The sequence below is a fragment of the Paraglaciecola hydrolytica genome, assembly GCF_001565895.1.
Classification (GTDB): Bacteria; Pseudomonadota; Gammaproteobacteria; order Enterobacterales; family Alteromonadaceae; genus Paraglaciecola; species Paraglaciecola hydrolytica.
Genome location: NZ_LSNE01000020.1, coordinates 11116 through 68786 on the forward strand (window position 1 = coordinate 11116; position 57671 = coordinate 68786).

The following is a 57671-nucleotide window of genomic DNA, read 5'->3' on the forward strand; positions in this document are numbered from 1 at the left end:
GGTCGTAGTGAAGTTAATTTTCTATTCTATGAAAACAAATATCCAAAGGTTTTTTCAGTCACAATTCTATCATTGATGATTGACAGTTACTTTGGTCACAGAACGAAGTTGTTAGTTAGTACTATGGATTTATGTCTTAAAAATTGTGCACCCGGCGCGATTCGAACGCGCGACTTTTGCCTCCTGAGGGTACTCCTGCGAAAATTTAAGTTTTATCTTGAAAAGATAAAGAGGCGACCTTAGCAGAGGGCTGAATTGGTTTTTACAAGTTGCTGAATAATATCTAAAAAACGATTTTGCATTTGGGTTGGATGCCATGTGCGGCGCATGGTTAGCCCTATTTCTCTATCTGTGTCAGGTAGGGTCATGGGGCATACCGCAAGTAAACCCGCACGTACTTCTACTTCCACTTGGCGGGCGGGCAATAAGGCGGCTCGTTCGCTGTTGAGCAATATGCCACGCACTGCCACTAACGAGCTACATTCAATCACATGAGAGGGTGGTGCTAAGCCGCGACTCACAAAAATCTGACTAAATACATGGCGTGCTGGGGTACTTTTAGCTGGTGCTACCCAATCCAGTTGTTGTAATTCGGCGGCTGAGATTATTTGGCGGGTTGCCAGTGGGTGCTTGGCTTTCACTACAATACTCAGTTGATCTTGAAACATAGGGCGTTGCACTGTGTCGGGATTGGGCGAGCGCAGGGCACCCACTATGAGGTCAAGCTGGCCATGTAAGAGGCTATTAAACTGCTCCCCATAGGGCCCATCTACTATAGATATAGTGGCATCGGGAAATTCATCATTAAGCTGTAATACGGCTAAAGGTACTATTTCTGAGCGGGCCAGCGGCAAACTGCCGATGCGCAGTGAGCCATTAACCTGGCCATTAAATTCCTGCATTTCGTCAATGCCTTGTTGTAACTCGGTAAAAAACAAACTGGCGTAACGGCGCAATTGTTTGGCGCGCCACGTGGGCTCTACCCCAGTAGGCGAGCGTGGCAACAAGGGCTGTTCGCAGAACTGTTCAAGATCTTTGATGGTGCGGTGCAAAGTCGGTTGGGATAAACCTAAGTGTTGCGCAGCAGTGGTATAACTTTGTAATTCCACGATATGCATCAGCGCGGTCAATTGCCTACTGGTTACCGAGCGAATAAAAGCTTGGCGTTTGGCTTTGTCGTTGGCAAATACGATGGCGACAAATTCCTGTAAGTGTTCGAAGGCACGGCCTATACGCTGCAAAAAAAGCTCACCCACTTCAGTGACTTGCATGCCAGCATGGGAGCGACTAAAAAGTGTATAACCAAGATCAGACTCTAACTTATTAATACCTTGGGTTAGGGCTGATTGGGTCAAATGGATTTGATTGGCCGCCTGGCTTAAGGTACCACATTCCTTTATTTTTAAGGCGCAGAGTAGGTGTCGAGTATTGATGTGCATAGGCCGATATCTGACAACGAATAGCAGGTTGATTAAGCCATTATAGAAAAAATTAATGGTCTACGACAGCTTTCTAAAGTTATTTATAAACAAGCTTGCGCCATACTGAATGCATAAAATGACATCTAGAGGTGAATTATGGCTGTTTGCATTACTGATATTGCTCGTCCAAGTGCAGAGACTGTGGCTAAGTTCCAAGGCGCTGAAGTTGCCACCGTACACGAATCACAAGGCCGCAAAGGTTTATTGGCCGAGTACATGCGTCCAATTTATAAACCTGCAAAAATTGCCGGCCCAGCGGTAACTTGCGAAGTGGCACCGGGCGATAACTGGATGATCCATGTGGCGGTTGAGCAATGCCAACCCGGTGACGTATTAGTGGTTAAGCCCACGAGTCCTAGTGTTGATGGCTTTTTTGGGGATCTATTAGCTACATCCCTTAAAGCGCGAGGTGTATTGGGTTTGATCATCGAAGGTGGTGTCCGTGATACGGCAACCTTAACGTCGATGAATTTCCCAGTTTGGTCAAAAGCCATTTTTGCTCAAGGCTGCGTAAAAGAAACCATTGCTAATGTTAACGTCCCTGTGACTTGTGCAGGTGCTTATATCCGTCCGGGTGACATGATTATTGCCGATGAAGACGGTGTTGTCGTTGTGCAGCGCGAAGATGCTGAAAGTGTAATCACGAAAGTTGAGCAACGCATTGCCAATGAAGAATCCAAACGTGTGCGTTTTGAAAATGGTGAGTTAGGGCTCGATATCTACAATATGCGTGAACGCCTCGCACAAAAAGGCTTAGTTTATGTTAAGCAGGGCGAGGAAGGCTAAATGCAGCTCTCCATTCCTTGTTCCATCATGCGTGGCGGTACCTCTAAGGGTCTGTATTTTCTGGCCGAAGACTTGCCTGCAGAGCCCGCTTTGCGTGACCCACTCTTACTCAGTTTAATGGGCTCACCAGACGAGCGCCAAATTGATGGTTTAGGTGGAGCCCATCCGCTGACCAGCAAGGTGGCCATCGTGAGTAAATCAACTCGTGTCGATGCCGATGTTGACTACTTATTTTTACAAGTGGTGGTGGATAAAGCCCAAGTCAGTGATGCGCAAAATTGCGGCAACATTCTGGCTGGCGTGGGGCCTTTTGCCATAGAGCAAGGTTTAGTGGCGGCCGGCGATAACTTTACCGATGTGCGTATTCATATGCTCAATACGGGCGCGAATGCCGTGGCGCGAGTGCAAACCCCACAAGCTAAAGTCAACTATAGCGGTGACGCTAAAATCGACGGTGTGCCCGGTAGCAGTGCGCCGGTATTAATCGATTTTTTAGATATCGCCGGTTCCAGTTGCGGTAGTTTGTTCCCTAGCGGAAATAGCCAAGATGTGATCAATAACATTGCTGTCACTTGTATTGATAATGGCATGCCAGTGGTGTTGCTCAATGCTGCCGATTTTGCTTTGCAGGGGGATGAATCGCCCGCGGAATTAGAAGCTAATCACAGCCTGAAAGAGCAAATCGAAGCTATTCGGCTTAAGGCGGGGGAGTTAATGAACTTGGGTGATGTTACTAAAAAGACCGTACCCAAGATGACCTTAATTTCCAAAGCCTTAAACGGTGGTTTGCTTAATACTCGTAGTTTTATTCCCCATAGGGTGCATGACGCCATTGGTGTATTAGGCTCGGTCAGCGTTGCCACAGCCTGCGTGCTTAAAGGCACAGTTGCCCATGATTTACTGCAACAAGATTTTGCCGATGGCAGCATCGAAATAGTGGTCGAGCATCCCACTGGCCAGTTTAATGTGGAAATGGAAGTCAGTGGCAGTGACAACATCGCTAGCTTTCAAATTCACCGCGCTGCCTTATTACGCACCGCCCGTTTGTTAATGCGTGGCGAAGCCATGGCAAATAGCTAGGCCATAGCGTCCAACAGTTGAACGCATTGCGCAAAATAATAAATAGCCGAATTAAGAGGAATACCCAATGATTATCGATTGCCACGGCCACTATACAACTGCGCCAGAGCCTTTACAGTTGTTTCGTGATGCCCAAATAAAAGCCTATAAAGAAGGCAAGGCCTTACCTGAAGTGCCGCATATTAGTGATGACCAAATTCGCGAAAGTATCGACCAGAACCAAATTAAACTGCTGGACGAACGTGGTTTAGATATGACCATTTTCTCGCCACGTGCCTCAGCCATGGCCCACCATGTGGGCAATGAGACAGTGTCTAAACAGTGGACTTCGGCCTGCAATGATTTAATTGCCCGCGTGGTGGATTTGTACCCTCAGCGTTTTATTGGGGTGTGTCAGTTACCTCAGTCGGTGGGTGTACCCATTAAAAACTCCATTGAAGAGTTAGAGCGTTGTGTTACCGAACAAGGTTTTGTGGGCTGTAACTTAAACCCAGATCCTTCCGGTGGCCACTGGAATTCAGCGCCTTTGACTGATCCTAGCTGGTATCCGTTTTACGAAAAAATGGTGGAGCTTGATGTACCCGCCATGATCCACGTATCTGGCTCGTGTAATCCTAATTTTCATGCCACAGGCGCCCACTACATGAATGCCGATACCACGGCCTTTATGCAGTTTTTAGAAGGAAATCTGTTTAAAGATTTTCCTGAATTACGTTTTATTATTCCCCACGGTGGTGGTGCAGTGCCTTATCATTGGGGCCGTTACCGTGGTTTAGCCGACATGCTTAAACAACCGCCTTTACGCGAACATGTGATGAAAAACGTGTATTTTGATACCTGTGTGTATCATCAACCTGGCATCGATTTATTGTTTAAAGTCATTGATATTGAAAACATTTTGTTTGGCTCGGAAATGATCGGGGCTGTGCGTGGCATTGATCCTGAAACCGGCAATTATTTTGACGATACCAAACGTTATGTAGATAGTTTAATTTTATCTGAGGCCGACCGTACTAAAGTCTATTCAGGTAATGCACGCCGTGTTTATCCAGGTTTAGATAAAAAGTTAAAGGGAATGGGATTATGAGCAACTTTACTAAAGATGCTGACTGGTTAGATTGGCATCCGTCACCCTCAAAACCTGTGTATAAATTACCTGCAGGGGCGGTAGATGCCCATTGCCACGTGTTTGGACCTGGTGAGCAGTTCCCGTTTGCACCTGAACGTAAATATACCCCTTGTGACGCCTCAAAAGATCAGTTGTGGGCCTTGCGTGACTTTTTGGGTTTTAGCCGTAACGTCATTGTACAAGCTACCTGTCATGGTGCGGATAACCGCGCTTTAGTAGATGCCCTGAATGCTTCTCAAGGTTTAGCCCGCGGGGTCGCCACAGTCAAAGAAAGTATTACCGATGCCGAGCTTGAAGCCTTACATCTAGCCGGTGTGCGTGGCGTGCGTTTCAACTTTGTAAAACGTTTAGTGGATGCCCTGCCTTTTGATTCACTCAAACGCATTGCCAGTCGTATTAAAGAGTTGGATTGGCATATAGTGATTTATTTTGAAGGTCAGGAATTACCTGAACTCTATGATTTTTTCACCAGTTTACCCACCACCGTAGTGGTGGATCACATGGGGCGCCCTGATGTAAGCAAGCCCCTCGATGGCCCAGAGTTTCAGTTGTTTATGCGCTTAATGCGCGACAATGAAAATTTTTGGTCAAAGGTGAGCTGCCCAGAACGTTTGTCCATTGATGGGCCAACTAAACATTATCTCGATGTGGTGCCTTTTGCTCATGCTGTGGTGGAGAATTTTTCTGATCGCGTATTGTGGGGAACCGACTGGCCCCACCCCAATATGAAAACCCATATGCCTGATGATGGCCAGTTGGTGGAAATGATCCCTTTGTTTGCGCCAAGCATAGAGCTGCAACGCAAGTTACTTATCGATAATCCCATGCGTTTGTATTGGTCAAAAAAAGGAGACACCCATGCCTAGTAATAAACCTTATAAAAATATTCCCGGCACCACAGTATTTGATGCTGATATGGCGAGCATAGGTTTTCATTTAAATCAGTTTTGTATGTCGTTGATGAAAGCGCCAAACCGCGAGCGTTTTAAACAAGATCAACAAGCCTATCTTGATGAATGGCCCATGACTGAAGAGCAGAAACAAGCCGTTATTGCTCGTGATTACAACCACATGATGAGTTTGGGCGGCAATATCTATTTTCTCGCCAAAATATTTTCTAGTGACGGTATTAGTTTTCAAGATGCAGCCTCGACCATGACAGGCATGACATTACCCGAATATGCACAAATGATGCTGGATGGTGGACGAACACCTCAAGGCAACATGTACGAAGGAGATAAATAATGGCAAAAATTACCGCAGGTGTGGCTACATCCCATGTGCCAGCCATTGGTGCTGCCATTGATAACGGCAAAACCCAAGAACCATATTGGCAGCCCTTGTTTAAAGGTTATGACTATGTGAAACAGTGGGTTAAACAACAAAAACCTGATGTGGTTATTTTAGTTTATAACGATCATGCTTCAGCTTTTGACCTTAACTTTGTACCGACCTTTGCCATTGGTTGTGGTGCAGAGTTTAAACCTGCCGATGAAGGTTGGGGGCCGCGTCCGGTGCCCAATGTGATGGGGCATCCACAACTAGCCTCCCATATTGCACAAAGTGTGATCCAAGATGATTTTGATTTAACCGTGGTTAATACCATCGACGTCGATCATGGTTTAACTGTGCCCTTGTCATTAGTCTTTGGCCAGCCCGAAGCTTGGCCTTGCAAGGTGATCCCTGTGGCGGTCAATGTGGTGCTCTATCCTGCGCCATCGGGTCGTCGTTGTTACAACTTAGGTAAGGCCATTCGTAAAGCGGTTGAGAGTTTTGATCAAGATCTCAATGTGCAAATTTGGGGCACAGGTGGCATGAGTCACCAGTTACAAGGTCCTCGTGCGGGATTGATTAACAAAGAATTTGATAATGCCTTTTTAGATCGCATCGTTGATGACGCCGAAGGGCTGTCGCAAATGGCTCATTTTGATTACTTAAACCAAGCCGGTTCTGAAGGTATCGAACTCGTTATGTGGTTAATTATGCGTGGCGCCCTGAATGACAAGGTCGAGCTGAAACAACGCTTTTATCACGTTCCAGCGTCGAATACTGCGGTTGGCCATTTGGTACTTGAAAACAAATAGATTTGGAGAAATAACATGAAAGTCATAGTCGTAGGCCCAGGTGCCTTTGGAATTAAACATTTAGACGGCATTAGAAATATCGATGGGGTTGACGTCGTGGCCCTTGTTGGTCGTTCTGCGGAAAAAACCCAAGCTGTTGCTGAGCAATATGGCATTCCGCAAATTTTCACTGACTTAACTGAAGCATTAAAAATTGAGGCTGATGCGGTCATTTTGTGTACTCCAACACAACAACATGCCGAGCAATCCATCCAATGTATGTTGGCCGGTAAACATGTACAGGTTGAGATCCCATTGGCTGATAGTTGGGCCGACTCACAAGCCGTTGTCGCCACTCAGCAAAAAACCGGTTTAACCTGCATGGTGGGGCATACTCGTCGTTTTAATCCTTCCCATCAGTGGGTTAATCACAAAATTAAGGCAGGTGAGCTGAACATCCAACAAATGGATGTGCAAACCTACTTCTTCCGGCGCAAAAACATCAATGCCAAAGGTGAAGCCCGTTCATGGACTGATCACTTGTTGTGGCACCATGCGGCGCACACCGTTGATTTGTTTGCCTATCAGGCAGGCAGCAAAATTGTTAAAGCCAATGCCGTGCAAGGGCCTATACATCCAGAGCTTGGTATTGCTCTGGATATGTCGATTCAGTTGCAAGCAGAAAATGGCGCCATTTGTACCTTGTCTTTGTCGTTTAACAACGATGGTCCGCTCGGAACCTTCTTCCGTTATATCTGTGACAACGGTACTTACATTGCTCGTTATGACGACTTGTTCGACGGTAAAGAAACCCCTATTGATGTATCAAAAGTTGATGTGTCGATGAACGGTATTGAGTTGCAAGACCGTGAATTTTTTGCCGCCATCAAAGAAGGTCGCGAGCCCAATTCAAGTGTTGGCCAAGTGTTAGCTTGTTATAAAGTGCTGCATGACTTGGAACAGCAACTTAATAGTTAAAAAGCAGGAGCTAAACCATGGCATTACGCACTATTGCTGGCCACTCGTTACAAGCCATAGGTTTGGGTTGCATGAATTTGAGTCATGCCTATGGCCATCCACCATCAGCTGAGCAAGCCTCACGTGTGCTCTTGTCGGCCATTGATATGGGAGTGGATCACTTTGATACCGCCGCCTTGTATGGCTTTGGCAATAATGAAAAGTTGGTGGGTCAGGTATTAAAACCTAAGCGCCAACAACTGTTTTTAGCCAGTAAATGTGGCATGACGGGCGTCGATGGCAAGCGTGTGATTGATGGTCGCCCCGCAACTTTGCGTAACACCATAGAACAGTCTTTAGCTCATCTGCAAACCGATGTGCTCGATCTTTATTACCTGCATCGTTGGGATAAAACTGTGCCCATTGAAGACAGCGTGGGTGAGCTATCGCGCATGGTGGTAGAAGGTAAAATCAAGGCTATTGGTTTGTCTGAAGTGTCTGCCGATACTTTACGTAAAGCACATCATGTGCATCCCATTGCCGCAGTGCAAACCGAATATTCGTTATGGACTCGTAACCCAGAAATTGCGGTATTAAAGACCTGCCACGATCTGGGCATTGCCTTTGTGGCGTTTTCACCCTTGGGTAGAGGTTTTTTAAGTGGCCAAGTCAAAGATGCCACTAACTTAGTTGATGGTGATATTCGTAAGGGCATGCCACGTTTTCAACCCGAGCAGGCCAAACTTAACCAACAACTGTTAAGCAGCTTGGCAGCTATGAGCCTAGAGCTAAATTGCACTATGGCGCAGTTGAGTTTGGCGTGGTTATTACATCAAGGTCAACATGTGATCCCCATACCAGGAACGACCCAATTATCTCACCTAAGTGAAAATATGGCGGCCAGTCAGATCCATTTGAATGCAGACCAATTAACCCTGTTAGCTAAAATCTTTGAGCCCAACAAAATTAGTGGCCCACGGTATCCCGCGGCAACCCAATTAGAAATTGATACTGAAGAGTTTTAGTCCAAAGCAGAATTGTCACTTAAAGATAATAAAAAAGTAAAACCTATAATAATAAAAAAAACCAAGAACCTCTGTACCCAACTACATAAGGACACTATCAACATGAGTGCTTTACAAAAATCATTAGGGAAAAGTGACGAAGCCGTTATTGATTTGTCTAGTTTAGGCATTAGCAATACCACTGAGATCCTTTATAACCCAAGCTTTGAACAATTATTTATTGAAGAAACCGCCCCTGAGTTAAGCGGTTTTGAAAAAGGCCATATTACTGAGCTTGGTGCCATTGCGGTGGATACAGGCATCTTTACTGGTCGTTCACCCAAAGATAAATATATCGTCAAAGACGACACCACCCGCGATACCATTTGGTGGTCTGATCAAGGTAAAAATGACAATAAAGCCATGTCACCTGCTACTTGGTCTTATCTAAAAGACTTAGTTACTAAGCAGTTGTCAGGTAAACGCCTGTTTGTGGTTGATGCTTATTGTGGCGCCAATGCAGATACACGTTTAAGTGTGCGTTTTGTGACTGAAGTGGCGTGGCAAGCCCACTTTGTGAAAAACATGTTTATCCGCCCCAGTGATGCTGAATTAGCCAGCTTTGAACCTGACTTTGTGGTGATGAATGGTGCCAAAGTTGTTAATGATAAATGGCAAGAACAAGGCTTAAATTCAGAGAATTTCATTGCCTTTAACCTCAGTGAAAAAGTGCAGATTATTGGTGGTACTTGGTACGGCGGAGAGATGAAAAAAGGCATGTTCTCCATGATGAACTACTTTTTACCCCTCAAAGGCATAGCCTCAATGCATTGCAGTGCCAACGTGGGTTCAAAAGGGGATGTGGCAATCTTTTTTGGTTTATCAGGTACAGGTAAAACCACCTTATCCACCGATCCTAAACGAGAGCTAATTGGTGATGATGAACATGGTTGGGATGACAACGGCATCTTTAACTTTGAAGGCGGTTGTTACGCAAAAACCATTAACCTTAGCCAAGCCAGTGAACCGGATATTTACCAAGCCATTCGCCGTGATGCCTTATTAGAAAACGTTGTGATTGATGCCAGCGGTAAAATTGATTTTGATGATAATTCAAAAACCGAAAATACCCGAGTGTCTTATCCCATTGAGCACATCCACAATATCGTTAAACCCATATCTCGCGCAGGTCATGCCAATAAAGTTATCTTTTTAACCGCTGATGCGTTTGGCGTATTACCGCCAGTGGCTAAGCTCACACCTGAACAAGCCGAGTATTATTTTTTATCGGGTTTTACCGCAAAATTGGCTGGAACAGAGCGTGGTATTACTGAGCCATCCCCCACATTTTCTAGTTGCTTTGGTGCCGCGTTTTTAAGTTTACACCCTACTAAATACGCTGAAGTACTGCGTAAACGTATGCAAGCCTCCAACGCCCAAGCCTACTTAGTGAATACCGGTTGGAATGGCACAGGAAAACGTATTTCCATTAAGGATACTCGCGCTATTATTGACGCCATACTGGATGATTCCATCGAACATCATCCAACCAGTAATTTGCCGATCTTTAATCTAGTGATACCAAACTCCATTGCCGGTGTGGATGCCAAGGTACTCGACCCACGCAATACCTATGGCAGTGTTGATGAGTGGCAAGGTAAAGCGCACGATCTTGCGGGTCAGTTTATCAATAACTTTGTTAAGTTTACCGATGTGCAAAACGGTGCTGCCCTAGTGGCTGTGGGGCCACAATTAGCAGCTTGTTAAGCTCAAACTAGGTCTTTTTGAGTCGTCTTAACTTCAGTTCATTTGAGGCTAAGACGCAATAAACACATAATTTGTGGCCTACAATGCCAAACCTCAATTTGGCGCATTAGACACTTGCTAGCTAAAAGATAATGCAAACCTTGATGGATATTTTAACTCACGACATGTTAGGCCCCATGATGGCAGTGGGCCTAATTGTGCTCGCAGGTTTTACCTCTTTTATTACCGCCGCCTTTGGGGCCGGAGGGGGCTTATTACTGCTGGTGGTGATGGCCTCAGTAATGCCCATGTCAGCTGTCATCCCAGTACACGGCTTAGTGCAATTAGGCTCTAACGCCAACCGCATGTTGTTTACCCTCAAACATATTGATGTCAGCATGCTGCTGTATTTCTCGGCAGGCGGAATAGTGGGGGCCTTATGTGCGTCACTTTTGGTCACCCAATTGCCCCTTGAATTGATGAAGCTGGTGGTAGGGATATTTGTACTTTATTTGCTCTGGGGTGCTACACCCTCCATTCGAGAAACCTCTAAATTAGGCCGCGCCATAGCCGGTGCAATTACCACCTTTTTATCCATGTTTGTGGGTGCCAGCGGCCCCATGGTCGGCAGTTTTATGTATCTCAATGGTTATGAAAAACTGCGTTTTACCGCCACGTTTTCCAGCTGTATGACCTTGCAACATTGTTTAAAAGCTTTTGTGTATGCTGCCATAGGTTTTGCATTTTGGCAGTGGTTGCCGCTTATTATTGCCATGGTCGCCAGTGGTGCACTCGGCACTTGGCTTGGGATCAAACTACTGAAAAAACTTCCTACTGAAAAATTCAAACTGATCTTTAGGGTGATTTTATCGCTGTTGTGTGTGAAACTGATTTGGCAGGCGACAATTCAGTGGCTCTACCCTTGAGCATAACTTAAAGAGCATTTAGTTTTTTATCCGCATTAAAGCGGTCTGCATCCATGCCGTTTTTCCAATATCCGGTAGCATGAATATTCAGTCGCTTAAATTCCAGCTCATCCAATAACATACTTTTGACTGATCTAAGCTGGCTGGCTTCCAGACCAATAAATACTTGGCTGTCGGTGGACATATCAGCAGCAAGCGTGCGCACTGCTTCAGCAATATCCGCTGGATTTTCATCTTCAATTCGCCAACGCACTTGTAGATGTTCTGCACCATCCATGGCAATGATATCAGCGCGAGTAGGCACCGTAACTAATGCTTTAAGGTCCGCACGGGCAGGGATGAATTTTGCGTATCCATTGACCGCATTAACCGCGGTTATGTCACCAATCAACAAATAACTGTCAGCTGTAAAATCCGTCAACTTGCGTACGCCAGGGCCGGCAATCCCTACGTAGTCACCTACTTTTGCCTGAGCGGCCCAATCGGTGGCAGGACCTTGATGACGATTGATCACAAAATCGATGACCAGTTGTTTATTCTCAGCGTCGAATTCTCGAATGGTATAAGAGCGCTTTATTGCGGGGTTTGCGCCATGAATATCTAAATTGGGCAGGCTATCGCCTGAGTGGGGTAACAACACTTTGACATGTACGCCATCTTGGCCAGATGGAAAATCGGCTAGATCAGGGCCACTTAATATAACCCTTTGTAAATGGGGGCTAAGTCGATAAGTATTGACGACTTGGGTTAATCTTACTTTTCTTGACATGTATTTGTGACCTTGTTTGCATTTTTTATAGAAATGCACTGCATTGTTTGAAGGATGTGTTTAATTAATATAGTTGATAAAGTCAATTATAGTCACAAGGTTGATATTGTCAACTATATTTGTATATAGCTTATAAAGGTACCTAGATGGCATTGCGAGAATATATTCTCAGGCTTTCACCTTATTGCAGGGAAAATGTTGGCTAACCTACGCTGAGCAAATGTAGCTAGTGGAACTTGGCTGCGCCATCTACAATCTTTTGTCGCAACCAGCGATGCATTGGATCGTTCTCTAAGGTTGGATGCCACATCATGCTTTCTTTTAGTTTTGGAGCATCGAAGGGTAATTTGACGATTTTGATCGCACCACGCTGTGCATGCACATCGGCGAAGTGCCTCGGTAAAATGGCGATACGGTTAGTATTCAATAGGGTATAGATCATAGTGGAAAAGTCATTGGTAATGATCTCCACTCTTCGATTGATTTCCATCGTTTCGATTAACCAGGGCTCAATACTTAAGTGACTTGCGCGAGCAAAACCCACAGATACATGACCGAACGAATTAAACTCCTCTAAAGAAAGTTTGTCACCAAGCAGCTCATTATTTATATCAGCGATACAGACTAATTCGTCATTCACGAGAGGGACATTTGGATAGGCATCCAACATCACCGCCTCTGGTGCCATCATCAAGTCGGCGCCGCCTTTAGCCAGAATATTAATTTCATGGGCAAAAGGCGATAGAAATTCAAAGGTCACTTTGGGTGCCGATTTAGCAACTTCAGCCACCACATGACTGAGTAAAACTTGGATGATGTAATCAGAAGCAATAATTTTGAAGTGACGTTCACTTTGTTCTGGGTTATTGGCTTTTTTACCAATAATAGAACCACGTACAGTGGCGAGTACCCCAGCAACCGGCCCTTGTAACTCTAAGGCAAAAGGTGTTGGCTGCATCTTTTTGCCAATTTGTACCAATAAATCGTCTTCAAAAAAGGCTCTTAATCTAGATAAAATTCCGCTGGTAGCAGACTGGGAAAGGTGCAAGCGCTCTGCGCTACGAGTGATATTTTGCTCTTCCAGCAATATATCTAAGGCCACGAGTAAGTTAAGGTCGAGTTGTTCAAATCTCATGTTGTTATCTCGCAAAATTCAATGATGAGGCAAATACTTAATCACAGAGGCTAATTTGCACTCTATGTATCTGTTTTTCTGATAGGTGCTATCTAAACATTCAATTTTTTGGATTGCAAATATTACATTAACATTGATTGTTAATTTAATTGATTATTTTTTAACAAATTAAGCTGGGTTCTGAATATGAAATTAGCATCGTTAAAATCTGAACATCCTGACGGCACGCTGGTAATCGTTTCTCATGACCAAGCCCGCTGCGTGGATGTAACAGATATTGCTCCAACAATGCAATTTGCTTTAGACAATTGGGCAAGCTGCAGCGAAGCCTTAAAGGCGAAGTATAAAAGCCTGAATGATGGTCTTGAACCTAACAGTTCGACTTTTACTAGTCAGTCGACCTATGCCCCTCTACCTCGCTCGTGGCAGTGGTTAGATGGTTCGCTTTTTCTTAATCACGGCCATTTGATGCAACAGGCTTTTCATCTTGATCCTATCGCTGATGCAGACAAATATCCGCTGGTTTATCAAGGTGCCGGTGACAGTTTTCTAGGCGCTAAAGATGACATAGTCGTGGCTGACCTAAAACACGGCATTGACTTTGAAGGTGAATTTGGCGTGATTGTGGATGCCATTCCTATGGGCAGCTCTGCCGAGTATGCGCTATCTAAAATTCGTTTGGTGGTGTTGCTCAATGACATCAGTTATCGCGCCTTGGGGCCACGCGAAATGAAAACGGGCTTTGGTTTTGTCCAAGCCAAAGGCCCTACGGCTTTTGCGCCAATCGCTTTAACTCCAGATGAACTGGGTGAACACTGGCAAAATGGCCGCGTATGCTTGCCTTTACAAGTGAAAAGAAATGGGCAAATTTTTGGTGAGCCTCTAGGGCAAGAAATGCATTTTGGTTTTCATGAACTAATCGCCCATGTCGCGCAAACTCGTCCAATTAAAGCGGGTACCGTATTTGGCTCGGGTACAGTATCAAACGCTGATCCTGCCAAAGGCCAAGCTTGTATTTCAGAATTACGTGCTAAAGAAATGATCCAACACGGCGCACCACAAACCCCGTTTATGCAACAGGACGAAGTGGTTAGTTTCAATGTCATCGACCCGAACGGTAACAGTCTATTTGGTGTGATTGAGCAGCGCGTTACCCTCAGTCTTGCTAGTGAGAACATCTAATGTTTAATCCCAGAAATTTTACCATTATCGACCTATCCGTCACCCTAGAAAATAACCCTTATACCGATCCACCGCCTTTGCTGCCTAAAATCGATTATATGGATCACCAACAGGGCTGGCCTGAAATGGGCGCCATGTTTCCGGGTTTAACCAAAGCGCAAATGCCAGGTGATGAAGCTTGGGCGGCGGAACGTTTAGATATCACAACCCATAGTGGTACCCACATGGATGCGCCTTGGCATTACGCGTCAACCACCGATGGTGGCAAACCGGCTTTTGGTATTGATGAATTGCCTCTTGAATGGTGTTTTCAGCCCGGTGTAAAACTGGATTTCAGGCATTTAGAGGATGGTTACATCGTTACCGCCCAAGACGTTGAAGATGAATTGACCCGCATAGGTCATGACTTACAACCACTGGATATTGTGGTAGTGAATACCCGTGCAGGTGAGTTGTTTGGTCAGCCAGGCTACCTTGATGCGGGTGTTGGTATGGGCCGCGAAGCCACTATGTATTTGCTTGAACGCGGCGTAAAAGTAGTGGGCACTGATGCATGGAGTTGGGATGCTCCGTTTAAATATACCCGTGAACGTTTTGCTAAGTCTGGTGATGCGTCGATCATTTGGGAAGGGCATAAAGCCGGCCGTGATATCGGCTATGGGCAAATGGAAAAACTCAGTAATTTAGAGAGTTTGCCAGCAACGGGATTCTTAGTTAACTGTTTCCCTTACAAAATTAAACACGCTTCAGCGGGCTTTTGCAGAGCTGTGGCACTAATTGAAAAATAACGTATTGATAAAAATTTGGCGTGCTTTTATGGCCAAAATGTTTAAAAGGAAAAATGATGTTTAAGTACTTTCCAACCAACTATGTGTGGAATCTATCGGTTAATTTAGCCATAGAAATGGGGTCTCGTATCGGTGAGATTGAAGAAATGTGTGGCCCCTTGCAAGATGCCGCTAAATCACCAGACAAAGAAGGCGTGCAAGCCTTTAGAGACACCTGGGCCAAGATGTCCGATAAACTTTGCGGTTTAGCAGAAGAAGATTTAGCAAAAGGGCGCACCTTATCAGCAGGCTATAAATATAATCGTGCTGCTACCTATCTTATTACCTGTGAGCGTCTTCAGGCTCATGGCGCACCCGGCAGAACAGAGCTGTATAAGCGGTCGTTAGAGTTATTTGAAAAATCCATCGAGCTTAGTAAAGAAAACTGTGTACGTGTTGAAATTCCCTATGAAGGCAAACACTTATCAGCTCTGTATGTCAGAGCCGAAGGAGTAGAAGGGCCAGCGCCCATCTTGATCCAAATTAACGGCCTTGATTCCTCCAAAGAAATGAAATACCGCGTGGGTTTACCAGGTTGGTTAGCTGAGCGTGGGGTTTCATCACTAGTTTTAGATCAGCCAGGTACCGGTGAAGCCTTAAAATTACAAGGTTTGCATGCACGTTATGACACAGAGCATTGGGCCAGTGTGGTGGTTGACTGGCTAGAAAAGCATGATGAAGTAGACAGTAAACGCATAGGTATGGAAGGTGTGTCTTTAGGTGGCTACTACTGTCCTCGTGCGGTAGCTAATGAGCCTAGATTGGCCCTAGGCTGTGTGTGGGGTGCAAACCATGATTGGCGTGATGTGCAAAAACGCCGTTTAGAAAAAGAAGGTGACTTCCCTGTTCCGCATTATTGGGCGCACGTGCAATGGGTATGGGGCGCTAAAGACATGGATGACTTTATGAAGATTGCTGAAAATGTGCACCTTGATGGCCAAATTGAAAAAATTAAAGTGCCGTTTTTGGTGACGCATGGCTTAAAAGATTCGCAAATCCCTCTTAAATGGGCCGAGCGCACTTATGAGCAATTAGTTAATAGCCCTAAACGTGAACTTAAAATATTTACCGAACGTGAAGGTGGCGTGCAGCATTCAAGCTTTGATAACAGTTCGAACGCTGGTACTTACATCGCTGATTGGGTTGCAGAAACCTTTAACGAATTAAAACAAAAGTAGGATCTCCAGCATGAATATTATCGGACCAGACAAACTTATTTTTGGCGTTGACGATGTCGCGGCGTGCAAGCAATTTGCCCTTGATTACGGCTTGGTTACCAAAGATGAGCAAAATTATGTCTCTTTAGATGGCACTGGCATTGAAATCTTGCATAAAGACGATGCGTCATTACCCGCCCCTTTACCCAGTGGCTCTATGTTGCGTAAAACGATTTACGGTGTGGCTGATCAAGCAGCCCTAGACGCCATTACTGCTGAATTATCCAAAGACAGAGAAGTAAAGACTTTAGCCGATGGCAGCATTGAAGCCCTTGATGACTTAGGTTTTGTATTAGGTTTTCAAGTCACTATCCGTCAAACTCTCGATTTACCAGCAGAGACGATCAATGCGCCAGGTGCGGCTCCGCAGCGAGGTGTCAATCTCACTGGTGTGAGTAAAGACTTCACGGCTAAACCACGCAGTTTGTCGCACGTTGTGTATTTTGTGCCTGATATTGAAAAAGCCGAAGCTTTTTACGCAGAGCGTTTAGGCTTTGTGACAACCGACCGCTTTACGGGTACAGGGCCCTTCATGCGTCCAGCAGGCACCCTTGATCACCATACTTTGTTCTTTTTAAAAACCCCGCCCTTTATGCAAGGTGTTGAGCATTTTACCTTCCATATGAGCGGTCCTACCGAAGTCTCACAAGCTGGGTATGCCTTGGTTGAAAAAGGCTATCAAAGTTTCTGGGGACCGGGTCGTCATATCTTTGGCTCTAATTGGTTTTGGTATTTCAAAAGCCCCTTTGGCTGCAATATTGAATATGACGCAGACATGGACTTACACGATGATAGCTGGGAAGCGCGTGAAGCCTTGCCAGGTGCGGATAATTCCCAAGTGTTTTTATTGCAATCTCGCGAAAAATGGGCGCCAGGCGGACCTCCTGGAAAGCCGTAAATATTCATGGGTAAGTTATGGTTAGGCAATGTCAGTGACATTGCCGACGGGCAAGCAAAAGGTTTCGACCCCAATCATTCGGGCAGTGATACCTTTTTTATCGTGCGCCAAGGCAACGAACTGTTTGCCTATGTGGATATTTGCCCGCACTACAACGACACCTCATTACCGTGGAAGCGGCATCACTATCTCGATAGTGCCAGTGCCCATATTGTGTGTGCAGCCCACGGTGCCTTGTTTGAAATAGACAATGGCGATTGTGTACAAGGCCCGTGTAAGGGGCAAAAGCTGAGTAAGATCCCATTAGAGGTTTCATCCCAACAAGAAATTTGGATAAGCCTAACAACAATTAAGGAGTTCAACTTATGAACCCATGTGTGAATAAAGTTTTGATAATCGGTGGTGGTTTTTCGGGGATGACGGCAGCCATTGAGTTAAGAAAACACAACATTGAAACGGATATCGTTGAGATTGATCCTAATTGGCGCACAGATGGTGCGGGTATCAGTATTGGCGGCGCGACGCTCAGAGCTTTTAATACTTTAGGTATACTTGATGAGTTTATAAAACAAGGTAGCGCTCATTCTGGTTTAGATATTCATGCCCCGCATGGTTTGCATTTAGCACATATTCCTACCCCCTTAATTGGTGATCCTAACATCCCAAAATCTGGGGCGATCATGCGACCTGCATTAGCTAAAATACTGGCTGATAAAACCCGAGAGTCGGGCGCTAATGTCAAGTTGGGCTGTACTTTTACCGACATCAAACAACATGAAAATGGTGTAGAGGTAACTTTTACAGATGGCTCGACAGCCAGCTACGATTTAGTTATCGGCGCCGATGGTTTATTCTCACAAGTGCGCAAAACCGTATTTCCTGAAGCGGCTACACCAAAATATGTTGGTCAAGGTGTATGGCGGGCGGTATTGCCGCGCTTACCAGAAGTCAAAAATACCATGATGTGGGTAGGGCCTAATTTAAAAGTCGGTATTAACCCCATGTCTAAAGATCAAATGTACCTATTTTTGACTGAAGATAAAAAAGACAAACAATATGTAGAGCGTGCTGAATATTTAACTCAGCTCAAAGCCCTGATGATGACCTTCCCAGCACCTATGATTCAGCAATTGGCAGGCATGTTAAATGAAGAGTCACTGATTGATTTTCGTGCCTTAGAGAATCTTTTAGTACCCGCTCCCTGGTATAAAAATCGTGTGGTAATGATTGGTGACACGGTACATGCTACAACGCCACATTTGGCTTCAGGCGCGTGTATCGGTATTGAAGATGCCATTGTATTGGCTGAAGAGTTAGGAAAATCAACAAGCCTAAACACAGCCTTAGAAGCCTTTCAAAACCGTCGCTGGGAACGCTGTCGCATGGTAGTTGAAAACTCTGGCCGTTTGGCGCAAATCGAAATAGAAGGCGGCGATAAGCAAGAGCATATGGGCATCATGCGTGACAGTATGATTGCTTTGGCTCAACCCATTTAACGTTTCTCTGCTTTATTAATGGTGTGTAGTTGCTGCACACCATTTTTTGCTGTTACGGCTGCAGTACTGCCGCCGACAATGATATCTGGCTGTTGTTGTGGTAGGTATTTATTATTAGAGTTACTTTAGGACCCTTCAAACGATGAAAGTTGGCCATAACAAAACTTAAAGCACTAAAAACCAATTATTGGCTCAAAAGCGTTAACCTGTTGTAAGTTTTTATTCAACTTGAGCAGCACCTCGATAAGTACTTCTAATTCTGCTTCAGAAATCCCCTCTAACAGTAATTTTTCTCTAGCCAAAGCTACAGTAAGTATTTTGTCATGCAGGATTTCTCCTTGGTGAGTGAGATGAATAGATGAGGAACGTCCATCCAGCTTATCTTTAATAAAGCTAACCAGCCCTGAAGCTTGTAGTTGCTTTAAAGCGCGGCTTACCGCGGCTTTATCCAGTCCAATGACCTGACAGATCCGATTGGCGGAGATATCAGACTCTACTTTTAGCATGGCTAATACACGCCATTCGATAACTCCAATATTAAAATATTTTCGATAACAGTTGGAAGCTCCCGCAGAAAGCTTATTAGATAAAGAGGTCACTAAAGCGGGTATGTATTTTTCTAGGTCTAATTGCCTTTTAGCTGAATCGTCTTTATAAGCTTGCATCTTTTATCCTGTCATTGATTGAGCTTAAAAGCTTACTTGCTGTTGTAGTACATGCAAACACTTTCACCTGATATCGCAAAAATCAGAGCGACTTAAAGGAGCGCAAACACTAGTTTGAGAAGTTTAAAATTAACAAATTATTAATAAACTAGTTGATATGTCAACTAGTTTGGCGCAATATACGCCTAAGGCCTTATGCTTAGTTGGAGTAAAAAGTGATGTTTGATGTGCAAATCCGCAGTAAAACCCTTGAAACCGCCAATATTGTTAGTTTTGAGTTAGCCCCTAAAAACGGTGATTGCTTGCCTGAGTTTGAAGCAGGTAGTCATATTGATATGAAATTTGGTGACAATTTCACTCGCCAATATTCGTTAATCAATCATCCTAAATCTCATGAGTTTTACAAAATTGCGGTTTTAAAGGATCCTAATTCAAGAGGTGGTTCAGTCGCATTGCACGATAACGTTGCCATAGGAGATACCGTAAGTATTTCTGAACCACGTAATTTATTTCCATTAGATTTAACCAGTAAACGGGTATTACTGTTTGCGGGTGGGATAGGGATCACGCCTATTATGTCAATGGCGATAGAATTAGATAGGCTCGGAATAGACTTCGAACTTCATTATCACAGCAAGTCACAGGCTAATACTGCGTTTTATCAGCAATTGCTAAGTTGCTCCTTTGCTGCAAAGGTTTTCTTCCATTTCTCCGACAAAAACAAAAAAGACGTGACACAAATTATCGGTGCTTTTACACCGGGTACAAATCTATATACCTGTGGCCCTTCGGGCTATATGGATTATATCTTTGATTGTGCAAGAGCCAATTCATGGCAAGAAGGCAATCTTCATAAAGAGAATTTTAAAGCTGAACCCTTAGCCACAGATGGCACAGATAAGCCATTTAAACTCATTTTAACTCGCTCAGGTTTAGAGATTCAGGTTGAATCTGATCAAACGGCGCTTGAAGCCATTGAAGATGCCGGAGTTGAAATCGATATGTCGTGTGAAATGGGAGTGTGTGGTACCTGTGTTACGGCTGTGACTTGCGGTATTCCCGATCACAGAGATACGTTCTTAAGCGCCCAAGAAAAGGCGCAAAACAACCAATTTACTCCTTGCTGCTCTAGAGCATTAAGTGACTCACTCACCCTAGACTTATAAATTAAGAAACGTTTTAGGAGAACCTTATGACGACTTGCACCGATACACTAGTAGCAACAAAGGCTAATTCGCCTTTTCCTTTAGATAGGTGGTATCTCGCGGCATTAAGTAAAGAGTTAACAGACAAACCAATTGCCCGGACTTTGTTAAACCATCCTATTGTTTTATATCGTGCTTTGGATGGTCAAGTAAACGCTCTTCAGGATCGTTGTTGTCATCGTCAATTGCCTTTGTCGATGGGGACAATTGAAGAGGGCGGACTTCGCTGCGGATATCATGGACTTTTGTTTGATGGTCAAGGGAAATGTCTTGAAGTGCCAGGTCAACAAAAGGTACCAAGAAAGGCTAAAGTAGAGCCTTATTTGGTAATAGAACAAGATGATCTTGTTTGGATGTGGTTTGGTTCAGAGCAGGGTTCTACCCCAGATAAGGCGCCACCTAGCTACGCTTATCATGCACATCCAGATTATGTGTATGACGGTGGAATGTTTCATTATGAAGCACCTTATCAATTGATCCACGATAACTTACTTGATTTAAGTCATTTAGGGTATGTCCACCTTAAAACCATAGGAGGAGATGCTAAAACACATATGAACGCTGAAATGTTGGTTGAAACCGAAGGTGAAACCGTCACCGTTAAACGTTATATGCCAAATTCAACACCACCTCCTACTTACATTGCTGCTTATCCGTTTAAGGGAAAAATTGACCGCTGGCAAGAAATCGAGTTTTGTCCGTCACATTTAAGAATATGGACCGGTGGTATAGATGCGAATAGCGAACAAGTAACTGCTCCAAACCGTGGAGGTTTTCATATGCGAGGTTTGCATTGTATTACCCCAGAAACAGAAGAAACAAGCCACTACTTTTGGACAATAGCAACTAATCCTAAAACTGATATTGAAAACATCAAGCAAAAAGTGGTGGAGCAAACGCGATTTACCTTTAATGAAGATAAAGTTGTCATCGAAGCTCAACATAAATCTATGCAACATTTTAAAGGCCAGCCTATGATTGATATCCATGTTGATACGGGCGCAAATCATGCTAGAAAAATTATAAAAAGCTTATGTGAAACTTCATCTTAAGCAATTGGATAGGTAAAAATAACCACGACCTACTTCGCACATTTTAGCTGATAGCCTAGATGTGCGAAGCCACTTCGAGGGATAAGCTAAGACTATCTAAGCTTTCTATATAAAAATGGCTGATAATAAGGTTTTGTAAGCATGTGCATAAGGGCAGGTTTGCAAACACAAGCATCTAGTCATTTTTTCAATCTTAGGTATTGAAAGTATAGGCTTTAAACTGCTCCCATAAGGTTAGTGCAACGGGGCCCAATAATTGTTTTTTATTTTTGATGATGTAGTAGTCAAATGTCACAGTGTTTTCGACGTCGCTTAATGATAGTTCTAGCAGTGTGCCATTTTCGAGGCTTTTTTGTATTTGGTGATAGGGTAACTTACCCCAGCCCATGCCGCTTTCAATCAGCATTTTTTTAGTAGCGAAGTCATTGACGTACCAACATCTTTGCCCATCTTGTACGCCCCAGTTTTTATTAAGTGAACCTTTGCCTGAATCTTGTACCACAATTTGATATTCATTGATTAATTCAGTGCTAGTGCTTAGCTCGGGATGACGGGCGACTAATTGCGGCGATGCCACATTGACTAACCGTCCTGTGTTTAAAGCATGCATCTCTACTTGACTATTTTGCAGAAACTCAGGATTAATCGGTGATAAACAAAAGGTGGCTTTTTGTTGATGTAAAGCCTCTAAGGCGCCCGTCAAATACTCTTGTTTTAGTACGATTTGGGTATCAGGAAATTGATTTTGTACCTTGGCGAGTAAGGGAATAATACCTTTTAAGTCGTAGGATGCCTCAGTTGCTAAAGTAATGCTGGTTTCGTTGCCTGAGTTAATATGCCGCGCCATATTACGTAAAGCATTAGCCTCATCTAATACCCGCAAGGCATGCTGATATAACACGTGGCCTTCAGCGGTTAATATTAACCGATAACCCGAACGGTTAAACAAGGTAACGTTCAAGATACTTTCTAATTGTTTTATGCCTTGGCTTATGGCGGGCTGGGTTTTATGCAGGCTCTCACTGGCTTGGCGCAAGGAGCCTAACTCAGCTACAGATTGAAACATAGTCAGTTGATCAAGCTTCATAGTAACCCTAAAGATATAAATTAAAAATTTACTAGTTGTTAAAATAGATTCAATATTTTTTATTATGTTACTCCAATAAACTCTATGCAACTTAATAACAGCCAGTTGTAAATTTTATTTGGAGTCAATCATGAACAAAACAAAGAAAATAGTATTGTGGATCAGTTTAGGTTTAGCGAGTGCGGCGTTTGCCGCTGCAGGCTTAGCAAAATTAGCGGGCGTAGAGCAAATGCATATGTCCTTTGCGACCATGGGCTTACCAGCTTGGTTTGGTTATTTTATTGGCGCTGCTGAATTAGCGGGTGCTGTAGGTTTATGGTTACGCCGAACTAGTATATATGCCAGTGCCGGTTTATTTAGCATTATGCTTGGCGCCATGTATTTTCATGTGGTGTATGACACAGCAGCGAATGCCGTTCCAGCCTTGGTATTAGCGCTATTACTGATTAATATTTTTGTTAAACGCAGAGGTCAATCTCATGTCAGTGCGGACTAATTCTGTGGGTAAAGACTTAATGCCAGTTATTTACATTCCTCATGGTGGCGGACCTATGCCACTGTTGGGGGATCCTGGGCATAAAGAACTAATTTCCTTTTTAAAAGAACTGCCCAATATACTGCCTAAGCCAACAGCCATAGTAATGATAAGTGCGCATTGGGAAAGCGAGATAGCCTCGATATCCTCAGGTTCTCAACCCCATATGATTTATGACTATGGTGGATTTCCTGCAGAAACTTATGAGTACCAATATCCTGCTGCCGGTAATCCCGATCTTGCAGAAAAAATAGCGACACTTGTAAATCAGCAAGGTATTGAATGCCGATTAGATCCTTTGCGTGGATTTGATCATGGGACCTTTGTGCCATTAATGTTGATGTATGCAAACGCAGATATACCCGTGGTTCAAGTGTCATTGTTGCAGTCATTTGATCCCGCCCAGCATATCGCCTTGGGGCAAGCTCTTGCTCCGTTGCGAGAGCAGGGGGTGTTAATCATAGGTTCTGGTATGTCTTTTCATTACTCCCAAGGCAGTGAGGAGGACAATCAACAATTTGACGACTGGCTTTGTCATACTTTGGTAAACAGCACCTCGCAAGAAGTAACACAGCAACTGATAAATTGGGAGGCCGCACCGGCTGCGCGAAATAACCACCGACGTGAAGAACATTTACTGCCATTACATGTGTGTTGGGGAGCAGTAAGTAGACAACACCGCTTAGCTGAAAAAGTATTTTCAGGATTGTTATTCAACCGCAGAATTTCCGGTTTTTTGTGGCACTAGTTGACTCACCCATCATTTTAATTACGTTATTTTAGGAAATAAGTCATGTGATCTGCAGCAATAATTAAAGTTGCAATTTTAGGTGCGAGTGGGCTTATCACTCAAGAAACTATCAATATTGGGGTCGATCAATATTGGGGTCAGATAAAGATTAAACAGTCAACTTGCGATTTCCCGGTTTTCTTCCCGGAGGCAGCTTGTGTAATCGCCTCCCCGTTAAGGTTTCTAAATCTTGCTTAAATCTTATATTTCCCAATGCCATGCCTGAATGACTTGCGGCTCGAATCTCATCTAGCATTTTTCCCTTCACATGAGTTTTAAAAAGTACCCGATAATTTGCTTGTCTTTCCGTTGTGTTATTACCAAGGGCTAAATAAAGTGGATGAACACAGCAAAGTTCTGAAATTTTACCTAAGGCGTTAATTTGGTAGCTAGACCATAAATATTGACTTGGATCATCGACCATATTAGCTCGCACTGGATTTAATTCGATGTAGCGATAAAGGTTCAGAAGATAGGTTTCTTCTTGCACTAAGCATGATTTAAAGCGACCTTCCCAAAGGGTGCCGGTTCTTTGATATTTTGAATTAAAATAACGGACGTATCGTCTGCCTAGTGCCTGCATCATTTTGCTAATAGCATTGATAGTTCTGGGGGAACAAAGCAAGTGCACATGGTTACTCATCAGCACCCAAGCATGAACATCTACCTTATATTGCAAAGAATATTCCTTTAGCCAACCTAGATAAACAGCATAATCTTGTTCGTACTTAAAACAAATTTGGCGATTATTACCCCTTTGAATTATGTGTTGTGGCACATTGAGAGGGCAAATACGGGGTAAGCGACTCATGTCTCTTCCTTGAGTTTTAAAGTATCGGTAAAAGTATAGGAGATTTCTCGCTTTATTTATGCTGATTATTGAGTGTTGGTTATGATAATCGTTATCTGCCCCCGATATTTATAATCGTTATCTGACCCCGATATTTATGATAATCGTTATCTGACCCCGATATTTAATGATAATCGTTATCTGCCCCCGATATTTATGATAATCGTTATCTGACCCCGATATTTATGACCCCGATATTTATAAGTCCATTTTTAATGCTTTTGCGGCTTTCAGTTGATATCCGTAACAACGCTATATTCGATTTCCTGAGATTGGATTGAATTAAGTGTAGGACGGGGATTCGCACTAAGCTAAATCAGTCTGTGGTTTTTGTGGCAATTTCGGGCAATAAAACGTGATCTGCCCCTTTAATCTAAATTTTGTTTAACCAAGTGTTCTCTGCCTATTAGTTCCAACGATTTAAGGTATTCAAATTACTGATTAGTCAGATAAGCCCATTTTACTTATGCTAAATGCTAGCGTTTTATAATTGTGTATTTACCTGGAATGAGTCGTTAATGAATGAACTGAGAGCCGTTCGATGCGCTGTGATTGAGTATAATGCGTAAGGCGAATCGGTATTTAAACGTGATGAAAGTTGCGAGCCCGAGCATTGTAAAATTGTTATTAAAAGCTTGGTTACTGGGACGTTCGGAGTTAGTAAGCCGGAATAACCTAGCTACGTAGTACTGACTTGCCAAAAAATATATTATGGTTTGTTATTCAAGCGGCGAATCTCAGCTTTTTGTGGCGGAAATGTTTTAGCTTAGCTTTTGCAATTATTTAATAATCAAATGAAACTCGTTTTACAAAGACTTAGTGCTGTCATTAAAGGTATTTGTTAGCCATGAATCCCGGCATGAGCACTTAAGTTAACGTATGATTTGTTAGTCTTCAGTTTACAAATTTAAGGATTTACTTTTTTGTTTAAACTCCCCATCACAACTATTGCCCTTATTATTGTTTGTTGTGGATCTTTTATAGGTCCTATGGGCATGGCTGCAGTAAATATCGCTATTCCTGATCTTGCCCAAGATTTACATGCCAGTGCAAAAATGGTGGGTTGGATGCCTACTTTATATCTACTCAGTAGCGTTATGTTTATGTTGCCTTGTGGCAAAATTGCCGACAACTATGGTAGAAAACGTGTTTACGCATTTGGCTTAGGCTTAAATGCTGTAGCGTCGTTTATGTGTGCGGTGGCAAGTTCAATCGAATGGGTGCTGTTTTGGCGATTTGTGCAAGGCGCAGCCGGAGCAATGATATTTGGCGTGGGTGTGGCCATTCTTACCTCGGTTACCTCCAATAAAAAACGGGGTGTCGCCTTAGGGATCTCTGCAGCTTGTGTATACATTGGTATGAGTATAGCGCCAGCGATAGGAGGCTGGTTAACCGAAATTTGGGGATGGCGTGCGGTATTTTATTCGCAAGTACCCTTAGTGCTGTGTTTGTTGCTAGCAATTAAGCTGTTTTTACATGGCGAATGGAAAAGTGAGCAAAAAACACGATTTGACTGGTGGGGCACGGCTCTTTTCTCACTTTTTGCTGTGTGTTTGGTATTTGGCTTGAGTTACCTACCTGATTTAATCGGTATACTCTTGTTAGCACTATCGATTTTTTGTTTAGGCCTATTTATTGTCCATCAGAGTAAGAGTCGTAGGCCATTGATCCGGGTACAAATGTTTCTGGAAAGTCGTGTTTTTAGTATGTCTTTATCCACTTCATTCTTAATGTATGCTAGTAATTTTTCATTAGCCTTTCTGTTAAGTCTGTATTTGCAATATATCAAAGGCTTTAGCCCTGCACATGCAGGGCAAATTATACTGTTGCAAGCCGTGTCAATGGCAATCATGGCACCCTTAGCAGGTAAGTTTTCGGACAGAATACAACCTCGTTTAATCGCCACTATGGGATGCGTGATTGTGGCTTTTGGCTTTTTAATCTTGTCGCAATTGTCAGTAGACTCAAGCACGGCCTACATTAGCGGATCTTTATTAATATTAGGGATTGGTTTTGGTTTGTTTTCGACACCCAACAATAACGCGATTATGGGATCTGTATCTAAAAATGAATTAGGTGTGGCATCTTCTTCAATGAACCTATCTCGCACTATCGGTAATTTATTTGGTATGAGTATGGTGAATTTGATGGTGCATTATTATCTAGGCGATCAAACTTTTTCGGTACAAAACAACCAAGCTCTGATGAGCACTATTTCTCTCGCTTTTTACATGTCTTTGGGCTTTGTCATTGCAGCCACTTGTATTTCTGGATTGCGTGGTAGGGCGTGACCATATTGCAAAAATATTGTGAATATACTCAGGTGCTTGCTGCTATTTCACTGCACAAGTACTGCCCCTCACAATTAAATCGGTGGGCAAAAAGTAAGGGCGTAATACTGTTTCTGGATCAAACTTACCTTCTATTAAATTACACAACAATTTCATCGCACTAGAGCCTAATTCTTTGGCGGGCTGACGAATAGTGGTTAAGGGCGGATCGCAATATTTAGCGAACTCTATATCGTCAAAACCCACTACGGAAATATCTTCAGGTACTCTCAATCCTTCGGCTTTTAAGCCTTGGATAATACCAATGGCCATTTTGTCATTCATGCAAAAAATAGCCGTTGGGCGGGGCTGCATATCGGCATATTCTTTGGCGGCATTAAGACCACTTGTCACTGAGAAGTCACCATTAATCATCAGTTTGTTTGATAGTGGTAAGCCTGCCTTTTGTAAAGCGTTTTGATAACCCAATTTACGGTGATGAGTGGCATGGATAAAATCTAAACCGGTTAAGCAGCCAATATGACGATGACCTAAGGATACTAAGTAGTCAACTAGCTTTTCGGCAGCTTTAACATCGTCAACTGTAACCACTGGTGAGGGATTATTTTCAACATAATCACAAAGGGTCACAATATTATCGATGCGTGTTCCATGTTTTTTGTTTAAACGCTTTTGTACTTTAAAATCTATGATGCCTTCAACAAGCCGTGTTTCTAACATGCTGTAGTATTTATTTTCATCGTCTGGCGCTTCAAGAGGGTCTACTAACAACACGGTATAGCCCTTTATGCGCGCAATTTCTTGAATACCTTGAATAACATCCAGCAAAAAAGGGTTAGCCAGAGGTGCCATTACCAAGATGGAATACGAGCGTGATTGGGTAAAGTTACGGGCTAATAAGTTAGGTTTGTAATTAAGTTGTTCGATGGCTTTGATGACTTTGTCCGTGTTCTTTTTAGATACTTTTTCGGGCGCGCTAAAATACCGCGATACCGTTGCTACCGACACGCCCGCTAGTGACGCCACCTCTTTTATATTGGCCATAATTTACATCATTTCAATAATTCTACCGCAGCATTATACCCATTACCGAGGCTTAATGTAAATTTGTAATCGATTACAAATTTACGGCATCAGCTCTCCCGGTATGTTGTATCTAAATTTAGCATAGTTGAACATTAGTTGTATTTTTAAGTATTTAAATGTTGCTAAGTTATTGTTAAATAATAGTAATGTGTATTTTATTGAAAATATTTATTGTTAATTTAGTGTAATTGTTGTGATTTTTAAGTGTTAATAAGTTTGAAGTGAAAAATGTAATCAATTACATTTCTTCTCGTTGCTGCTTTAGAGCAGACGAGAACACACAACACTATTCGGATTTGAAGTCACTGTACGATGCTGAGTTGGGTAATCGATAAAAATGATCATCAGCTGTTGATTGATTCGAAGTGAAAACTTCAGGGTTGAGCCAGTGAAACAGCTGATTATTTTGTGAAAGAATAACTATTGGAAAGGTTTATGAATCACCCTAAAAAAACACTATTAAGCACCCTTATCGCAAGCGCTTGTGCCTCTTTTATGGCTGCTACTCCAGCGGCTTACGCGCAAGAAACACAATCTGAAAAACCTAAAAATCTAGAGGTGATTGTCGTTTCATCAACTCGTACAGGTACCGACTTATCAAGTACGTCTGCAGCGGTTACGGCCTTGTCTGCCAAAGCCTTGGCTGATTCAGGCATTACTGATCCAACTAATTTACAAGACCAAGCGCCGAATATTTCAATAGATCGTGCTGGCTCAAGTGGTTTGCAAATTACTATTCGTGGTGTGTCGAGTACGGACAACACTGAAAAAGGTGACCCTTCAGCTGCGTTTTTACAAGACGGCGTCTACATCGCCAGACCTCAAGCGCAATAAGTGTCATTTTTTGATTTAGACCAAGTCGAAATACTACGAGGTCCACAAGGCACTTTATATGGTCGAAATGCCACAGCCGGATTGGTCAACGTTATTTCTGCCAAACCTACCATTGATGAAATGTACGGCTCTTTTGATGCCACCCTTGGTGATTATGGCCGCCGCCAAGCGACCGCCATGTTAAATGTGCCTATTTCCGATAAAGCTGCTATTCGAGCTGCAATCAATGTAGACAGACGAGATACCTATTTAAATAAACATCCCGAATCTGCTTATGACATTGATCCCGGTAAAGATAATATGTCAGCCCGTCTTAGTGGCTTATTTGAACTAAGTGATGATATATCGCTACTCGTTAGAGGTGATTACTCTTCGATTGAGGGTAGTGCGCGCAGCGATGTTAAACTTTCAAACTTTTACGATGTGCTCAATACCTTTCCACCAGAAAGTGGCAAAGGCGTAAATCCAACTTATATCGCAGACCAAAAAAGTTCTGATGAACTAAGAACGGTGAGTTGGCAGGATACGATGCAACGAACCAACGATAATTCAACTTGGGGCGCCATGGCTGAGTTAAATTGGACAATCAATAGCCAACTTACCATGACCTACCTTGGCTCTTACCGTGAGTTTACCCGCCGGGAAGATAACATTACCGGATATTTGGGTAGTGTGGTACTACCTTTTGGTATCATCGATATCAGCAATCCACAATTGTTTCATGGTGACTATGAGCAAAGTTCAAACGAGCTCCGCTTTACTTATACAACCGACTCCATGAATTTACAGGGTGGTATTTATGCCTTTTCGGAAGAATCTGCGATTAAGTTTTTAATTTACCAAGGTGAAGAAGGCCAAGACGGTTATATATTTGGCTTTCCTCAAGATCCTACAAAATCAGATTCTGTTGCCATATTTGGCCAAGGCAGCTTTGATTTAAGTGACAAACTTAGCTTAACCGCGGGCGCTCGCTACACCCAAGACGAGAAGTCTCGAGTCGGTGCAGTAGTCAATCACGTGACGCTTGAAGAAGAGTTGAATTTTACCTATGACCCAGTGACCAATCCGATTCCAGATTCGTTAAACAATGCCGAAGTTGATTACAATGAACTCACCTGGAAATTGGGCCTAGACTACGATATTAACGACGATATTTTATTATACGGCTTGATATCTACTGGCTACAAAGCAGGTGGTTTTAACGATGGTTGTATTGAAGGAATGCAAGATTGTAATAGTCCCTTACCCGAGGAAGCGGTTTATTATGATCCAGAAACCTTAACCGCCTACGAACTGGGCCTAAAATTAGAATTGGACAACGGCTTACGAACCTTTATTAACGTGTTTCACTATGATTACCAAGACTTACAGTTAAGCAATGTGTCTGAAATCTGTGGTGGGTCTTGTCAAGTCACTAGTAACGCCGGTAAAGCAGAGGTGGACGGCATTGAACTGGAGTCGCGTTATTATATTACCGCCTACGACAAACTCAATGTGGCCTTAACGTGGCTGAATGCCGAATATACCGATTACCAGCTTAACGACACGGTTAATCTAAAGGGCGAAAAATTAAACCGCTCACCGGAATATACCGCCATCGTCAGTTATCAACATATTTTTGAGCTGGGAAATGGCGCGGACATCGAGTTTGATATTTCAAGTCGCTGGAGTGATGAATATTCTATTTTATCTACCAGTTCTGTTTCGCAATTTGTGCAACCCTCATTCCATAAAACCGATGTGGCGTTAACCTACCGTGCGCCAGAGCGTGATTGGTATGTACAAGCCTATGTGAAAAACATCGAAGACGAGCTAACCGTATCAAACGCTTCTTTTGGCCCCGCTTTTCCGGGCTTAGCTGACGGTACGCTTACCTTCTCTGACCCGCGTACTGCAGGGGTTCGGTTCGGCTTAGAGTTCTAAGTAAAGTAATTAAAAATTGCTCGCCTATGTCAGGCGAGCTTTTTGCGTTAATGAAGAATCAATCGTCGTAACACAAGATAGTGTCTATAAAATTAATTCAGGGTGAGTAACTCAATATGATAAGAAATATAAAAGCCAATAAACCCAAATCAATTGCTTTTCGAGCAATATGGCTCTCGTTGTTTGTGGCAAGTTCCATGTCCGTGTTACCTGCATTGGCTACTACCGCACCAAAGTTAGGGCAGGCCTCATTAGATGAAGTGATTCAAGCCTTGAGTTTGGAAGAAAAAGTCAAACTGGTTCGTGGCACCGGCATGAATATGGGCGACAGTGGCCCAACAGTTGGTCAAACCAAAGATAAGGTGCCAGGTGCAGCGGGTACCACTTACGCTATTCCGCGTTTAGGCATTCCCTCTATTGTATTGGCTGATGGCCCAGCGGGATTGCGTATTGCACCTACTCGTGATGATGACAAAGATCATACCTATTATGCTACCGCGTTTCCTATCGCTAATTTATTAAGTTCAAGCTGGGATCTGTCCCTTGTTGAACAAGTGGGGCAGGCTATTGGGGCAGAATCAAAAGAGTATGGGGTAGATGTGCTGTTGGCCCCTGCGCTGAATATTCATCGCTTTGCTTTAGGCGGTCGAAACTTTGAGTATTATTCAGAAGATCCTTTACTCAGCGGTAAAATGGCGGCTGCCATGGTGCGCGGCGTCCAATCACAAGGGGTGGGCACATCGCTTAAGCATTTTGTAGCCAATAACCATGAGTGGAACCGCAACACTATTGACGTACAACTTGATGAGCGTGCACTGCGTGAAATTTATTTACGGGGTTTTGAAATCGCGGTCAAAGAAAGTCAACCTTGGACAGTCATGTCCTCGTACAACAAAGTTAACGGTGAATACACCTCTGAGAGCGCCTATTTACTGACTGAGGTCTTGCGTGACCAATGGGGGTTTGATGGCGTGGTCATGACTGACTGGTTTGGCGGCAAAGATGCAGCCGAGCAAATGGCAGCGGGCAACGACTTGCTCATGCCGGGCATGGACTATCAAGAAGGTATGATCATCGGTGCCATTAAAAGCGGTAAATTGGATGAAGCAAAACTTGATCGCAATGTAAAAAACATTTTGCAACTGGTGCAGGCTAGCCCCGCATTTAGCCAATATGCCTACAACAACAAGCCTGATTTAATCAAACACGGCCAACTGTCTAAAACGGTTGCTGAAGAAGGCATGGTGCTATTAAAAAATAATGCTCAAACCTTGCCATTACGCGATAAACAGTCATTGGCCTTGTTTGGTAATCATTCGTTTGATGTGCTCATCGGTGGCACTGGCAGTGGTGATGTTAATGAAGCTTATGTGGTTACGTTAGAAGACGGCTTAAAAGAAGCGGGAATTGAGTTTGAAACCGGACTCGCTTCGGCCTACAAAGCCCATATAAAAACAGAAAACGCTAAACGTCCTGTGTCGAATAACCCACTCGCAGCCTTTATGCCAAAACCAGCCTTAGTGGAATTCGGCTTAAAACAGGAATTGTTGCACGCATCGGCACAAAAATATTCTGCTGCTCTTGTGACCATTGGTCGTAGTTCAGGTGAGTTTGTTGATCGCCAGCAAAGTGATTTTTATTTAACCGAGCAAGAGCGCGCCATGCTCGACATGGTATCCAGTGTATTTCGTCAACAGGGCAAGCCTGTGGTGGTGATTTTGAATGTAGGTGGCGTTATTGAAATGGCCAGTTGGCAAGATAAAGCCGATGCCATTTTACTGGCCTACCAACCCGGTCAAGAAGCGGGCAATGCCATTGTTGATCTGTTACTGGGCCACACCAATCCTTCAGGAAAATTGCCCGATACTTGGCCACTCGATTTACCTGATTATCCCGCCGCGAAAGAGTTTCCCGGTACAGTGCTTGACCCTGAGGCAAAGCCAGAAGGCATGATGCAAACCGTGCCAGCTAAGGTGACTTATGACGATGGCATCATGCTTGGTTATCGCTATTTCAATACCCAAAAGGTTGAGGTGGCGTATCCCTTTGGTTTTGGTTTGTCGTATACCGACTTTACGTATTCTGCCATCTCATTAAGTAGTCAGGTATTTAGCGATAAAATTGTGGCGCAAATCACGGTTAAAAATAGCGGTAAGGTGGCAGGTAAAGAAGTGGTGCAAGTCTACGTTTCAGCGCCACAAACTAACTTAGTCAAACCTGAAAGTGAACTCCGCGCGTTTGCCAAAACCACACTGTTACAACCAGGTGAATCCGAAGTACTTAGCTTTGAACTCAGTGCACGAGATCTGAGCTCATTCGATCAAGAGCATAATATGTGGCTAGCACAAAGCGGTGAATACGTGCTTAAAGCAGGTAAATCTTCACGGGAGATTCTGCAAAGCGCCCGCTTTAGTCTGCCAAAAGACCTGGCTATCAAACCGTAAACCGCTTGGTTTTAAGCAGCAGTAATAAAACAACATGCAGATTGGTTGCTATGCCGATCTGCATTTATCATTTTACAGATAAGCCATTAGTCACTAATGACGCTTGTCTAGGAGAACCACTATGCAACAAATTCGTTCGACTCGTTTCATCATCTTACTTTGTTTGAGCCTCGGTTTATTAGCTTGTGAGGCTAAAGAAGCCAGCGTTGACCCACTACTTGTGAACACTGAAGCCGGTTTAGTAAAAGGTACATTACTACAAGGTGCTGCTCAGTCAGTAAGAGGCTATTTAGGTATTCCATACGCCCAAGCGCCGGTGGGCGAACTACGTTGGCAGCCTCCGCAAAAGGTTACACCGTGGCAAGGCATCAAAGATGCCAATCATTTCAGTAATGACTGCATGCAAATTCCTTTTCCAGGTGATGCAGCGCCACTGGGTGAACCGGTCAGTGAAGACTGTTTGTATTTAAATGTTTGGGCGCCAAACACCGCTGACCAAGACAAATTGCCCGTTATGGTATGGCTGCACGGTGGCGGTTTTGTTAATGGTGGGGCATCACCGTCAGTGTATAACGGACAAGCTTTTGCAGAATCTGGTGTGGTCTTTGTCAGTTTGAATTATCGCCTTGGACGATTTGGTTTTTTTGCCCATCCTGCACTTAGTGCAGAAAACCCTGATGGACCCACAGGTAATTATGGTTTTATGGATCAAATTGCCGCTCTTGAGTGGGTAAAAAATAATATCACTAGTTTTGGTGGCGATGCCAACAACGTGACCTTGTTTGGTGAATCGGCAGGTGGACGTTCGGTTAATGTGATGATGCTGTCGCCAAAGGCGAAAGGTTTGTTTCATAAAGCCATTGTGCAGTCTGGCGGCGGTCGCAGTGAGTCGAATGGTTCAGTGGTGTATTTGGACAAAGAGGGTAAAGGGGCTAAACCTTCTGCCGAGCAAATTGGTGTGGCCTTTGCCACGAGTGTTGGAATAGACAGTGAAGGTCAACAAGCCATGGCGGAGCTGCGTGCTTTACCGGTGGAAAAAGTCCTAAGTGGTTTAAATATGGCCTCGACGAATGTTCCCACTTATAGCGGGCCGATGATCGATGGCAAGGTGGTGATAGAGGACGACGAAAGTGGTTTTACAGCCGGTCATCAAATGAAAATTCCCTACTTTGTTGGCAGTAACGACTTCGAATGGGGTTTTTTGAAAGACTACAATCCGAATGCCGCACAGATGATTGCTAAAGGCGCGTTGGCGCAAGCCTCTGATCCAAATGCTTTTTTAGCGGCGTACCAGCCCTTTGTTCCTGAGCAAAACGAACAGGTTAATATGGCCTTTTTAGGTTCTATGATTTTTGGGGATCGCAGTTTTGTGGAGCCTGCGCGCTTTTTAGCACGCCAAACTAGTAAAGTGGGTCAAGCCACGTGGTTTTATCGCTTCACCTACGTACCTACCAGTTTAGAAGGTAAGGTCGACGGCGCGTATCACGCCAGTGAAATACCCTTTGTTTTTGCAAGCGGCACAGCACGTTATGCCGATGATTGGAGTGAAGCAGATAAACAGGTATCGTTAGTCATGCATGATGCGTGGGTCAATTTTGCGAAGCTGGGTAATCCGTCAATAGAAGGACAAGAAGCATGGTTTAACTCTAACAATGAACAAGTGATTGAATTTAATGCTGAAGGGGCGGTTGTAAAATCCGATCCTTTGACAAAACGGCTGGATCAAATAACACCCTTGGCACAATAACCTTCCACTAAACTTACCTGAAGGTTGGCAAAACAGTCAGGTAAGTTGTTGATCTAAGTTCACAGGAGTAGCTAGATTTCATTAATAATTAGTGGCTTACTAAGCCTTGAGCGCCCTTTATCTTAACCACTGCAACAAAAGCGCCGACAAGTGATAGTGCAGCAATGAGCATTAAGACTTTATCGAGACCACCCATTTGACCTTGCAAAGCAGCAACTACGATAGGTGCAGCAAATTGGCCTAAAAAGAAACAACCTGTCCAAAGACCTGTACCACGACCACGTACATTTTCAGGTAGTTCTTTGAGTACCCAAGTCAGCATAGTGGGCAATAAGGTGCCAAAACCTAAGCAGGCGACGATGACAGAAATACTGCTTAGCACCAGATTACCTGACAATGCAGCTCCGCAATAACCAACGGCCGCTAACATGAGGCCAATGCTTATTAACGTTGGGCCAGAAGCGCCTTTGAATCGTTTAAATATAAAAGAGCCTAAGGCCACCCCGATATTCGCACCTGCACCAATGCCACCAATGATGGCAGGCGTCACTGTGGTAGTTAAGGCTAAAATCTCACCTAGTTTGACGATGACAGTATAAAAGATAATGCCAACAAATAAGGTTGTGAATAACAATGGCAAAATCTTCAACCAAGGTAAACTTGGCGCACGAGAATCGGTATGTACAACATTACGTTCTGGTTCAAATAAGACAAGCCAAACAAATAAAGCAATAGGTAAGGCAAGTAAATAAAGTAGGAAAGGCCCGCGTGAACCTAAAAATTCGCCAAGTAAACCGCCAATAGCAATTAAAACAATAGCACTTAAACTAACACTGGCAATTTGAATGGCTACCCAACGTTCTCGTGCCTTGCCTTTAAAATAGTCGGCAATGAGTGCGGTTGCCACAGTCATAATCGCCGCTTCGGCAATACCCAACACAACTCGTGCTGCAATGATGTGAGAAAGTTCGCTTAAGAAATAGGGTAGCAGTCCAATAGCAGCATAAATTAACAAGGCGTAGAGTAGAACGGATTTTCGACCGGCTTTATCTGAAATCCAGCCAGCTAAAGGTGAAAATAACGCAACACACAAGGCCGGAACCGTCATCGCGATGGGTACCAGAAATTCATAACCCTTCACACTCGCAAATTCTTGCAATAATAGCGGTAATACTGGCACCAGTGAGATGATAGCCATGGCAGGCATGACTGCCGCTAGTATTAGAATGATGCCATGTTGAGTGGAGGCAATGTTATTTGTTCGTATCTTAGGATCTGAGTCAACTAGCTTATTTTTCATTTATTTTTATCCAGTTTTCTTATTATTTAATAAGGGCTTATCGTTTTATCTATTTTCACCAACATAAATTTGATGTGACAAATATCTGTGTGGGTTTAAGAGTAAAGGTGATTGAGTCTATTATTTGCAATGGTCATGTAAAAATAATGTAATAGATTTGTGCGGATTGAAAGTGGATTAAACAGATTCCAACTATCACAAAAGCTGATACTTAATTGGATTTTGTATTGATATATCAACTATCAGTTTACTCAATTAATAATGAAGCAAACCAAGTAAAATTATATTTTACTGTCATTTATATCGTATCCCAACATCGTTGTATCAGTTTCGTCGTTACTTGCTATCAATAAAATCAATTATCTCGATACATAATGCCTGCGTATAGTTAACGATATGTTGCAAATGTGTTGTGTTCGTGTGTGGTTTCTGTTGTTCGAAAATTTACACTTAATAATTATGCTTGTTATAGGTTTTGTTAAACAAGCTTCGTTGATGTTGGTGTGAGGTTTTGAATATAACCGCGATTAAACTAAGTACTTTAGTAGGTATATCATGAAAAAATTATCGTTAATTATTCCAATAATGAGTGTTTCAGCACTACCAATGGTGAGTTGGGCGCAGTCAGTTGAACAAGAGGCAGAGCAGGATGACTTTGAACAAATTACTGTTACTGCACAGAGAAAGTCTGAATCTTTACAAGATGCTGCTATTCCAATCAATGCGGCTTCAGGCGCTAGATTGGAAAAAATGGGGGTATCAAATGCCGAGGGGCTAAATAAAGTATCACCAGCACTTACCGTTTCATCTGGCGGTGGTGCAAATACAGCCTACTTTATCCGAGGCGTAGGTAACTTTACCAACAATGGTTACACCAACCCTGCGGTTTCGTTCAACATTGACGGTGTTTATATTGGTCGTCCGTCGTCAACTATTTCATCTTTTCTTGATTTAGATCGCGTTGAAGTTTTGAAAGGGCCACAAGGTACCTTATATGGCCGTAACTCCACTGGTGGTGCAATCAACGTCGTATCCAAAGTGCCTATCATGAACGAAAATAGTGGTCGTATTAAACTCGAAGTGGGAAATTATTCGGCTTACAACTTAACTGCAGTGGGTAATTTTGAAGTAAGCGAAGATTCTGCTTTACGCCTTGCTGGGGTAATTTCAAAACGCGATGGTTTTTTCGATGATGGTACATCAGATGCTGATGATACCGCTTTGCGTGCGTCTTATTACTTAGAAGCTAGCGATGATTTAAGTTTTCGTGTGACAGCAGACTACTCGACTCAAAAAGGGGCTGGCGCAGGTATTCAGTATAACGGTCATTATGGTTTTGCAGCATTCCAATCAAATTTACCCGTACCAAACTGGGCATGGAACCCTGCTCCAGAAGCATTATCTGGGGATTTCACTGGTTTACACGGCGAAGGTGTAGGTGAATATATTGCTCAAAACGTCGCCAGTGCTCCGGGCTTTATGCCTTATGATGGTTTTGTGTATCCAACCCGTGACGACTCTTATTGGGGCATAAATGCCGAAATTAACTACGACCTTGGTTGGTCAAAATTAACCGTGATTCCAGCTCATCGGGTATCGAAGCTTGATAATGCGTTTAATGGCCCTCCTTTTAAAGCGGCGATTAACCAAGATGAAGCGAAACAAACAAGCATTGAGGCACGTCTTTCAGGTGGAGACGACACCTTGGAATGGATTGTAGGTGCCTTGTATTTTGATGAAACGGTTGCCGGTGTAAATGCTTATAACCAGTTTTCTACTGTTACCCATAATGACTGGCAAAGTGATGTCCAGTCGTCTTCGTTGTTTGCTCGCGCAACCTATAGCCTGACTGAAGATCTAAGACTGGTGGCAGGTTTAAGATTTACTGATGACACCTATGAGATAAATGCTACGCAAACTGCGTCGGCTATCGTATGTTTAGAGCATCCAGAAGGCAGAGCGCCTTTCTGTCCGCAAATTCCGAGTATGCCGGTTGCCTTAACCTTAGCAGATACCTTGGGCATGATTAACCCTGCTTTGTTCCCAACGGGCTCTCCGCTTAATGCAGATGGCAGTATTACACCAGGGGCTCGTCCTTTTGGTCCAATGAATTATTTTGCTCCTGCTCAGTTTGGACCAGGTGCCATCTTTGCTATCACTCCAGGCATGACTTCGGAGAAAGATGGCGACAGCCAAATGACTTATCGTGCTGCAGTTGAATATGACGTGACCGATAAAAATTTGCTGTATACCAGCTATGAGTCTGGTTTCCGTGCCGGAGGTTTCAACCTTGCTGAAGGCCGTGAGTTTTATGCACCTGAATTTATTGATGCCTACACCATAGGCTCAAAAAACCGCTTCTTTAGCAACAAACTTGAGCTCAATTTAGAAGCGTTTTACTGGGAGTATAAAGACCAACAACTTGCCGCTTTAGGCTTAGATACAAACGGCAATAATGCGTTTTATACACGAAACGTGGGAGCCTCATCCATCAAAGGCATAGAAGCGGATTTCCAATACGCCCTTGCCAGCAGTACTTTACTGCGCGGTGGTGTGCAGTTACTTAACGCGGTTTATGATAGTTATGAATATACCCAAGTTGATTTATCTGACGCGGGAATCGATCCACCTAACTTCTTAACCCCAGTAAATACTTGTCAAAATACCCAAGGTATCTTTGTTGGAGATAATCTAGTTGCCTATGACCCGGCCCTTGACGTGGAAGGCGCTAAGCGTGGTTTTACCATCGATTGTTCTGGCAAAGACGCAATAAACGCACCTGATTTAACAGTAAGCTTAGGTGTGCAACATACTATCGAATTCGATAACTTTGCGTTAATTGGTAATATGGATGCTCGTTATCGTGGTGAGCGTGAACTTGGTTTTAACTATATACCTGGTGGTCGCGCTGATAGTGACGTAACTATTGATGCTGCACTTACTTTTGTGTCTAACGATGGATACTGGACTGTGAATGCCTTTGTACGTAACTTGACCAACGAAACGATTGCTGCAACTTATCAGTTGGGTTCTGGCAACATTTCTGGAGCAGCTTATGAACCGCCTCGTACTTTCGGTGTAAGTGTTAATTACGAGTTTTAAGCGTATTAAAGCCTGTAAGAGCCCAGCATAGCTTTACTGGGCTTTTTAATTTGAATGTAGTCGATTTTAGTGTTTGCCCAATCTTTAACAGACCTCACATGTCAACAGTAACGTTTGAGTCAAGGCTACATCGAGATACCAGTAATAGAGGAATAACCAAGTGAAATTAATAAAAAATATTGCAAGTCTGTTTGTCAGCCTTAGTTTTGTTGGCTGTGTTATGGCAGGCGGCGCAGAAAATAGCAAAAATGAATGGATCACCTTAGGCACAATGGCCGGCCCCATTCCTAATGCAACGCACTCTCAACCTTCAAATGCCTTGTTGGTTAATGGGAAAACGTATTTAGTTGATGCCGGTGACGGCACCGCAGGCCAGCTAGCCAAAGTTGGTTTGAATATCAAAAAAATTGATGCGATTTTTTTAAGCCATCTACATTTTGACCACACTGGCGGTCTTCCTGCGATTTTAAGTTTACGCTGGCAGACTGAAACAAAAAGTGAATTGACGATATACGGACCTCCAGGCACCAAACAAACGGTTGAAGGTATATTTGCTTTTATGACCTATGGGGCTTTAGGTCACTATGGTGTGCCAGGCCAAGTACCCGCGCCGCCAAGTAGTTCTGTAAAAGTGGTGGAGGTAACAGATGGCTCAAACCTTGATTTTGAAGGGTTTAAACTCAGCGTTATTCGTAATACCCATTACAGCTGGCCAAAGGGCAGTGAAGAGTATGACAAATTTCAAGCCTTATCCTTTAAATTTACCTTGCCTAATTACACTGTTGTTTATACCGGCGATACAGGGCCAAGTGAAGCAGTAGAATCGCTATCACAGAATGTTGACTTATTGATCAGTGAAATGATGGATGTTGATCATACCGTAAATTTGGTAAAACGTATGAACCCGATGATGCCATCCAAAGCTCTTGGTCACATGAAGCAACATTTGTCTAAACATCATTTAGTACCGGCTGATGTGGGTCAACTTGCGGCAAAAGCAGAAGTCAAAAAATTGGTTGTTACCCACATGGCTCCAGGCTTAGTGACGCCAGCCGAGTTTGAAAAATATACCAGTGAAGTGGCTGAATTTTATAAAGGCGACATTACTATAGCCAATGATTTAGATCGCTTTATTTTGCAAAAATAACAGCGTATTAATTAGGAATATAGTTTTCATCAATTTAAAGGGGATTAGTCTGGTGACTAATCCCTTTTTTAGTACTAAGAATCACGCAAATCATCGGGCTTAATCAAATAAATCTACCGCATCGAGGTGGCAGATAGGGTTTCTCTGGGGAGCACTTTGCCATTGAGGATCACAGTGGTAATTTTATTATAAGCATCTAGGTTTTTTAGTGGGTTTGCTTGGCTCAGCAGTAAGTTTGCTTTTTTGCCAACTTCGACGCTACCAATTTCATTTTGTAAGCCAAATGCGCGGGCATTATCGATGGTTGCCGCGCTAAAAATTACTTCAAGGGGAACGCCACTTTCTGCCCAATCCAATATTTCCCAGTAGCCGTTCAAGCCTGGTGGATTACCCCAGCCAAAACCTCCTGACGAAGTGTCAGTCCCAAGCAATAAATGGGCGCCATTTTCAGCTAAAATGCCCACCATGCGTTTGTAACGTTTAATCATTTGTGTGATGGATAAGGCCACAGACTCTGAGCTTGGTTGATCGTTAATGGCATGACCAAAAATGTTGATAAAAATCTCTCTTTGTATTTGTGCATCTGACTTTAAATAGTCAATAAATGGGGCGGGTAATACGTGTTGTAATTCTGGCCTAACAAGTAAATCAGGTTTAAATAATGAGGCAGTATGCTGCAGTGAGCTAATGGTAGGCTGGATGTCTATCTTAGAATTTGCGGTTGCAAATAAACTTTGGTTGATGGACTCAGGAATTGTGGCACTGTTGTAATTATTTTCTAACCAATCCCAAGGGCCATGTGAAATAACGTCAACTCCAATTTCTCGTGCCATTTGATGACCATTGGGCGATGTGGCATGCATGATAACGGTCAGTCCCAATGCATGGGCTTCTGTGACAACTTCAGTCAAAATTTCTTTGCTTGGTAACTTGATGTCTGGCGCACCACCAGGCATCCATAACGCCTCTTCATAATAAAGTTTCACGCAGATAGCTCCACTTGCCGCGATGTTAGCCACTGTTGCGTGAGGAGAATGTTCAGTTGGATCGACGCCTTCAGGCAAGTATGCATCACGAAAATGGTCATATAAAAAATTTGGAGCGTATTTTAGCAGTTGACCTTCAGGGATTTCGGACGCCATGTAACCATCACTTAGCACTAAGCCAGCGCCACAATGGGCTAAGTCTGGCCTGATGTCTATCTTGCTAAAATTATCATTAGTCTCTTGATCCGCATTGGTTTCTATTATGGTTGTGAAACCATGATATAAATAACTGCGTGGCATTTGTTGCATGTAAGCAGCATAGAGCTTATCAAAATGATCGGTGTAGCGAGGTTTCAGACCCGTCGCATGATAAAGATGCACGTGACTATCGATGAGCCCAGGAAGCAGATACTGGCCATTGCCATCAAGGGTATTGGCCGCATTATATTTGCTCGCTTTAGGTACAATTGCGGCGATCCGACCAGCGCGCAGCAAAACCACTGAGTTGGCTAAAATCTCATTTCGTTCAGGTGAAATAATACTGGTGTTAACAATGGCCAAATCATACTGAGAGGCGTCACTTTCTGTTTTTGCTTGGCTAGGCAGGGCACAACATAAAGTGAGTAGTGCTATGGTTATTAAGGAATATCGTTGGTGTGATCGTTGGCATTTCATAACTTAATTCTCGTTTATGCAGTGTTGAAAACTAGCATCTAATAGCAGTTGAGAGGGGCATTCGACCTGAAACACGTTTGTGGACTTATTATTTTATGTTTATTTTAACCTTGCAGTGTAAAGCTGCAGTTTCTAGTATTGCTTTAGGTTTGCTTGTTTCAGGTTTTACTCTCTCCAATGATCATGTTTGTTTCTTTTACCACTTTCATCTTGTTGACTTTATTGGCTGCTAGTTTGTTGATGACACCATCTGTATATAAAAAATCAAATTATCTATTGGCCTTGCTGTTTGTGTTGTTAGCGTCACAGATGTTTATGTTGACCTTACGATTCTGGTCGCAAAATATGGATGCTTATGGTTTAACCAGCATCATAGCGACTGCCATTGGCCCTGTTATTTATAGCTATGTCAGTACTGTGTTAGTCGGCCAGCAATTTGGCCGCAATTATATTCTGCGTCATGCTAGCTTAGTTGCCATTATGCTCATTATTCAATGGCAGCCTTTACATGCCTCTGTGCTTAAAGATGTATTGGTATTATCCAGTCTAAGTTTTTATAGCATTGCGGTGCAAAAGCTAATACTGAGCAACCAAATCGAACAAAACCAACATAATAAAACGGCAATTCGCATCATGAGGTTTGTGAAATTATTAGCAGTATTTTTGCTTGTTATGACAGTGTTGGATTTCATCATATTTTTTGAATTTCTCTGGGCAGACACGCTTTTTTCATCTGTTGGGCTTATAAGCGCCATCTCATTTTTAGCCACTATTAGTTTGGCAGCGACCTTTATTGTGCTTAATAGAAATCAGTTTGTTGCGTGGATGTTTGCGACCAAATACAGCCCTAAACCCGCAGAGGCCAGTGATGACTCTGGCGAGCAAGAACATGTGATTGCAAAATTAAAAGCAAGGGTAGAAGGGGGAAAATTGTATTTATCGTCAGACGTCTCAATGCAAGTCTTGTCTGAACAAATGGAAATGTCTTCACGCCTTATCTCACGAGCCATTAACCAATGTCTTGGCAAGAGTTTTCGACGTTATATTAATGATCTACGCATAGAAGACGCTAAAAAAATGCTCACTGATACTGATGATAACGTGCTTTCAATTATGTTTAATGTTGGATTTGAAAGTAAATCAAATTTTAATAGCGAGTTTTATCAACATGTGGGGGTTTCTCCCCTTGCATACCGTAAAATGAGCAGACAAGATACGTAAGCATATTTAACGTAAACTGATAGCTCGTAGACATGACAATAAGCCCTCCCTCGTCCTTATGATGTGTTCGCAAACCTTAGGTAGACAGCTCGGCGAAACGCCCGTTATGTTTCTTTAGGCGGCAATCAAGTTTTGCATCAAACCTTTGCTGTTTTATCATGGCAAGGTCTTGCAGTTTGTTTTCAATTATTTAGCTCATCATGGTTAAACCTAATTAAATACAAGGGTGAATAAGTGTTAGCAGTACTAATATTGGCGATAGCCTTAAGTATGGATGCCTTTGCGGTATCCATAGGTTTAGGTTCAAAACATAGCCATAAGAGTGTGTCATTGGGATTAATGGCCGCCATCTATTTTGGTGTGTTTCAAGGCATCATGCCTTTGCTTGGTTATGCTGGTGGCAAAGGCATTTTTGGCTGGATTGAAGCCTTTGCTCCTTGGGTCGCTTTTATTTTGTTGCTGCTAATCGGCGGTAAAATGATCTACGAATCGAGAGTGGGAGGTATTGAAGAAGATATTAGCAACATCACCCACAGAATCATGCTAGTTCTTGCACTAGCCACCAGTGTTGATGCTATGGCCGCAGGGTTTTCGTTAACACTGTTGGAAGTTAACCCACTTTATGCCTGTTTGTTAATTGGTCTTGTTACTTTTGGTTTTAGCTGGCTTGGTGTATTGATTGGTGCAAAAACTGGAAGCTGGTTAGAAAGTAAGGCGGAATTGCTGGGGGGAATTGTATTAATATTAATCGGTTTTAAAATTCTATTTGTTTAGTTTTAATCGATTGAGGTGATTTAACATAAGCAATCACCTCAATACAACTGGGTCTGACGTGGTTGCTTATGCTCAGTATGAGGTCTATAAATCTAACTTCAAACGTGCCGATTTAGCTCGTGAACAACAGGGGGTAATTTGGTCCATTTTGGCGTGTTCTTCAGCGGTCATAAAGACATCCTTGTGATCTGCTTGACCGCTGAGTAAACCAGTAATACAGGTGCCGCACACGCCTTCTGCACATGCCATAGGGATAAAATAGCCATTGTCTTCGAGTACGTCCAGCATTGATTGGTCGGCAGGCACGGTGAGGATATCGCCGCTGCTATTTATTTCAATTTCAAAGCTGCCATCATCACTGTGATCAATTGGTGCTGCGCTAAAATACTCGCGATGGATGTTCTGTAGCTGCCAATTTTTTTCCGACGCACAGGCAATCACCGCATCGTTAAACTCAGCTGGGCCACAAACGTACAAATGTAAGTCGTTGTGTGCTGACTGGATAAGTTCTGCGAGCTTAACTCGGCCACTTTGACTGAAATGAAAGTGGGTAAAGGGCGCTAAACCTGAGTTGTTAATACGTTCGATATAGGCGGCTTGCTCAGGTGATTTAATACAATAGTGCAGACTAAAATCAGCGCCTTGCTGTAATAGATGTTCTGCCATGCTCAATATGGGAGTAATACCTATGCCGGCGGCCATTAACAGCGTCTTTTTGGCACTTGAATCTAAAGGAAATAAATTTTTAGGCTCGCTGATGGATAGCGTATCACCAACCTTTAGGCTTTCATGTACATAACTAGAGCCGCCGCGGCCTTGTGGTTCGTTTAATACGGCTATTTCATACTCAGAGCTGTTTATTTCATTGCATAAAGAATATTGACGAATGATCCCATTGGGTAAATGTACATCAATATGCGCGCCAGGCGTGGACTTGGGTAATGCACTTCCATTTTTGGCGCGAAGTTTTAGTCGACAAATGCTCTGAGTAAGTGCTGACTTTTCGCTTATTATTACTTCAATCATAAAGTGTAATTACCTGTCGTTATGGTGCTTTAGCAGCAAGGCTTTGTTCTTGTTTGATAGCGCGCTCAATTAAACGTCGCGCCATGACACCACCTGCATCAATGTCTAACTTAAGCACTTTACGATCTGGATAGATCAGTAGGTTTTTTTGCTGTTGTTCTAAGACCTCTAGATCTTCCGAAAATATGGTACCTTGACCTTCACGAATAGAGTCGGTCAGGCTTTGATCCTGTGGTTTAAAGTTACGCGCCATGCCCCAGAAATACCATATTGAGGTGTCGCTTTCAGGCGTAATAAAATCAACCACTATACTGCTGGCTTTTAGGTGTTGAGGCGCGTCATAACCGCCATTGCCAGCATGGGCAACTCCTACTTCAATCATAATGTGGCTGGGTAAATCAAAACGACACACCTGCCAGCGGTCTACTTTAACATCGTCAGCTAAGTCATTAGCACGTAGGGCATTTTGCCAAAAGGGTGGGGCATAAACGTCGTCCATAAAACGACTCGTTACCACTTGTTTGCCTTTCATTTTGGTCGAGACTGGCGACTCATCAATTTCCTTCTGCCCGATGCTGCTGGCATGTACATAGGTTTCGTGGGTGAGATCCATTAAGTTATCCACCATCAATCGATAGTCACAATTAATGTGGTACAGACCACCGCCATAGGCCCAGTCTTTGCTGATCGCCCATGTTAATTCAGGAATAAGGCTATCATCGGCTAAGGTTTGATCGCCCGGCCAAAGCCAGACAAAACCATAACGCTCCACAGTGGCGTAGGCCTGTATACAAGGAAAGCCCTCTACTCGCTGATTGGGCATAGATGCAACCTTGCCTTTATCACCCATGCGCAAACCATGATAACCACATACTAACTTGCCGTTTTCGACAAAACCGAGAGATAAGGCTGCACCTCGGTGCGGGCAAAAATCCTCAAGGGCTTTGATTTCATTGTCTTGATTACGAAAAAAAACCAAAGGGATATTACAAATCTTACGAGCGAAAGGTTGGTCTTTTACTTCGTCAGGCGTACAGGCCACATACCACGTATTGAGAGGAAAGGTTTGTTGAGTCATAGTCTTTACAATTGTTTAACTTTGGATCCAATAATACCTTCGAGAAACAATATTTCAAGTATATATTGGCTAAACTGGATCCAATAATGGTAGGCCTAGTACTAAATAGCGGATTTATATGGCGTTTTTCTACTGAAATTGTATTGATTCACTAATACTGTTATTACTGTTTTTTTAAATTGGATCCAATACACTGTGCAGATAGCATTTTAATCATTCAGTGATTTAGCTGAATAACAACGCACTAGCCTGAGGTAAAAACATGATCCGTGATGGGCAATCGATTATTAGCATACTGCGCGATAAGATTATTTCAGGCGAATTTTCTGCTGGCGAACGTTTGGCCGAAATCCCTACTGCTGAACGTTTAGGTATTTCACGCACACCCATTCGTATTGCATTTCGGGCCTTGGTGCAAGAAGGATTGCTGGAAAAATTGCCACGTCGTGGTTATCAAGTCAGAAATGTTAGCTCAGCTCAGATCTGTGACTCGGTGGAAGTACGTGGTGTACTTGAAGGTTTAGCAGCAAGACAGGTAGCCGAAGCCGGACTCAATCAAACAACTCAGGATGAACTTCTCGCCTGTTTAGCGGCGGGGGATGCCTTGTTTGAAGATGGCAAGTTAGTGGAAGAGGATATCCGACATTATCAAAACATGAACATGCGTTTTCATGATTTGATTATAACTGCCAGCGGCAACACAGCCATAAAATCTGCTTTAGCCTTAAATGAACACATGCCATTTGCGTCGGTTAATGCTCTGGCATTTAATCCGCAAGAATTAACAAGGGAATACCGCCGTTTGCATTATGCCCATATGCAACATCATGCGGTTTACCACGCTTTGGTGAATGGGCAAAGTGCACGAGCTGAAGCCTTGATGAAAGAACATGCTCACGCTACATTGGCTTATTCGGATTTGTTTGATAAGAAAAGCGCCAAAACAGTTTCAAAAAAAAGTTAGTTTGTTACTTTTTATAAGAAACAAACTAACTCAATATTAGAAATAATTAAATTTGCGGGTAGGGCAAACCCACATATTGCATGGCAATAACCTTTTGACCCTCTTCATGACTGAGATAGAAATCCAATTCAGATTTCATAAAACGTGCAAAAGTTTTCTGATCCATATTGTTGGCTTCGCCAGCGTCATCTTTAAAATCATGTAACATATTGCTCATCCACCACGAAAAACGCTCTGCCTGCCATACACGGCTCAGGGCTAATTCTGAGTATCGTTGGCTAGCATTTGCTTCGTTATCTTTATACTCCTTGCATAACAAACCATACAAAATGGCCACATCAGAGGCTGCCAGATTTAAACCTTTTGCGCCAGTGGGGGGCACAATATGGGCAGCATCACCAACTAAAAATAACTTACCTAATTGCATGGGTTCACATACAAAACTGCGCAGTGGTGCGATGCTTTTTTCAATGCTTGGGCCAGTTACCAAAGCATCAGCCGACTCTTGTGGCAAACGATGTTTAAGTTCATCCCAAAAGCGTTGATCGCTCCAGTCCTCAACCTTGTCTGTGAGCGGTACTTGTAAATAATAACGCGAGCGGGTTGAAGAACGTTGACTGGCTAAGGCAAAGCCACGTTCGGTTTTACAATAAATTAATTCATCGGCCACGGGCGGGGTTTCACTCAGTATTCCTAGCCAACCAAAGGGGTAAACACGTTCAAATTCCTGACGTTTTTCTGCTGGGATGCTTTTACGCGACACACCATGAAAACCATCACAGCCCGCTATATAGTCACATTCTAATTGGTAAGTAACACCGTCTTGTTCAAAGGTCACTGAGGGTTGAGCGCTTTCAATATCATGCAAAGCAACCTTGCTGGAACTGTAATAAGTTGTCTGTCCTTGCTCAGCGCGCGCGGCCATTAAATCGCGAGTCACTTCAGTTTGGCCATAACACATTACGGTTTTACCCTCAGTGAGTTTGTTTAAGTCGATGCGGTAAGGCTTGCCGTAATAACTAATGGCAAATCCGTCATGCACATGGCCTTCCGCATCCATGCGTTCACTCACTCCCGCTTCACGTAACAAATCAACCAGACCTTGTTCCAGAATACCAGCCCGTATACGCCCTAAGACATAGTCACCCGATACGCGCTCAATAATTACATTGTCTATGCCTTGTTTAGCCAGTAATTGACCGAGTAATAAACCCGACGGCCCTGCACCAATGATGGCGACTTTGCTTTTGATTGATTGCATTTTTAATCCAACTAATTATCTGTTAGGACAATCATGGCTAATTAAATAGCAATTATGAATTCACATACGCGCTAAGTTATTGTACTTTTGCGTCAAGTTAGTAATGGCCTTAACCCAAAACTGCAGTATGTAATGTATGACAGATAACGCTATTCCTTTTTACGATCTCTATGGTGAAGCTTTTATTCGCCAAGAGCCTAATGTGGCTCATGTGGAAGACATTGCTACCAGAAGTCGCGGCCTAGGTTGGGAGATTGCACCACATCGGCATAATAGGCTATCGCAGATTATCGCGGTATTTGACGGGCAATGGACTGTTGAACTAGACGATAAACACCATGATTTGCTAGGAAATTGGCTGGTATTAATTCCCGCTGGTGTGGTACATGGCTTTCATTTTGCGTCAAACACCCAGGGTTTTGTTTTATCGCTGAATGACTCTTTGTTAACAGGGCAGGGTGAAAGTACTGCCAATGATTTATCCGCCTTGGTGTGGGAGCCGCAAGCTCTAGAATTTAAAGACGCCAGGCAAATAGAGCGCTTTTGCAGTTATATCAAATTACTTAAGCATGAACTCACCGCTGATGAAGTAGCGCAGAATCTCGCTGTAACCCACCTAGTGCAGCTAATTTTAGTCACGGTATTACGCCAGCAACGTTTGCAAGCTATGACACTCAGTAACGCCAGTCGAGAATCTAGCATTTTGCTGAAATTCCGTGCCTTGATTGAGCAGCACTATATGCAACATTTAGCGGTTAGGGATTATGCCGAGCACTTGCACATATCGATCTCTAAACTTAATCGCCTGTGCCAAACCTTATTAAACGATTCACCTAAAGCCATTATCCATCAACGTTTAGTCATCGAAGCCAAACGGCGTTTGATCTACACCAAACAAAGTGTGGAAGAAATCGCAGAAGTACTGGGTTTTAGTGATCCTGCTTATTTCAGCCGTTTTTTCAAACAAATGGTGGGTCTCACCGCGGGTGCTTTTCGTCAACAAGGGAATATTAGTTAACCTGAGATCTGGTTAAGCCAGCATTAAACTCTGACTATTGGCGTACATAAAATGACATGCTTCTATTTTAATGGAGTCGATAAACTGAAAGCCCGTCGGCTTGCCACTTAAAACCGGATTTTTTATATTTTTTCCCTGTTTGGTCAAAGATGTAAACATGTTGTGTAGCGAGTAACTTGTGGCAATTTACTCGTTTTTGTTTTTTGCTCACTCCTATACTCTTGTCAATTTCATGGTAGTACTCAACATGTGTATTGTTTGTTGCTATCAAGCAAACTGGACATCATTGCAGGGCTGACATAGGTCTTCATGACCTTATATTTGCCAGCTAATAATTCTGTTGTGCTCCACTACGTCTTGTTTACTGTCCAGTGAAGACTCGCGTTAATGCTGCGCCTGTATCAGCAGATTGTGGCGCAGAACATTGCCACTGTTGGCGGCATATTTCTCCCTACACTTATTTAAAGTCGAGGATAAGTACCCAATCATTAGCGGCTTGCTCTTCGCCCGGTGGGTCAAAATGTAATACAGCGTGGTTTTTCATCTTTAGGGCGGGGGATGTTTCACCATTTTGTGGGTTGTACCAACTTGCCGTAACAAACTTAGCGTTAATTTTACTGCCATCAATGTCGAACGAACGGCCGGTATAGGTATATATAAAGGCGTAATTCTGCCCTCGGGTTGCCACTAGATAGTTATATTCGTCCCCGTTAGCGCCAGCGATTAAGTTTTGCGCGGGTACTCTTTCAAAGTAGGGCCGTGACAGCATAAGGTTTTTTAAATATTGCATTTGGCCCGCGCCCGGTTCATGCATACCTTCATACCAATAATTGCGCACCCCAAATGCGCCATCACCACTATTGGGTTTGTGCATTTGCATGACAGCATTATTGCCAAAGGTATGTCCAAATGCGCCTGCAAAGACTGACCAATAAGCATAACGTCTGGTATCTGCATCGTTCCAATAACCTTCTTTGGGATCGTGCAAACCTCGTGGAATATTTTCGTAGGAGGGTTCGCCATCTATGCTTGGTTTAATCGGCAGGCGGGCATAATCTTCATTGATATAACGCCAATTATCTTCACCTTTCCACGTAGCTGGATCATCAGTGCCAATTTGGTCGTAACGGCGATGGCCGGATTGAAACATATTAAAATCTAGCCAGTCACTATTGTGGAACCATGTCGAGGATTGTGTGCGGCCACGGGGATGAAAGGTGATGAGTTGTTGGTCAGCATGTTTATCTAAGGCTGTGCCCATTTTCTCCCATACTTGGGGAATTTCGTTGCCATAAATATCACCGCCGTTAAGCCAAATGATGTTGATTCTATGTGCAAATCGTTGACCTAACCAATCGGCATATTGCGCGGCCCATTCACCCTCTTGTGGCTGTTTTTTGGCGATAGTTCCCCAAGCAGGTACCATGGCCAGATATAAGCCTTTTTTTGCGGCTAAATCGGCAATGTAGTCCACGTGATCCCAGTAGTCGTACTGTTCTTCATCGGTGAACGAATGCCCCTTGCTTACTTTAGGCTCTGTAAAACCTTCGCCATTAAACGCATAGTCACCATAAAAATTAACTGCAGGTAAGTCATGGATCACCATGACTTGAATAACATTAAAACCTTTGTCTTTTCTGTCGTCTAAATAACGTTCCGCTTCTTCTCTGCTGAGTTTTTGAAATAACAACCAAGCGGTATCAGCCAGCCAAAAGAAAGGTTGTCCGTCTTGATACTGTAAAAAACGACCATTGGTCGAAACTTGTAATTGTTGTAGTGCATTGCCGCTTTTAACGGGTGAATGAGTGAGGGTAGAACACGCACTCATCATAAACAAAGTGACAAGCAAAACATTGGCAATATAACGCTTTTTTAAACTCACAAGATTTCCTCTACCGTTAAATCGAATTACTTAATTAGAATTTGCTTTTCTGAGTGCAACAGGGGTGGGGCAGGCTAAAGTTAAATTCAGTAAAATCGGCATAATGTTGCACTGCACGAGTTTGCCCTTGGTTTAAGCGAGCAAATAATCCGACTTTAGCGCCGACCCAACGACCGGCCCTCGCCTGAAACAATTCATCAAAGGTTTGAAAACGTCCCTGACTATCTACATAACCTGAGGTCACTACACCACCGGCTGATACAGTAAAGCGTAAGGTCACTGTATCGCTTGGCCATTCCACTTGGGCTTTAAAATGTTCTGTGCAATCTTGGCGGGTATTTTTACATTCGGCGAAACCTAACATGGCTTTACCCTCGGTTTTTTGCATGCCAATCCAACGGTAGTCTTCACCAAACATAATGAGTCCGGCACTGATATTGTCGCTATCAGGGCCAATGTTCATGGTGGTCTGTACGATAAATTCTGGGGCAGGGAGTTTTTGCAACAAGATGGCAGGGTTCAACCATAGGTTGTGGGTTTCTGGCGCGATATCAGGTTGAGCAAACAATCTCAGCTGACCTTTATTGGCAGAAAGGGAATACCAATCATCCTGATAATTGGCATTCCACTGCCATTGTAAGGCCAGTGTGCTAGCGGAAAAATCATCGCTAAAAGGTAAATTACTTATGTTTTGCACAGGCCCTTTAGGTTTTGCATAAAAACGCACTGGATTGCCAATGCCATCATGGTCAGCGTCTACTCCAATCACAGGCCAATCATTTTGCCAGCTCATAGGTTGCAAATGCACTATGCGACCATAGGCTGTTTTAGACTGAAAATGTAAAAACCAATCCTCCTTGGCGGGCGTGGTTACCCAAGCCCCCTGATGGGGCCCATTGGTTAAGGTATCACCTTGTTCCATCACAGTTTTATGCTCATAGGGGCCTTGAATATTAGTGGCACGAAACACCGTCTGCCACCCAACTGGGACACCTCCTGCGGGAGCAAAAATATAATAGTAGCCATTACGCTTATAAAATTTAGGGCCTTCTAAGGTTTTATAACCGGGAATTTGATGACCATCGATGATGATCTCTCCTTGGGGGGCAACAACACTGGCATCAGTTGTCATCTCATGTAAGGTCAAAATGTTATTTATGCCCGCGCGGCTTTTTGCCCAGCCATGCAGTAGATAGGCTTTACCATCGTCATCCCACAGTGGGGTAGGATCGATCAATCCCTGGCCGACTAAAATTAAACGAGGTTTACTCCATTCTTGCTTAGGATCCTTGGCCGTTACGACATAAATACCAAAATCGGGATCAGGATAGAAAATCCAAAATTGTTCATCGTGATAACGGATATTGGGTGCCCATACACCCTCACCATGACGCGGCTGCGAAAAATGCGGCTCAGGCACTTGCACGGGCAGGGCATGGTTGATCAATTGCCAGTTAACTAAATCTTTTGAATGTAAAATAGGTAAGCCAGGGGCTGCATTAAAACTCGAGGCTGTCATGTAATAATCGCCATCAACAGCGACGACATCTGGATCAGAATAGTCAGCGTACAGAATAGGGTTTTGGTAGTAGCCATTGCCTAAATCAGCTTGCCAAGGCGCGGCAGTTTGTTGCGTTGGATTGGTGCACGCAACTATGTTTAATACCACAAAAGTGACGATAGTTAGTATGACACCAAGCCGTAATATCATGGTGTTACGTCCACAATCACACGTTGATAACGAGTAAGTCGTGGTGTGCCGTGGTCGGTCACCGCTAAAATGAAATGCATGGTGCCTGTACCAGGAGGCATCACCCGAGACGTTTTTACGTTAAACCAGGCTTTTGGCTGGTCAAAGTTATTAATATCATGTTTTAACCCTGTCCGTGAGTTAGACATCCCCCGAGTGCCTGCTTCTTCATATACAAACCAATGGTAAGACAAGGCATCGCCATCCGGATCGGTTGAATTAGAGGCATCTAGTTCAACTCTATCGCCGACTTTGGCAACAATATAAGCAGGATGGTTTAATTTAGGCACGGGTGGATGATTTGCTTCTTTGTAGGGTTTAATCGTCCAATCCATACGAGCGGCAAAATCATTTTGATAGGCTTCACGCCAACGCCAGATTGAGGCGTGGTTGGTGGTATGCCACTCGCCATCATTGCCAAGCACTTCATCTTGCGCGTTGGTCCAGATGGGGCGGGTTTCTTCTTCCAAAAACCACTTTTCTTTTTTCGGTGTATACAGCTCATAGCGGCCGCCCCAACCACCCCAATTCGGGTTTTCCGGACTGCTTAATCCATTGTTGATTAGATTTAAAAAGGCGGGGGTATCACCTTCCATCATATATTCCCAAGATGGGTACACTGCACCTAAAGGTCCTTTTTCATGAATGTTGCGTTTTAACCATTCGTTAGACACTAATTCAAAGTCAGCTCCGCCAAAACGGCCATGGAATTTATCACCACCAATAGCAATCCATGTGGCATGGTGAAATCCGCCACCGGCATTAATGCCAGGTGTCACAATATAAAACAGCTCGGGAAATTCTTTGCGGATCCACGGGCCACTGTCGTCCTGATCGGAAATGGCGTAAACCCGTAATTTTGCCACAAAGGCCTGCAGTTCAGTGGCCGTGCGAGTCGCGCGTACTTTCCATAGCGCTTGGGCAAGTACATTGGGGCCACCCCACACGTTAACCCATAAAGGCCTTTTATCCATGCGATCAACTGCTTTAATTAATAAGTCTGAGCCCGCTGAATCTTTGCCTTTACCTACACCGGCCATATCATGCACAGGAATACTTTGTGATATTTTACTGAGCAAATAATCGGCTGTTGGGTAACCTGGCTCGTGTAATATTAAGTTATCTCGAACCTTGCCATAGGCCTCGACGATTCTAGTTATTTGCTCTGGTTCAATTTGGTCTTTTTTAGGGCCTTGGGGCGTGGCCACTAAGCCTTCTATATCGATTTGATTGGCATAGGTTAATAAGCGCACCATGGACATTTGGTCATCCGGATCGCCACCAATATCGGTCAAAACAAACAGACGAGGTTTTTCATTATTGCTGAGTTGTTGCTCGATATTTTTAGCAAAAACTGAAGTGATATTACTCAGTAACAGAATTCCAGAAAATAAAATTGTGGTACGCCTGATTTTGTTAACAAAGACATTATTTTTCATAGTATAAATACCCTTAGCTTTTAAGGTTTAACATCAACAATTACGCGCTGATAACGCGTTAAACGGGGTGTGCCGTGATCAGTCACTGCCAAAATAAAGTGCATGGTGCCGTGACGTAATACACGACTCGTTGGCACCGTAAACCACGCTTTAGCTTGGTCAAAATCATTCACCTCAACGGGTTGTCCTGTGCGTGCTGTCGATACGGTAAAAGTACCGGCTTCTCCGTAATAGAACCAAAGATAAGATAGGGAATCACCATCTGGATCACTTGAGCCTAAGGCTGACAAATCGACCCGTTCACCCGGCTTGGCAGTTACATAATTGGCATGAGCGAGTTTCGCTACCGGCGGGTGGTTTGTTTCGTCATAAGACTTAATCGTCCAGTCCATTCTTGCTGCAAAATCATGCTGGAAAGCTTCACGCCAACGCCAGATTGTCCCATGGTTACTGGTATGCCAACGACCATCATGGCCGAGTACTTCATCAACTGCATTAGTCCAAAACGGACGCGTTTCGGGCTCTAGGAACCACTTTTCCATATGTGGTGTGTACAACTCATAACGACCACCCCAGCCGCCCCAATTTGGATGTTCCATATTGTTTAAGCCGTTATTAATCAAACCAAGGAAGCTTGGTGTGTCACCTTCCATTAGGTATTCGGTATGGGGGTGTTCTGCACCTAGTGGGCCTTTTGAACGAATGTGTTTATCCAACCATGGGTTGTCAACTAAGGCGAAGTTGCCTCCGTCAAAACGCCCATGAAAGTTATCGCCTGCAATACCACTCCAGGTTGCAAAGTGATAGCCACCACCAGAGTGAAAACCGGGGCTGGCAATATAATGTAATGCAGGAAAATTTTTGCGGATCCACGGGCCAGAATCATCCTGATCTGAGATGGTATAAACCCGAATTTTTTCAACAAATTTGGCAAGTTCTTTGGCTGAACGGGTGTCATGTACTTTCCACAGTGCCTGAGCAAGTACGTTAGGACCACCCCAAACCGTTACCCATAATGGTCTAGAGTCTTTTTTATCTACTGCCGCGATAAGGGCTTCAGAACCAGCTGAATCCATGCCTTTACCTACTGCATGCATGCCGTAGTCTGGTAAGCCCTCAGCCACCACAGATAATAAATGTTGCTCAGTAGGAAAACCTTTCTCGTGTTGCAATAAGTTATCACGCACTTGTCCATAGGCTTTAATAATACTGCGAATTCGTGGAGCAGCAGTGCGATGTTGCTGGTGGATAGAGGTTGTGGCTATTAAGCCTTCGACATCCCATTGATTTGAATACACCAAGAAACGCACTAATGATTGTGCATCATCCGGTTCATTTTCGATGTCGGTTAAGACAAATATCCGTGGTTTTTCTAAGCCGACTGCCTGTGCTCGGCTGCATAGCACCAACACTAAGCCTGCGCAGACAACACTAGCGACTACTATTCTTAACGTTTGACTTAGTAAGCGCAGCAAGCTCTTATATTTCACACTGATGTTCATAATAAAATTATCCAAGTGATTCTAGGGTTTTTTCCATGCTCTACCTGCCCTTAGGGATTAAATATCAGTTCTAATTTTGCAGAAAATAGGAATTAAGATTCAGGTTCACGGTTAGCGACAATGCTGACATCATCAATTAAAAATTGGCTCTTTGTGCTTTTAATGTCAGCATCAGTTAGTTCATGGCCGCCGCTTCCACGCCGACGATATTCGCCAGTCCTAATGACTAATCGTTCAACGTTTGGCACCAACTCAGTGAAATACGCTTTACGATAAAGCACTTCTTCACCGTTGATGCGGAATTGAAAACTGTCCACATCGTGGTCTGGATTAACGTCTATCTCTACGTCCATCCATTTATCTGCCGTATAAGTGCCAGCGGGTTTCCAGATCCCTTCGTGTTTGGCTTCAACCTGACCTTGTTCAGTGAAGGCAAGTTGCACCGCGCGTAAACCCGCGGCGTTTACTAGGTCAATCTCTAAGCGACCATTCACTTGTTTAGCTAATAATTTAAAGCGGATCAGGGCTGAACGGCTAGCGGGGAATACCCGAGTGACACTGGCATAATCGTAGGGATCTTCATCAGCTAAAGACAAGACATTACCTTGTGCAGATCGAGTATCATATACTGTCACAGGGGCCCAAAGGGGTTTGTATATATTCCAACCAATGGGCAAATTGACAGCATCTAATTGTGAAAAATCATCGTTAATATTACCGCTCACCACACTCTGAGTTGGTGTTGGTACCATACTCACCCAGATATCTTCTTTATTAACACTGTAAGTAAGCCAAAGGTTGCCATCGGCAGGTGTACCATTACCTTCCACGATGCCGCGCACATATTGTGCACCCATATTTTTATATTTACCTGGGTAGCGCTGAACGGGTAATTCACCATGTACAGCTAATAAATTTTGGAAGTTTTGTCCATTTTCACTGGTGGCTATCGCCAAGGGATGACGCAAGCGCGTGGTGGGGTTAAAAGCTAAAGCGTAACGTCCGTCTGTTGTTTTTTGTCCCCAGTACTTAGCCGCACTGGCCGGAATATTGATAGCTTGCCCGCTGCTTTGCCAAGATAGGGCTTTGTTGTCAGTAACAAAGGTGGCGCCGGCTTTAACTATTCCCATTGTTTGACCCGAGGGCAGGGTATAATAAGATAGTGCTTGTCCTTCAACGCCGTATAAACCGGTTTTATCTAAACGATCTTCTTCCCACCATGGTGAGGTTATTAACCTGTCGGCCAACAAACTTTCACACGCTGCAATAAATTCTTTATCGTCACTGGTGGAAAATAAGGGGAAATGCTCTGTGTCCTGTTTAGTCCAATTTCCATTAGCA

The 57671-nt window shown here is 43.5% G+C and carries 48 protein-coding genes (1 of these 48 running past the window's edge); 31 read left to right on the forward strand and 17 right to left on the reverse strand.

Annotation, left to right across the window (positions count from 1 at the left end; all coding sequences use genetic code 11):
* Positions 1–239: 239 nt before the first annotated feature.
* Positions 240–1439, reverse strand: a complete 1200-nt coding sequence (locus AX660_RS21650) for a LysR family transcriptional regulator (protein WP_068382072.1) — start codon at positions 1437–1439, stop codon at positions 240–242.
* 138 nt (positions 1440–1577) lie between these two features.
* Between AX660_RS21650 and AX660_RS21655 the strand changes: the two genes are divergently transcribed.
* The 10 genes from AX660_RS21655 to AX660_RS21700 all read left to right on the forward strand — a co-directional run bounded on the left by AX660_RS21655 (position 1578) and on the right by AX660_RS21700 (position 11172).
* Positions 1578–2267 carry a 4-carboxy-4-hydroxy-2-oxoadipate aldolase/oxaloacetate decarboxylase gene (locus AX660_RS21655; RefSeq protein ID WP_068382074.1) on the forward strand — a complete coding sequence of 230 codons (690 nt, stop codon included), beginning with the start codon at positions 1578–1580 and terminating at the stop codon, positions 2265–2267.
* Positions 2268–3347, forward strand: a complete 1080-nt coding sequence (locus AX660_RS21660; protein ID WP_068382076.1) for a 4-oxalomesaconate tautomerase — start codon at positions 2268–2270, stop codon at positions 3345–3347.
* Positions 3348–3414: 67 nt separating this feature from the next.
* On the forward strand, positions 3415–4434 hold the full coding sequence (locus AX660_RS21665; protein ID WP_068382078.1) for an amidohydrolase family protein: 1020 nt from the start codon (positions 3415–3417) through the stop codon (positions 4432–4434).
* The gene (locus tag AX660_RS21670; protein ID WP_068382080.1) at positions 4431–5342 is read left to right on the forward strand and encodes an amidohydrolase family protein; all 912 of its coding nucleotides are present in this window, start codon (positions 4431–4433) and stop codon (positions 5340–5342) included. Before AX660_RS21665 ends, AX660_RS21670 begins: the two co-directional genes overlap by 4 nt.
* Positions 5335–5721, forward strand: coding sequence for a protocatechuate 4,5-dioxygenase subunit alpha (gene ligA, locus AX660_RS21675; RefSeq protein WP_068382082.1), 387 nt, complete (start codon positions 5335–5337; stop codon positions 5719–5721). The genes AX660_RS21670 and ligA overlap by 8 nt, the downstream gene beginning before the upstream one ends.
* On the forward strand, positions 5721–6560 hold the full coding sequence (locus AX660_RS21680) for a class III extradiol dioxygenase subunit beta (RefSeq protein WP_068382084.1): 840 nt from the start codon (positions 5721–5723) through the stop codon (positions 6558–6560). The genes ligA and AX660_RS21680 overlap by 1 nt, the downstream gene beginning before the upstream one ends.
* Before the next feature lie 15 nt (positions 6561–6575).
* Positions 6576–7517: a Gfo/Idh/MocA family oxidoreductase gene (locus AX660_RS21685; protein WP_068382086.1), complete on the forward strand. Its 942-nt coding sequence runs from the start codon at positions 6576–6578 to the stop codon at positions 7515–7517.
* Positions 7518–7534: 17 nt separating this feature from the next.
* Positions 7535–8521 carry an aldo/keto reductase gene (locus AX660_RS21690; RefSeq protein ID WP_068382088.1) on the forward strand — a complete coding sequence of 329 codons (987 nt, stop codon included), beginning with the start codon at positions 7535–7537 and terminating at the stop codon, positions 8519–8521.
* 102 nt (positions 8522–8623) lie between these two features.
* Positions 8624–10267: a phosphoenolpyruvate carboxykinase (ATP) gene (gene pckA, locus AX660_RS21695; protein WP_068382092.1), complete on the forward strand. Its 1644-nt coding sequence runs from the start codon at positions 8624–8626 to the stop codon at positions 10265–10267.
* Positions 10268–10410: 143 nt separating this feature from the next.
* Positions 10411–11172, forward strand: coding sequence for a sulfite exporter TauE/SafE family protein (locus AX660_RS21700; protein ID WP_068382467.1), 762 nt, complete (start codon positions 10411–10413; stop codon positions 11170–11172).
* 7 nt (positions 11173–11179) lie between these two features.
* Here AX660_RS21700 and AX660_RS21705 read toward each other — a convergent pair whose 3' ends face one another.
* Both AX660_RS21705 and AX660_RS21710 read right to left on the reverse strand, forming a co-directional pair.
* Positions 11180–11941 (reverse strand): siderophore-interacting protein, encoded by a 762-nt coding sequence (locus tag AX660_RS21705; RefSeq protein WP_068382094.1) that lies wholly within the window; start codon positions 11939–11941, stop codon positions 11180–11182.
* Positions 11942–12167: 226 nt separating this feature from the next.
* On the reverse strand, positions 12168–13076 hold the full coding sequence (locus AX660_RS21710; RefSeq protein ID WP_068382096.1) for a LysR family transcriptional regulator: 909 nt from the start codon (positions 13074–13076) through the stop codon (positions 12168–12170).
* A gap of 186 nt (positions 13077–13262) precedes the next feature.
* On the opposite strand from AX660_RS21710, the gene AX660_RS21715 reads away from it, so the two are divergent.
* Genes AX660_RS21715 through AX660_RS21740 form a run of 6 tightly spaced genes read left to right on the forward strand, consistent with a single transcriptional unit; the run spans position 13263 to position 18696 of the window.
* The gene (locus AX660_RS21715; protein WP_068382098.1) at positions 13263–14258 is read left to right on the forward strand and encodes a fumarylacetoacetate hydrolase family protein; all 996 of its coding nucleotides are present in this window, start codon (positions 13263–13265) and stop codon (positions 14256–14258) included.
* Positions 14258–15046 (forward strand): cyclase family protein, encoded by a 789-nt coding sequence (locus AX660_RS21720; protein ID WP_068382100.1) that lies wholly within the window; start codon positions 14258–14260, stop codon positions 15044–15046. The genes AX660_RS21715 and AX660_RS21720 overlap by 1 nt, the downstream gene beginning before the upstream one ends.
* 56 nt (positions 15047–15102) lie before the next feature.
* Entirely contained in the window at positions 15103–16263 is a 1161-nt protein-coding gene (locus AX660_RS21725; RefSeq protein ID WP_068382102.1) for an alpha/beta hydrolase family protein, read from the forward strand.
* A gap of 10 nt (positions 16264–16273) precedes the next feature.
* Positions 16274–17200 (forward strand): VOC family protein, encoded by a 927-nt coding sequence (locus tag AX660_RS21730; protein WP_068382106.1) that lies wholly within the window; start codon positions 16274–16276, stop codon positions 17198–17200.
* Between the two features lie 6 nt (positions 17201–17206).
* Positions 17207–17569, forward strand: coding sequence for a Rieske (2Fe-2S) protein (locus tag AX660_RS21735; RefSeq protein ID WP_068382108.1), 363 nt, complete (start codon positions 17207–17209; stop codon positions 17567–17569).
* Entirely contained in the window at positions 17566–18696 is a 1131-nt protein-coding gene (locus AX660_RS21740; protein WP_068382110.1) for an FAD-dependent oxidoreductase, read from the forward strand. Before AX660_RS21735 ends, AX660_RS21740 begins: the two co-directional genes overlap by 4 nt.
* A gap of 173 nt (positions 18697–18869) precedes the next feature.
* Here the strand turns inward: AX660_RS21740 and AX660_RS21745 are convergent, their stop codons facing one another.
* Entirely contained in the window at positions 18870–19361 is a 492-nt protein-coding gene (locus AX660_RS21745; RefSeq protein ID WP_068382112.1) for a MarR family winged helix-turn-helix transcriptional regulator, read from the reverse strand.
* A gap of 218 nt (positions 19362–19579) precedes the next feature.
* Here AX660_RS21745 and AX660_RS21750 point away from each other — a divergent pair, with 218 nt between their 5' ends.
* Both AX660_RS21750 and AX660_RS21755 read left to right on the forward strand, forming a co-directional pair.
* A complete protein-coding gene (locus AX660_RS21750) occupies positions 19580–20527 on the forward strand; it encodes a PDR/VanB family oxidoreductase (protein ID WP_068382114.1) in 948 nt (315 codons plus the stop codon).
* A gap of 26 nt (positions 20528–20553) precedes the next feature.
* Entirely contained in the window at positions 20554–21618 is a 1065-nt protein-coding gene (locus tag AX660_RS21755; RefSeq protein WP_068382116.1) for an aromatic ring-hydroxylating dioxygenase subunit alpha, read from the forward strand.
* Positions 21619–21811: 193 nt separating this feature from the next.
* Here the strand turns inward: AX660_RS21755 and AX660_RS21760 are convergent, their stop codons facing one another.
* Positions 21812–22705: a LysR family transcriptional regulator gene (locus tag AX660_RS21760; protein WP_068382118.1), complete on the reverse strand. Its 894-nt coding sequence runs from the start codon at positions 22703–22705 to the stop codon at positions 21812–21814.
* A 130-nt stretch (positions 22706–22835) separates the two neighbouring features.
* Between AX660_RS21760 and AX660_RS21765 the strand changes: the two genes are divergently transcribed.
* Both AX660_RS21765 and AX660_RS21770 read left to right on the forward strand, forming a co-directional pair.
* Positions 22836–23201: a DoxX family protein gene (locus AX660_RS21765; protein ID WP_068382119.1), complete on the forward strand. Its 366-nt coding sequence runs from the start codon at positions 22836–22838 to the stop codon at positions 23199–23201.
* On the forward strand, positions 23185–23988 hold the full coding sequence (locus AX660_RS21770) for a DODA-type extradiol aromatic ring-opening family dioxygenase (protein ID WP_068382122.1): 804 nt from the start codon (positions 23185–23187) through the stop codon (positions 23986–23988). The genes AX660_RS21765 and AX660_RS21770 overlap by 17 nt, the downstream gene beginning before the upstream one ends.
* Before the next feature lie 151 nt (positions 23989–24139).
* On the opposite strand, the gene AX660_RS21775 is transcribed toward AX660_RS21770, so the two are convergent.
* On the reverse strand, positions 24140–24841 hold the full coding sequence (locus tag AX660_RS21775) for a transposase (protein WP_068382128.1): 702 nt from the start codon (positions 24839–24841) through the stop codon (positions 24140–24142).
* Positions 24842–25818: 977 nt separating this feature from the next.
* Here AX660_RS21775 and AX660_RS21780 point away from each other — a divergent pair.
* Positions 25819–27171, forward strand: coding sequence for an MFS transporter (locus AX660_RS21780; RefSeq protein ID WP_407669422.1), 1353 nt, complete (start codon positions 25819–25821; stop codon positions 27169–27171).
* A gap of 42 nt (positions 27172–27213) precedes the next feature.
* On the opposite strand, the gene AX660_RS21785 is transcribed toward AX660_RS21780, so the two are convergent.
* Complete coding sequence (locus AX660_RS21785; protein WP_068382131.1) at positions 27214–28215, reverse strand: LacI family DNA-binding transcriptional regulator; 1002 nt, start codon at positions 28213–28215, stop codon at positions 27214–27216.
* A gap of 477 nt (positions 28216–28692) precedes the next feature.
* On the opposite strand from AX660_RS21785, the gene AX660_RS21790 reads away from it, so the two are divergent.
* The 4 genes from AX660_RS21790 (at position 28693) to AX660_RS21805 (ending at position 35205) form a co-directional block, all read left to right on the forward strand.
* Positions 28693–29091: a TonB-dependent receptor plug domain-containing protein gene (locus tag AX660_RS21790; RefSeq protein ID WP_068382133.1), complete on the forward strand. Its 399-nt coding sequence runs from the start codon at positions 28693–28695 to the stop codon at positions 29089–29091.
* The gene (locus tag AX660_RS21795) at positions 29092–31014 is read left to right on the forward strand and encodes a TonB-dependent receptor (RefSeq protein WP_068382135.1); all 1923 of its coding nucleotides are present in this window, start codon (positions 29092–29094) and stop codon (positions 31012–31014) included.
* A gap of 197 nt (positions 31015–31211) precedes the next feature.
* Positions 31212–33458 (forward strand): glycoside hydrolase family 3 C-terminal domain-containing protein, encoded by a 2247-nt coding sequence (locus AX660_RS21800; protein ID WP_201027487.1) that lies wholly within the window; start codon positions 31212–31214, stop codon positions 33456–33458.
* Positions 33459–33579: 121 nt separating this feature from the next.
* On the forward strand, positions 33580–35205 hold the full coding sequence (locus tag AX660_RS21805; RefSeq protein ID WP_068382143.1) for a carboxylesterase/lipase family protein: 1626 nt from the start codon (positions 33580–33582) through the stop codon (positions 35203–35205).
* An 88-nt stretch (positions 35206–35293) separates the two neighbouring features.
* Here the strand turns inward: AX660_RS21805 and AX660_RS21810 are convergent, their stop codons facing one another.
* Positions 35294–36505: an MFS transporter gene (locus AX660_RS21810; protein WP_068382145.1), complete on the reverse strand. Its 1212-nt coding sequence runs from the start codon at positions 36503–36505 to the stop codon at positions 35294–35296.
* 555 nt (positions 36506–37060) lie between these two features.
* Between AX660_RS21810 and AX660_RS21815 the strand changes: the two genes are divergently transcribed.
* Entirely contained in the window at positions 37061–39607 is a 2547-nt protein-coding gene (locus tag AX660_RS21815; protein ID WP_068382147.1) for a TonB-dependent receptor, read from the forward strand.
* Between the two features lie 160 nt (positions 39608–39767).
* On the forward strand, positions 39768–40754 hold the full coding sequence (locus AX660_RS21820; RefSeq protein ID WP_082769068.1) for an MBL fold metallo-hydrolase: 987 nt from the start codon (positions 39768–39770) through the stop codon (positions 40752–40754).
* Positions 40755–40867: 113 nt separating this feature from the next.
* Here AX660_RS21820 and AX660_RS21825 read toward each other — a convergent pair whose 3' ends face one another.
* Positions 40868–42415: an amidohydrolase family protein gene (locus tag AX660_RS21825; protein ID WP_068382149.1), complete on the reverse strand. Its 1548-nt coding sequence runs from the start codon at positions 42413–42415 to the stop codon at positions 40868–40870.
* A 177-nt stretch (positions 42416–42592) separates the two neighbouring features.
* Between AX660_RS21825 and AX660_RS21830 the strand changes: the two genes are divergently transcribed.
* Both AX660_RS21830 and AX660_RS21835 read left to right on the forward strand, forming a co-directional pair.
* Positions 42593–43636: a helix-turn-helix domain-containing protein gene (locus tag AX660_RS21830; RefSeq protein ID WP_068382151.1), complete on the forward strand. Its 1044-nt coding sequence runs from the start codon at positions 42593–42595 to the stop codon at positions 43634–43636.
* A gap of 234 nt (positions 43637–43870) precedes the next feature.
* Positions 43871–44410 (forward strand): manganese efflux pump MntP, encoded by a 540-nt coding sequence (locus AX660_RS21835; protein WP_082769069.1) that lies wholly within the window; start codon positions 43871–43873, stop codon positions 44408–44410.
* An 84-nt stretch (positions 44411–44494) separates the two neighbouring features.
* On the opposite strand, the gene AX660_RS21840 is transcribed toward AX660_RS21835, so the two are convergent.
* Positions 44495–45436: a PDR/VanB family oxidoreductase gene (locus AX660_RS21840; RefSeq protein WP_068382155.1), complete on the reverse strand. Its 942-nt coding sequence runs from the start codon at positions 45434–45436 to the stop codon at positions 44495–44497.
* A 19-nt stretch (positions 45437–45455) separates the two neighbouring features.
* A complete protein-coding gene (locus AX660_RS21845; RefSeq protein WP_068382157.1) occupies positions 45456–46514 on the reverse strand; it encodes an aromatic ring-hydroxylating oxygenase subunit alpha in 1059 nt (352 codons plus the stop codon).
* 262 nt (positions 46515–46776) lie between these two features.
* On the opposite strand from AX660_RS21845, the gene AX660_RS21850 reads away from it, so the two are divergent.
* A complete protein-coding gene (locus tag AX660_RS21850) occupies positions 46777–47478 on the forward strand; it encodes a GntR family transcriptional regulator (RefSeq protein ID WP_068382159.1) in 702 nt (233 codons plus the stop codon).
* Positions 47479–47524: 46 nt separating this feature from the next.
* Here the strand turns inward: AX660_RS21850 and pobA are convergent, their stop codons facing one another.
* A complete protein-coding gene (pobA, locus tag AX660_RS21855) occupies positions 47525–48739 on the reverse strand; it encodes a 4-hydroxybenzoate 3-monooxygenase (protein ID WP_068382161.1) in 1215 nt (404 codons plus the stop codon).
* Positions 48740–48875: 136 nt separating this feature from the next.
* Here pobA and AX660_RS21860 point away from each other — a divergent pair, with 136 nt between their 5' ends.
* Positions 48876–49757 (forward strand): helix-turn-helix domain-containing protein, encoded by an 882-nt coding sequence (locus AX660_RS21860; protein WP_068382162.1) that lies wholly within the window; start codon positions 48876–48878, stop codon positions 49755–49757.
* 457 nt (positions 49758–50214) lie between these two features.
* On the opposite strand, the gene AX660_RS21865 is transcribed toward AX660_RS21860, so the two are convergent.
* From AX660_RS21865 to AX660_RS21885, 5 genes are all read right to left on the reverse strand, one after another.
* The gene (locus tag AX660_RS21865) at positions 50215–51639 is read right to left on the reverse strand and encodes a glycoside hydrolase family 140 protein (RefSeq protein ID WP_201027488.1); all 1425 of its coding nucleotides are present in this window, start codon (positions 51637–51639) and stop codon (positions 50215–50217) included.
* A gap of 34 nt (positions 51640–51673) precedes the next feature.
* On the reverse strand, positions 51674–53350 hold the full coding sequence (locus AX660_RS21870; RefSeq protein WP_068382164.1) for a glycoside hydrolase family 43 protein: 1677 nt from the start codon (positions 53348–53350) through the stop codon (positions 51674–51676).
* Positions 53347–54828: a nucleoside hydrolase-like domain-containing protein gene (locus AX660_RS21875; RefSeq protein WP_082769070.1), complete on the reverse strand. Its 1482-nt coding sequence runs from the start codon at positions 54826–54828 to the stop codon at positions 53347–53349. The genes AX660_RS21870 and AX660_RS21875 overlap by 4 nt, the downstream gene beginning before the upstream one ends.
* Before the next feature lie 20 nt (positions 54829–54848).
* On the reverse strand, positions 54849–56330 hold the full coding sequence (locus tag AX660_RS21880) for a DUF1593 domain-containing protein (RefSeq protein WP_082769071.1): 1482 nt from the start codon (positions 56328–56330) through the stop codon (positions 54849–54851).
* 92 nt (positions 56331–56422) lie between these two features.
* A protein-coding gene (locus tag AX660_RS21885) for a hypothetical protein (protein WP_068382165.1) crosses the window boundary here: on the reverse strand, positions 56423–57671 show its 3' portion. It continues 629 nt past the right edge of the window; 1249 of the gene's 1878 nt are visible here — the last part of the coding sequence; the start codon falls outside the window, past its right edge; the stop codon is at positions 56423–56425.

Coding starts and splice junctions, on each gene's coding strand:
- AX660_RS21800 (WP_201027487.1), top strand. CDS start 31,212: ATGTCCGTGTTACCTGCATTGGCTACTACCGCACCAAAGTTAGGGCAG.
- ligA (WP_068382082.1), top strand. CDS start 5,335: ATGCCTAGTAATAAACCTTATAAAAATATTCCCGGCACCACAGTATTT.
- AX660_RS21850 (WP_068382159.1), top strand. CDS start 46,777: ATGATCCGTGATGGGCAATCGATTATTAGCATACTGCGCGATAAGATT.
- AX660_RS21880 (WP_082769071.1), bottom strand. CDS start 56,330: ATGAACATCAGTGTGAAATATAAGAGCTTGCTGCGCTTACTAAGTCAA.
- AX660_RS21745 (WP_068382112.1), bottom strand. CDS start 19,361: ATGCAAGCTTATAAAGACGATTCAGCTAAAAGGCAATTAGACCTAGAA.
- AX660_RS21840 (WP_068382155.1), bottom strand. CDS start 45,436: ATGATTGAAGTAATAATAAGCGAAAAGTCAGCACTTACTCAGAGCATT.
- AX660_RS21755 (WP_068382116.1), top strand. CDS start 20,554: ATGACGACTTGCACCGATACACTAGTAGCAACAAAGGCTAATTCGCCT.
- AX660_RS21790 (WP_068382133.1), top strand. CDS start 28,693: ATGAATCACCCTAAAAAAACACTATTAAGCACCCTTATCGCAAGCGCT.
- AX660_RS21650 (WP_068382072.1), bottom strand. CDS start 1,439: ATGCACATCAATACTCGACACCTACTCTGCGCCTTAAAAATAAAGGAA.
- AX660_RS21670 (WP_068382080.1), top strand. CDS start 4,431: ATGAGCAACTTTACTAAAGATGCTGACTGGTTAGATTGGCATCCGTCA.
- AX660_RS21710 (WP_068382096.1), bottom strand. CDS start 13,076: ATGAGATTTGAACAACTCGACCTTAACTTACTCGTGGCCTTAGATATA.
- AX660_RS21870 (WP_068382164.1), bottom strand. CDS start 53,350: ATGATATTACGGCTTGGTGTCATACTAACTATCGTCACTTTTGTGGTA.
- AX660_RS21785 (WP_068382131.1), bottom strand. CDS start 28,215: ATGGCCAATATAAAAGAGGTGGCGTCACTAGCGGGCGTGTCGGTAGCA.
- AX660_RS21830 (WP_068382151.1), top strand. CDS start 42,593: ATGATCATGTTTGTTTCTTTTACCACTTTCATCTTGTTGACTTTATTG.
- AX660_RS21660 (WP_068382076.1), top strand. CDS start 2,268: ATGCAGCTCTCCATTCCTTGTTCCATCATGCGTGGCGGTACCTCTAAG.
- AX660_RS21760 (WP_068382118.1), bottom strand. CDS start 22,705: ATGAAGCTTGATCAACTGACTATGTTTCAATCTGTAGCTGAGTTAGGC.
- pobA (WP_068382161.1), bottom strand. CDS start 48,739: ATGCAATCAATCAAAAGCAAAGTCGCCATCATTGGTGCAGGGCCGTCG.
- AX660_RS21700 (WP_068382467.1), top strand. CDS start 10,411: ATGGATATTTTAACTCACGACATGTTAGGCCCCATGATGGCAGTGGGC.
- AX660_RS21810 (WP_068382145.1), bottom strand. CDS start 36,505: ATGAAAAATAAGCTAGTTGACTCAGATCCTAAGATACGAACAAATAAC.
- AX660_RS21770 (WP_068382122.1), top strand. CDS start 23,185: ATGTCAGTGCGGACTAATTCTGTGGGTAAAGACTTAATGCCAGTTATT.
- AX660_RS21860 (WP_068382162.1), top strand. CDS start 48,876: ATGACAGATAACGCTATTCCTTTTTACGATCTCTATGGTGAAGCTTTT.
- AX660_RS21825 (WP_068382149.1), bottom strand. CDS start 42,415: ATGAAATGCCAACGATCACACCAACGATATTCCTTAATAACCATAGCA.
- AX660_RS21735 (WP_068382108.1), top strand. CDS start 17,207: ATGGGTAAGTTATGGTTAGGCAATGTCAGTGACATTGCCGACGGGCAA.
- AX660_RS21680 (WP_068382084.1), top strand. CDS start 5,721: ATGGCAAAAATTACCGCAGGTGTGGCTACATCCCATGTGCCAGCCATT.
- AX660_RS21715 (WP_068382098.1), top strand. CDS start 13,263: ATGAAATTAGCATCGTTAAAATCTGAACATCCTGACGGCACGCTGGTA.
- pckA (WP_068382092.1), top strand. CDS start 8,624: ATGAGTGCTTTACAAAAATCATTAGGGAAAAGTGACGAAGCCGTTATT.
- AX660_RS21720 (WP_068382100.1), top strand. CDS start 14,258: ATGTTTAATCCCAGAAATTTTACCATTATCGACCTATCCGTCACCCTA.
- AX660_RS21725 (WP_068382102.1), top strand. CDS start 15,103: ATGTTTAAGTACTTTCCAACCAACTATGTGTGGAATCTATCGGTTAAT.
- AX660_RS21805 (WP_068382143.1), top strand. CDS start 33,580: ATGCAACAAATTCGTTCGACTCGTTTCATCATCTTACTTTGTTTGAGC.
- AX660_RS21740 (WP_068382110.1), top strand. CDS start 17,566: ATGAACCCATGTGTGAATAAAGTTTTGATAATCGGTGGTGGTTTTTCG.
- AX660_RS21705 (WP_068382094.1), bottom strand. CDS start 11,941: ATGTCAAGAAAAGTAAGATTAACCCAAGTCGTCAATACTTATCGACTT.
- AX660_RS21750 (WP_068382114.1), top strand. CDS start 19,580: ATGTTTGATGTGCAAATCCGCAGTAAAACCCTTGAAACCGCCAATATT.
- AX660_RS21690 (WP_068382088.1), top strand. CDS start 7,535: ATGGCATTACGCACTATTGCTGGCCACTCGTTACAAGCCATAGGTTTG.
- AX660_RS21845 (WP_068382157.1), bottom strand. CDS start 46,514: ATGACTCAACAAACCTTTCCTCTCAATACGTGGTATGTGGCCTGTACG.
- AX660_RS21775 (WP_068382128.1), bottom strand. CDS start 24,841: ATGAGTCGCTTACCCCGTATTTGCCCTCTCAATGTGCCACAACACATA.
- AX660_RS21815 (WP_068382147.1), top strand. CDS start 37,061: ATGAAAAAATTATCGTTAATTATTCCAATAATGAGTGTTTCAGCACTA.
- AX660_RS21665 (WP_068382078.1), top strand. CDS start 3,415: ATGATTATCGATTGCCACGGCCACTATACAACTGCGCCAGAGCCTTTA.
- AX660_RS21655 (WP_068382074.1), top strand. CDS start 1,578: ATGGCTGTTTGCATTACTGATATTGCTCGTCCAAGTGCAGAGACTGTG.
- AX660_RS21765 (WP_068382119.1), top strand. CDS start 22,836: ATGAACAAAACAAAGAAAATAGTATTGTGGATCAGTTTAGGTTTAGCG.
- AX660_RS21730 (WP_068382106.1), top strand. CDS start 16,274: ATGAATATTATCGGACCAGACAAACTTATTTTTGGCGTTGACGATGTC.
- AX660_RS21685 (WP_068382086.1), top strand. CDS start 6,576: ATGAAAGTCATAGTCGTAGGCCCAGGTGCCTTTGGAATTAAACATTTA.
- AX660_RS21875 (WP_082769070.1), bottom strand. CDS start 54,828: ATGAAAAATAATGTCTTTGTTAACAAAATCAGGCGTACCACAATTTTA.